The following is a 57,246-nucleotide window of genomic DNA, read 5'->3' on the forward strand; positions in this document are numbered from 1 at the left end:
TTGCCCCAGAAGCGGATCCGGAAGAGCGAGCGGGTTTCCGAGCGGCTGGAGAGGGCGTGGATATTGCCGAACAGGATCATCAGCATCAGCGTGAGGTTGCGGGCGTCTTCCGTGCTGCGTCCGCTTTCGATCAGCCAGTCGAAGACGAAGAAGGCGAGCAGGCCCATCGCGGTCCCGGTGATCAGCACATGCTCGATGATACGGCGCTCGAAGATTGGCTCGTCCGGCCGTCTGGGCGGGCGGCTGAGCTCGTTCCCCTCCTTCGGTTCGAAGGCGAGCGCTACGTCCTGGAGGCCGTTGGCGATCAGGTTCAGCCAGAGCAGCTGGACGGCGACGAGGGGCATCGGCAGACCCGCCAGAACGGTCAGGAAGAACAGCAGCAGGGCGGAGAAGCCGGTCGCGATCAGCAGTGCGATAACCTTGCGGATATTGCCGTAGACGACACGGCCCTGTTCGACGCCGGCGACGATGGAGGCGAAACGGTCGTCGGCGATGATGAGATCCGCCGCCTCCTTGGCGACGTCGGTGCCCCGTTTGCCCATAGCCACGCCGACATTGGCGCGGCGCATCGCCGGGGCATCGTTCACGCCGTCCCCGGTGACGGCGACGAAATGACCGGCGCGCATCAGGGAGTCGACGATCTGCTGTTTCTGCAGCGGCTCGATCCGGGCGAAGACCCGCGCGGGCCGAATGAGTGTGTCGAGCGCTGCCTGGCCTTCCTGCTCGGAACGGCGGAGAGCCGCTCCGGTCACGACCTCGCCGGACAGGTTGCGGATCCCGAGATCGCGGGCGATCGCGGCGGCCGTGCTCGGATGATCGCCGGTGATCATGGCGACTTCGATACCGGCGTCCCGGCACTTGTCGACCGCCTCTTTCGCATCCGGGCGCACCGGATCGATCATCGCGACCTGACCGAGGAAGGTCAGGTCGGAGAGCTGGTCGATAGCACCGGTCGTATGGTCTGTTTCACGCCGTCCCAGCGCGATTACCCGGTAGCCTTGCCGCGCCAATGCTTCCGATTGCGCCTCGATGGCGGCCCGGTCGATCGGCACGGCACCGTCCCTTGTCATCATCTGGCTCGACATCGCGGCAAGCTTTTCCGGGCTGCCCTTGACATGCAGACAGGCACCGGCGCCGAGCCGGGTCAGGCTGCCGGAGAGGGCCCGTTCGGACTCGTAGGGAATCATCTCGAGCTGGGCCTGCTCGGCGCGTACCTGGCGGAGCGAGAGGCCGAGCTTCTTGGCCAGGACCAGGAAGGCGACATCGACGATATCCCCATCGGAGGCCCATTCGCCGCCCGCATAGTCGAGATAGCTCTCATTCGCGAAAACGCCGGTCAGGCAGATGTCCCGCAGCCGGTGATGCTGCTCCGGCTGGCCGATGCTTCCCGGTCCGACGCCGGACCCCGCCACGTCGAACTCCGCGCCGCCCGGCAGAACGATCTTCTTGATGGTCAGCTCGTTGACCGTGAGGGTGCCGGTCTTGTCGGAGCAGATGAAGGTACAGGAGCCGAGGGACTCAACCGCGATCAGCTTGCGGATGATGACATGCAGATTCGCCATGCGCCCCATGCCGATGGCGAGCGCGACGGTGAGGGCCGCCGGCAGGCCTTCGGGAATGGTCGAGACGGCGAGACCGATGGACATCATCGCCATTTCGCGCGTGTCGTATCCCCCCACGTGAAGCATCAGCAGGACCAGAGCGAGGATCGAGATCCCGATCCCGCCGGCGACCTTGTAGGTGAAACGCCGGATGCGGATCATCAGCGGCGGCTCGGACAGCCGCCCCGCGCCGATTTCCTTCGCAATCGAGCCGATTTGCGTCGAGAGCCCGGTCGCCGTGACGGTACCCATCGCGCGGCCGTGGGTGACCACCGTGCCGGCGAAGCACATGTCGACCCGCTCGGAGATCGGTGCGCCCTCTTCCGGAGCGGCGGCGGCGTTTTTGGTAACGGCGAGGGATTCGCCGGTCAGGGCGGACTCGTCGATGGCGAGCCCGTGCGCCGTCGCGAGACGAATATCGGCTGGAACCTTGTCGCCCGACGTCAGGAGCGCGAGGTCGCCGGGTACGACCTGTTCGATATCGACAGACTGGTCGAAACCGTCCCGCCGTACTCGCGCGGTGCCGCGCACCATCTTGCGCAGGGCCGAGGCTGATTTCTGCGCCGCATATTCCTGCACCGTCCCGATGACCGCATTGATCAGGAGCACCGCGACGATGAAGACCGCGCTCGGGATCTGCGCGATGGCGACCGACGCGAGCGCGGCAATGATCAGGATATAAATGAAGGGGCTTAGAAACTGCCGCGCGAACAATACCAGCGGTCCGGAGAGCTTCGGCTCCGGCAGCCGGTTCGGACCGAATTCTTCAAGCCGGCTGGCTGCCTCTGCGGAAGACAGGCCTTCCGGGTTTTCGATGTCCATTTGAGGGAACTCCGGCGTTGCCCGAGACGGTGCTCATCATATACCGCATCGCACAAAGGCCGGAATTGATCTGGTGCAATTTTGCTGCCGGAGAGGTTCGGTCTCAGCCGGCGTGACCGATCTTCAGGTCGTCCAGCTCGCTTCGGAGGTAGCCGACGCGATTCGCCGGGAGCCAGACGGAAACAGTCGTACCGACACCGACCTCGCTTTCCAAAGTGAGGGTGCCGCCATGAAGCTCCACCATCATCTGGGCCAGCGGAAGCCCGAGACCGGTCCCGCTTTGCGCTGCCGTGATCTCGTCGTCCAGGCGTTCGAAGGCGGTCAGCGCCTTCGGGATCTGGTCCTGCGGAATGCCGTTGCCGGTATCGGAGATGTGGAACTCGATGCCGCCCTGACGGGCTTCGCCGTGGCGCGGGCGCAGCGCGACGATGGCTTTGACCGTTCCGCCGGAAGGTGTGTACTTCACCGCGTTGCCGAGCAGATTGAGCAGCACCTGCTTCATCTTGGTCGCATCGATATCGAGGACCAGCTCCGGATCGATCTGAGAGCGCGAGAGCGCGATACCGCGATCGTCCGCGAGCGGTTTGACGAGCCGTACCGCCTCCGTCACAAGTGCATCGGCGCTGATGATTTCCTCTTCGAGCGAGTCCTGGCCTGCCTCGATGCGGGCGATGTCCAGCAATTCGTTGATGATCTTCAGCAGGTGCCGGCCGCTGTCCCGGATATCGACCGAGAATTCCTGATAGCGTTCGTTCTCAAGTTTGCCGAGCGTTCCGTGCGCCATGATGTCGGAAAAGCCGATGATCGCGTTCAGCGGTGTCCGCAATTCGTGGCTCATCGCGCGCAGGAAGCGGGTTTTCGACATGTTGGCGAACTCTGCCGCCTTCTTTGCGATCTCAAGCTCACGGGTCCGCTCGCGCACCCGGTCTTCCAGGTCCCGGTTCAGGTCGCTCAGGTCGGCTTCGGAACGGCGCAGTTCCTCGTTGACGGATCGCAGCGTCTGTTCGCGCTGCCGCTCGCGCTCGATCATCGCGTTGTAGGCCTGGACGACTAGGCCCATTTCGTCGCGGCTCGACCAGGACACGGGCTGCAGCTCGCCGCTATGCGAGGACTCCCGGATCGAAGCGAGCAGTCTTCTCAGCGGACGGTCGACCAGGAAATAGAAACCGAAGGCAACCGCGATCAGTGCCGCGAGGATCGCAACGGCGATGGCGGAAACCCCGATCACGTATTCAAAACGCCGGGTCTCCTTGAGTTCCTTGTCGGTGAACATCACACGGAGTGTCCAGCGGGCGTCCTTGGAGGCGGGGATTCTTATCTCCAGTCCCTCCAGGCTTTTCGGGCAGCCTTGAGAGGAGGGGATGGCCGCCGTCGGCGCTGCGTCGCCTTTCGAGAGTTCGGCGCAAAGAAAGGCCCGGTCGGCGGCGAGCGGAGAAAGCAGATCCCGTGCAAGGAAAGGGTTTCCGTAGGCGGCGTGCCGCTCTACCGCCAGCGCGGTGCGGGCCGTCAGGTTGCCGATCCGGCTCGCCAGAAGCTCTTCGTCGGCGAGAGAGGTCGTGAAGAGCAGCAGCCAGATTCCCGGCACGATCAGGGCAAGGAAAGTCACGCCGACAATTGCCAGCAGTTTGACCTTCAACCGTTTCGGAAATGGTGGATTGGCGCCCATATCTGCAACCCGTCGTCGGTTCCGAGCGTCCTCAGCGGAGCCGTTTGACGGTTCCGTCCTTCATCAGCCGCTGCAGCAGGCCGCGATCGGCGATGGCGGTGTGGAAGACCACGTAGTCGTTCGATGTCCGGGCCATGTAATAGTCGATCGGTACTTCCTTGCCCGTGTCGTCACGGAAATCGAAGCAGAGAACGTAATGCGCGCCCATCGAGAGGATCATCGGGTGAGCGGTCACCGGATGAAGCTTATGTACCTCGCCGTCTTTCGGATTGAGGTAGAGGATCGCGCCATCGACCAGCGATCCGTCTACGTGACGCTGCATCGCGGCCTGAATGCTGGCCTTCTCGGAAAGGGTCAGAGCGGTTGCGGGACCGCTGGAATGCGTAACCGCGGCAAATAATATGAACGCGAGGAAGAAAGCGCTGAAGCGGATCATCAGTTCTCTCGTCTAAAGTGAATTTCGACTGTTTTGCAGCAAGAAAATAAAGATCAGGTTAATTCTGGAACAATAATTCTGATATATAAAATGCCATACATATTTTGTGGTGCTGGAGGCATTCCATTCTCCGGAAATGCGGGTTCCGCGATTGACAGTTGTAGCGGTGCGGATAGGCTCCGGAACCGCATTTTCCTGCCGCTTGTTCTTCGGAAACCCATGCTTGCTTTTGCCACGGCAATCTTCTTCCTGATCATTACGCCGGGGATCGGCGTGCTGACGACCGCTGGCGTCGGCGCGGGATACGGTTTCCTGCCAGGGATCCGTTTCCTCGCAGGCCTTTTCATCGGCACCAATGCGGTGGCGGTTCTGGTGGTGACCGGCATAGCTGCGATCGTGCTGGCGAACCCGGTCCTCGGACCGGTGCTTCTCTACGGCTCGGTCGCCTATCTGCTCTATCTCGCGTTCAGGATCGGCTGGGCGGGTTCCAAGATCGCTTTCGTGGAGCGCCAGAGCGCGCCGGGCGTCGTGGGCGGCTTCCTGCTGCAGCTGATCAACCCGAAGGCCTACGCGGTCAATACCACCTTCTTCTCCGGCTTTCATTTCATGGCCGACAACCAGAGCATGGAGATCGCGCTGAAACTCCTGATCATCAACCTGATCTGGATCCCGGTGCATCTGATCTGGCTCTGGGCCGGTGTCTCGCTGAAGAGGCTCGACCTGTCGGACCGGACGCAATCTCTGATCAACAAGGGCATGGCGTTGTCGATGCTCATCGTCGTCGCGCTTGCGGCGTTCCCGGGCTGAACCCGGCGACAGCAGGAGGGAACCATGAATAGCGACGGAGCCTCTGACGGCGAGGTTGGGTACGACGTCCCGGCATCGCTCGGCATGCCGGAAACGGACGTCCAGACGCCCTGCCTCGTGATCGATCTCGACGCCTTCGAGCGGAACCTGATGAAGATGGCCGGGCTCTGCGCCGGTATGGGTGTTGCGCTCAGGGCACACGGCAAGATGCACAAATCGGCCGACATCGCGCGGCGGCAGATGGAGATCGGCGGTGCGGTCGGGATCTGCTGCCAGAAAGTCTCGGAGGCCGAGGCCTTCGCGCGCGGCGGCATCAGGGACATTCTCGTCACCAATCAGGTGCGCAGCCCGCGCATGATCGACCGTCTGGCCAGGCTCGCGGGTGACGTGAAGATCGCGGTCTGCGTCGACGATCCGGAGAATATCGGCGAGCTTTCGGAGGCTGCGGCGCGGCACGGTACGGAGCTGACGGTTCTGGTCGAAATCGATTGCGGCGCGGGTCGATGCGGGGTCGAACCGGGCGCGCCCGTGGTTCCCCTCGCAAAGGCGATCCATGAGGCGCCGGGTCTGATCTTCGGCGGTATCCAGGCCTATAACGGCGCGGCACAGCATGTCCGCGACTTCGCCGAACGCAAGGCACGGATCGAGGCGGCGATCGCGTGGGCCAGAGAAACCCGGGACGCGATCCTCGCGGCGGGGCTGCCCTGCCCGACCGTAACCGGGGCTGGAACCGGCAGCTACATGTTCGAAGGCAGCTCCGGGGTCTATACCGAGCTGCAATGCGGCTCCTATGCCTTCATGGACGCGGATTACCAGAAAGTCCTGGATGAGAGCGGCGCACCGGTTTCGGAATTCGAGAATGCCTTTTTCCTGCTGACATCGATCATGAGCACCGCGATATCCGGTCAGGCCGTTTGCGATGCCGGGCTCAAGGTGCAGAGCGTCGATTCCGGATTACCGGTCGTCTTCGGTCGCGGAGACGTGGAATATATCAACTGCTCCGACGAGCACGGTGTGATCCGCGATCCGGGAGACGTGCTGAAAGCGAACGACAAGCTGAAACTCGTGCCCGGGCATTGCGATCCGACCTGCAACATCCACGACTGGTATGTCGGGGTGCGGGGCGGGAAGGTGGAATGCCTCTGGCCGGTCACTGCACGAGGGAAGGCATACTAGGCCGCCGCTCCCGCTCCGGAATAGAAAGCCCTTTGTCCGTCGAAATGCCGGATAAGCGTCTCTTTGAGAGCGCGTAGCCGCGCCGTTGTTTTCTGGTCGGACCGGTAGAGGATCCAGATGCTGCGGTCCGCGATCAGCCGCGCACCCGGGACCCGGACCAGGCCGGGCTGACGGTCGCCGAGGAAGCAGGGCAGCAGCGTCAGATAGGGCCCGTGCCGGGCAATCTCGATCTGGCTTCTGTGCTCCGGACATTTATGCGCCATGGCGAGGCCGGTGATGCCGGTCTCCTCGGTCCAGCCGCTGGACTCGTCTTCCTTGGCCCATCCGAGCCAGCGCACTGCGCCGGGAGAGTCCGCCAGGAGCGCGCAGGTCTCCGGCGCGGCGTAGGCGGTCTTGCAATATTGCAGCACCCGCTGGCCGATGGCGTCGTCATCGACCCCGAACGCGAGGCGGACCGAGAGATCGGCTTCTAGATCGGCGAACCGGGTGAAGCGGTCGGTGATTTCCAGCTCGATGTCGATCAGCGGATATTGCGCCGAGAAATCCGCCAGCACGGCCCCGATCCCGGCGGGGCAGAGCGCGAAGGGGATGCTGACCCGGATCGGCCCGCTGAGTTCGGCGTCGCGGCCGGCGGCGGAAAGCGTCGCGGTGCGGAAGGAGATGTCCATCTCCGCGGCGTGGCGGACTAATTCTTCCCCGGCCTCGGTGGCAATCATGCCTTTGCGCGTGCGTCCGAAGAGCCTGGTGCCGAGCGTCTCCTCGACATGGTTCAGGCGTTGCAGGACAGTGCCGTGATTGACGGCGAGCGCGCGCGCGGCACCGCGGATCGACCCTGTGCGAGCAATCGCCAGAACGAAGCGCAGATCGTCCCAGTCGGTGGTTATTTTTCTAACCATAATGGTCAAAAATACGCATCTTCGGTCTTGAAGAATAGACACATATTGTCGCCGCTTCGGTAGCGCACGGAGCGGGAAATGCAGGGACAGACGATTATCGGCCGGATTGGCGGCACACCGCTGGTCGAGCTGAAGAAACTCGTACCCGAAGGCGCCGGCCGGGTCTTCGTGAAGATCGAGAGCGAACACCCGACCGGTTCGATGAAGGACCGCATGGCGCTCGCCATGATCGAGGCGGCGGAGCGCGACGGCCGCCTCGCGCCCGGCGGGGCTGTGGTCGAATATACCGGCGGCAGCACCGGCGTTTCGCTGGCCATGGTCTGCGCGGTCAAACGTTACCCGCTGCACATCGTTTCTTCCGATGCCTTCAGTATCGAGAAACGGCGTCATATGCGGGCGCTGGGCGCGGAGCTGACCGTGGTGCCGAGCGACAAGGGCGCCATGGATGCAGCGCTGACCCGCGCGATGATCGCCGAGGCGGACCGGATCCGGCAGGCGACCGGCGCCTTCTGGACGGATCAGTTGAACAACAGCGACCAGCTTTCCGCCTACCACCGGATGGGCGAAGAGATCTGGGAAGAGACCGATGGGGCGATCGACGCCTTCGTCCAATCGACCGGAACGGCGGCGTCCGCACGCGGCGTCTCGGAGTTTCTGAAGGGGAGAAATCCGGGCATCCGAACCGTTGCGATCGAACCGGCGGAGTCGGCGGTGCTCTCCGGCGGCCCCTCGGGCAAGCACAGGATCGAAGGCGTCGGCGCCGGTTTCGTGGTGCCGCTCTGGGATCCGGAGCCGATTGACGAGGTCGCCACCGTCAACACGGAGGACGCAATGGCAATGGCCCGGCGCCTTGCGCGGGTAGAGGGGCTTTTCGCCGGCACCTCGACCGGCGCGAACGTGATCGTCGCTCTGCAGGAGGCGGTCCGGCTCGGAGCGGACTCCACCATTGTCACGGTCATGTGCGACAGTGGGGTGAAATATCTCAGCACGGAACTCTATCGGGGAGACGGATCGGATGAGCGTTGAGAGCTTTGCCGATATCCGCCGCCAAGCGGAGGCCCATCATGGCGGCGAGGCGGGCGTCGATGCGCGGCTTGCGGGGCATGGCGTGGCTGGCGACCCGGCTGCGTTGTCCGACGACCGCATCCTTTCGGAAATGGCGAAGCGGGTCTTTCAGGCCGGTTTTTCCTGGAAGGTGATCGAACAGAAATGGCCGGGTTTCGAGGAGGTCTTCGATCACTTCGATATCGCGGTCAATACGGAGCTGAGCGCGGAGCGACTCGCTTCCCTGATGGCGGACACGCGCATCGTCCGCAACAAGCCTAAGATCCTCGCCGTGCGCGACAACGCGCTGCTGGTCGAGCAGATGGCGGCGCTCGACGGGAGCGCGGGGAATTTCCTCTCCAAGTGGCCGCGCGACGACCAGGTCGGTCTGCTCGATTACCTGCGCCAGCACGGCAGCCGCCTCGGTGGGACGACCGGGCAGTACTTTCTCCGTTTCATCGGCTGGGACGGTTTCGTCCTGTCGAAAGACGTGGTCACCGCGCTTGGCAGGGCCGGCGTGATCGACGGGCCGGCGACGTCGAAATCCGCGCTGGCGAAGATCCAGGCGGCGTTCAATGCCTGGCACGAGGAATCCGGCCTGCCGCGTGCCCTGATCAGCCGGACGCTCGCCCTCTCGGTCGGATAAGGCGACCTCATCCTGCGATAACAATTTCTCTGATTCCCTTTCGCTTCCATGGCCTGCACTCTCGCTTTCTCTAATTCGGAAAGAGCGGAGTGCGGGATGAAGATTGGCTTTATCGGCCTGGGCAATGTCGGCGGCAAACTCGCGGGCAGTCTGCTGCGCAACGGGGCGGATCTGACGGTTCGCGATCTGGACGCGGCGCTCGCGCAGCCGTTTCTCGACAAGGGCGCGGCGTTCGGCGAGAGCCCGAAGGCGATGGCGGAGACCTCGGACATCGTCATCACCTGCCTGCCTAGCCCGGCGATCTCCGCTGCGGTCATGGAAGCCGAGGATGGCATTCTTGCGGGGCTCGCGCCGGGCAAGATCTGGGCGGAGATGTCCACCACCCATGCCGAGGAGGTGAAACGCCTCGGCGCGCTGGTCGCCGGGAAAGGCGCGGAGGCGGTCGATTGCCCGGTCTCCGGCGGCTGTCACCGGGCGGCGACCGGCAATATCGCGATCCTCGCCGGCTGCGCGCGTCCGACCTTCGAGAGGATGCTTCCGGTGCTCACGATGATGGGCCGCCGCATCCTGCATACCGGCGATCTCGGCACCGCCTCGGTCCTGAAGGTGATGACCAATTACCTCGCGACGGCCAACCTGCTTACGCTCTGCGAGGCGCTGGTAACCTCAAAAGCCGCCGGGATGGACCTCAACACCACCTTCGAGGCGATCCGCATTTCCTCCGGCAATTCCTTCGTCCACGAGACCGAGAGCCAGGTGATCCTGAACGGCTCCCGCGATATCAGCTTCACCATGGATCTGGTGCTGAAGGATGTCGGCCTGTTTCAGGAGATCGCGGAGGCGAACGGCGTGCCGCTGGAGATCTCGCCGCTGATCAACCGGATTTTTGCCGACGGGATCGAGCGCTACGGGCCGCGCGAACTTTCGCCGAACATCATCAAGCGGCTGGAGGAGGCGACGGGCCTCGATATCACAGCGCCCGGCTTCCCGCCCGAGATGGAGGATGACGAGCCGGAAGAGCCCGGCTATGAAATTGTTCCCATGGGACGATCCTGAGCGGCGTCCGTATCTCATCTTTGGGCCGGGAGAGAGCCATGCTGGACCGACGCGCATTCTTCATCGACGGGAGCTGGGTGGCGCCGGCCGACGGGCAGGATTTCGAGGTCGTGAACCCGGCGACGGAAGAGGGCGTGGCGATCATCTCGCTGGGCGGTCCGGGCGATGTGGATCGCGCCGTGCGGGCGGCGCGGGATGCGTTCGAAATGTGGAGCGAGAGTTCGGTCGAGGACCGTGTCGCCCTGCTGACCCGCGCCCGCGACATTTACCTTCGCCGCCGGGACGAGGTGGCCGAAGCGATGACCATGGAAATGGGCGCGCCGCGCGATCTCTCCCGCGAGAGCCAGGCACCCTGCGGCGACGCCTTGCTGGAGGCGGCGATCGAGGCGCTGGAAAATCATGTCTTCGAGCGCCCCAGCCTGCGCGGCGGCAGCACGCTCCGCGACGAGGCGGCGGGTGTCGCCGGGCTGATCACGCCCTGGAACTGGCCGGTCAACCAGGTGATGACCAAGGTCGCCTCGGCGCTCGCCGCCGGCTGCACCATGGTGCTGAAGCCGAGCGAGTATGCCCCGCTCTCCGCTGGGCTGGTGGCCGAAGTGCTGGCAGAAGCGGGCTGCCCGCCCGGTGTCTTCAACCTTGTCCATGGCGACGGCTTCTGCACCGGCGCGGCGCTGTCCTCCCATCCCGAGATCGACCTGCTCTCCTTCACTGGCTCGACCCGCGCCGGCACCGAGGTGATGAAGGCTGCGGCGAACGGCATCCGCCGGGTCGCGCTGGAGCTCGGAGGCAAGAGCCCGAACATCCTCTTCGCCGATACCGATCTCGACACCGCGCTCCGCTACAGCGTGGAGAACTGCTTCTCCAACAGCGGCCAGTCCTGCGACGCCCCGACCCGCCTGCTGGTCGAGAAGAGCGTCTATGACGAGGCCGTCACCATGGCCGGCCGCTTCGCTGCGGAAGTGAAGGTCGGCGACCCGCTGGAGCCGGGCGAGCATATCGGCCCGCTGGTGAACAAGATCCAGTTCGAGCGGGTGCAGGAACATATCCGCAAGGGTATCGAGGAGGGCGCCCGCGTCGTCACCGGCGGGCTCGGCAAGCCGGAGGGTTTCGAGCGCGGCTATTTCGTCAAGCCGACGCTGTTCGCCGACGTCACCAACGACATGCATATCGCCCGCAACGAGATCTTCGGCCCGGTGCTGGTGATGATCCCGTTCGACGGCGAGGACGAGGCGGTCGCCATCGGCAACGACACCGACTACGGCCTCGCCGCCTATATCCAGACGAGCGACGACGCCAAGGCCCAGCGCGTCGCCCGGCGCCTGCGCGCGGGGAACGTCTATATCAACGGCAATTACGGCGACACCGACGTGCCCTTCGGCGGGTACAAGCAGTCGGGACTCGGGCGGGAGAACGGCCCGTTCGGGCTGGAGGACTTCCTGGAGACGAAGGCGATCACGGGGTAGGAATCAACGTTGATCTAGCTCCTACTGAGCGCTCGATCTAAAATCAATTGAAGTCAACACTATTGATTTTTAGTGCATCGGTACTCTGAACTAGATCTTTCGTGGACGAGTCGTGATTGAGCCAGATGATCAAGAATCTGTAAAAAAATGGCTCGCTAGTCATTCTATCAATTTCAGCTTGGTCTGCGCAGCCCGAGCAGCAATGCGCGTGTTACCGCTTTGTGGTCCTTACATTAGGCAAGACCCGTCAAAGCACCTCAATGGTTTTTTTCTCATTCTCCTTCAAAGCTTGTCTGTGACTTGGGCAATGAGTATTTGGCCGTCAGCGCGAAGAGAATTGCTTGAAGTTGTAAATGACGCTTCAGAAATGTGGATCGTGGACGACCCGACGGCGGATTCTGTTGTGTTCTGCGGTATATATGCAGCCTGCGCCGCAGGAGCCACATATGATGGGCTTCCATCAGAGGCGGCAGATTCGGCGGCAAACGCACTTCATTGCGAATTGCTCGCGAACTTCTCCGCATCGCTTGATGACAGACTAGCCAATCTGGCCGTGAACGCAGATTTTGTTATTGTCGAGCGAGGTTACACTCCGCAGCAATTGGCTTTTCAGCCTCTTTGGATGGGCAGTGTTCCAGATGAGATTGAAACCGCCTGGTCATATCTCAAAGGGCTATTGATCAATCAGAAATCTGATTGGCATGTTTGGACTGACTGGTACGAGGATCGCATGCGTGGGTCTAACGATCCGCGTTCAATGCCGTTGATCGAAGAATTAGAGGTTCAACGCACACTGGAAATTCACCGTCATTGGGAATCGGGTGCTGAACACGTCAATGCACTGATCGGCGAGATAGAGGCGAAGTATCGAGCGCAGGTGCCGGAACAGAAGCCCGCGAGTGCGCAATTCATCTGGGGAGATGACGGGAAGCTCCATGTATTGCCTCCGGTCCCGCCGAAGGCGAGAGATGGAGCACAAGAGGCCCGGCGCCGTGCCGCGTGGGTTGCCCATGAAGAGCATCTGTCGGCGTTCGAGAAAGTCCTCAAAGCTGGGAATTTTCAGGCTCTTGATCCGGTGCTTGTGTCGTACCGAAAGGCACTTGGTGATCGCTTCGAGGACCTGAACGTTGTTTCGCTCGGGATTCATGGTGCCCGTGTGGAAAGTTTGGCGAGGCGTACTGATGACATTCTGATGGGGGTGGCGGCATCGGAATTGGAGTCGTTTGCCGGTTCGCACGGGATGTTCATTCGCCAGTTTGACGAGTGGCACGACTACGAAGCCGATAGCGAGCGGACACCAGCGCAGGAAGAAGTGACGGCGCTGGTTCAGGCGGCGAAGGAGATCGCGGCTGAAACCGGTATATTGGCTTCGGCCTCGTCCGAGGTCCTGGAAGAAGTTGTTCAATCCGTCGAAGTGATGACGATAGGCGACGGTCAGAACGACAAGGTGCCACCGACGATGGAGGCGCTAAAGAACGCGCGGCGCTCAGTCGGAAATGCACTCTCCGAGCTCTTCAGGCCGATTTTGGAACGGGTTAGAGAAGGTAGCCTTGATGGTCTGGAAGAAGGCTGCAAGCGCTTTGTCAGTTCTGCAATCTACCGCGGGCTTGGTGTCGGCTTGCCGGTGCTCGCGGCGCATCATTTCGGGTGGATTTCGTACGTCATGAAAGCGATCGAACCGGCGTTGAAGGCAGCGGGATTGCTGTAGTTCGGAACTCGTGGGGTGAGTTTGGCGGGTCCCGCTTTTAAAGCGCCGACGGTTGTTTGTCCCATCTTTCGGTTCGTCATCCCCACGCAAGTGGGGACCCAGGGAGCGTAGGGCTGTGCTTTGGATCCCTGGGTCCCCGCTTTCGCGGGAATGACGACCGGTTTTGTGAGGGGCGGGGTGCGGGAGTCAAGGTCAGTTAGAAGGTCAGTCCGAAAACCCGACCCGTCCCACGCCCGGCAGCTTGAGCGCAGGGTTGGTGACGTCCACCCCCAGCGTCAGGCCGAGCACGTTCACCTCGATTCCTTCTTCCAGCGCCAGCACCACCCCTGCCAACCCGAGCAGCGAGACCTGGAAACCCGTCCCGCTCGGCGTTTTCGCGAAGACCGCGCCCTCGGGAATGAAATCTTTGCCGATGGCGGTCGGGGGCAGGTCGAGGCTGAGTTCGGGGACCTGGCGGGCGATGTGGGCGGTGAAGGTGTTGCTGTTGGGACCGGGCCAGATCCGGTACTGGTCCGCATGCGGATAGCTCTCGGCGGCGGCGAGGATGCGGGGGATCAGGATCTCGGCTTCGGCGCCGCGGACTTCCGCCAGCAGTTCAGGCTCGGAGCCGAACCAGTAGCCGTCGGGAGTGCCGTTCCGCACCCGGACCGCGGTGCTGCCGTAGCGGAGCTGCCAGCCCATCACTTCGAGACGGGTATATTCGGAGGCGTTCGGCGGTTTGACGGCGAACCAGGTATGCACGCCGAAGATGCCGCGCCAGCTCCAGGCGCGGCCGGCATAGACCTGCACCACCGCTTCCGGCGTCTCTTCGGGTTTCGGAGCGAGCCCCGAGGAATCCCTGCGTGCCTGGCTCCAGTGCACCGGCCCCTCCGTCCATTTACCGACGGCGCTCGCGGCAAGCGGGAGCCCGAGCGCGAGGATCAGCGCGAGACAGAACAGGGTGGCGCGCCGGAACTTTTTCAAACCGCGGATCATCGGAAAGAGATGGGCGCGGGACGATGCATTGCAAGCCCGTCGACGCGTCTGTGCCGCGGGAACGATGGCGAGTGCCGCGGGGGCTCCGAGCGGCACTTGGCAGGCGATGTTGTCAGAACTCCCACCCAGTTGCTGCTGCCAGCGTGGACTGGTTGACGCCGATCACGGTGACGGTGCCGCCGTCGGAGAAAGTGACGGTCGTGTTGCCACCGCTCTCGGTTGCGCCGGAGACGCCGAGCCCGGCCTCAAGCGCGAGCGTATCGGTGCCAGCCATGAAGTCGGTGACCGTCTCGTTCCCGCCGCCGAAACTGAAGACGAACGTGTCCGCGCCGTCTCCGCCTTCGAGCGTGTCGTCGCCCGTATTTCCGGCGAGATAATCGTCGCCCGACTGCCCGTAGAGCAGGTCGTTGCCGCGACCGCCATAGAGTGTGTCGTTACCGAGATTGCCATGCAGCGTGTCGTCGCCCGCATTTCCGTAGACGATGTCTTCGTTCTGTCCGCCATAAAGCGCATCCTCGTTCTCGCCGCCGAACAGGGTGTCGCCGCCGCGGTTGCCATAGAGCACGTCGTCGTCGTTGTTTCCGAGCACGGTATCGCCGTCCTGGCCGCCATAGAGCGTGTCCATGCCGCCGCCGCCGAAGACGCTGTCCGCACCCTGGTTGCCGTAAAGGATGTCCTCGCCGTAGCCGGAGCCGATCGTGTCGTCCCCGCCGCCGCCGGCCAGCGTGTCGTCCTCCGCGCCGAGCGAGATGAATTGCTGCGCATCGTCGCCGACGACATAGTTCTGGCCCGCTCCGCCGGTGACGGTGGCATTGCCCACGATGGCGGCGAACTCGATATTGTCGAGCTGCAGGGTGGAGCCGGACGGCAGGCCAGAGGTGTCGATCACGAAGGCCTCGCCGCCGCTCGAGCCTTGGCCGGTAAGCTGCACCGTCTGCGCAGTGCTTCCGGTTGAGGAGAAGGTGATCGAACGGATATCAATCTCTACGCCTGAATTGCCCGCAAGGAACGTCTGGCCGTGGCCGTCGAGGAAACTCTGCTCGGCGCTGTCCGGTTCCGTCGCCTGGATCTCGCCGGTCAGCGTGGTCCCGGCGGCGCCGGAGGCTTGTGCCGTCGAGGTCCCGGAATTGGTCAGCGCGACCCCGCTCGGCAGCGTCACGGTCACGACATTACCGTTGCCGGTGCCTTCCACCAGCGCGCCGGTCGCCGCCGATCCGCTATTGTTCGCCAGAGTCCGTCCCGTGCCGGTGCCGGCGACATCGGCCGCGCTCCGGTTGTTCACCGAAAATGGATTGCTGGGATTGCTGGGAGTGCTGGAGCCGCTTCCGCTCGTCGTAGGGGCGGAAAAGGTCAGCTCCGTATGGGAGCCGTTCAGCGTCGCATTGATCGTCAGGGAGCCGTTGGTCCCGGAAAGGTTGAGCGTGTTGCCGCCGAGATCCAGCGTGCTGCCGAGCGTGGTGCCGTTCAGGCTGGTCACGTCGGTGCTGAAGACCCGGATCATATCGCCGGCTTCGAGGCCGGAAATTGTGTCGCCGTTGAATTCCGCCTGGGTCCCGGCGAAGGTGTCGGCGCCGGCCTCGCCGATGAGCTGATCGCCGCCGTTGCCCGACCGCAATGAGTCCGCGCCATCGCCGCCATAGAGAATGTCGCTGTCTGCCCCCGCGGAGAGCGAGTCGTTGCCGCTGCCCCCATAGAGCAGATCGTTCCCGGCGTCTCCGGTTAAGTCATCGTTGCCGTCACCGCCGTAGAGCGTATCGTCGTTCGCCCCGCCATCGATGCTGTCATCGTCGGCATTTCCGTAGATCAGGTCGGTCCCGGCCTGACCCGATAGAATGTCCCCGCCCGACCCGCCGTAGAGAACGTCGTTCCCGTTTGCTCCCGATATCACATCCGCCCCGGCGGCGCCGGAAATCGTGTCTTGGCCGTCGGAACCGGTTATCGTGTCGTTGCCGGTCGATGCTGAGAGGGCGACGTTCGTCAGCGTCGTGGCGGAGAAGCTATATGACGAGCCGGACGTTTCGAGCCCCAAGGTTATGGTGCTGCTGTCGCTGCTCTGGATCGTTGTTGTTTTCCCATCTCCGTTGATTGCGGCGACGATTGACTGATTGAGAGTATTTGTCGAGCCGCCGACAAACTGGATCGTATTCCAGCCTGAAATGGCCGAAATGCCGGTCAGATCGGCGCTCCCTTGGGCAAAGACCAGGGTTTCGGTGCCGGAGGTGGCATTGGTCAGATTGGATCCGGGAAGGTGACTGTTCGATGTAACGGTCAGCGTGTCGGCGTTGGTGGTCAACGTGGACGCGCCGGTTATGTTTGTCCCGTTACTCGGGTTGAACCCGGATCCGGTAGTCGTCAGATTAGCCATGGCTTTCTCCTAGTCTAGAACGCTACGGGCTTTTGCCCGGGCGTGAAGTCTGTTGTCTGGTCATCTCCGCTGCGGTAACCGAAGACGAAACGGTCCGCCCTTTTGCCGCCGCATGGCCTAGCGGAAGGGGCGAAGCGGTCCGGATAGGAGGCCTGCGCCGAGGGCGCGAATATGGTTCCGAAGGAGGGCCTGTGGCTCTTTCCGGTCTCCGCGCGGAGGTCTGTTTCGGTAACTAGGACCGGCACACCGACGCCGGCTTCCAGTCCGGCGATGAATGCCTGCGTCGCGCTGCCGCCCCCTGCCGCAGAGAGCATCAGCAGGATGTCTGCGCCGGGTGCCAATGCCGCGCGGATCCTGGCCAAGGTTGCCGCGTTGTGTTCACGCATGAGGCATTTCATCCGCGATCTCGAATGCGTGGGCGCTCCGTGGACGCCCCGGGCCAGAATGGCGATGCGACCGACCGGGGCGGCACGGGAAACGACGGGTGCGATCTCGGTAAGCGGGTCGCCCGCCGGAGAAAGAGGATGAACCTTGGTGCGGGGATCAAGTCCCTCGACCATCAGGCGCGCATGCCGAATCCTGTTATCGACGAAGAGAATGGTCTCGCCATGTGTCATGTCGGAGGTCGGTTCAGTTGGTGCGGACACTGGCGGTGCGGCGCAGGACGGCGTGCCGCGGCCGGAATGACACCCCGGCGAGAGGGGCAAGATTCCGGGACTTGCATCTTGCCGTTTTGAGCTCGGACTGGCGGGCCTCACCGCCCCGTGTCGGATGTGAAGGGATGTCTTCAGGAGTTCCTGGAGCAAACTCTTGCATCTTCTGTTCCTTCTTCGTTCTGAAGAAAGCAAAGTTTTTAATATATATCAAAAACCGATACGTTATTGCATGGAACGCATGAATTTAATTTGTCCTTGTTCCTTTGTTTATCATGACCTTATCATTGATTCGGCTTCTTATTCAGTCATTGATTAAGTATATATGTTTCATGATGTGGGCGCTTCCTTGTGTGTCTCAATTTTTTTTTGTGGATGTCTCAACTCGGTTTTTCGATAATCCGAAAATAGAGCACCGTATGTGGTGCGCGGCCCCAGGAGGGGGAGTTGAAAGCAGAATCTCGGATTCCGTCACTATCGCTCCTGCCGGGTATGCTGCCGCCCGAAGAGCTATTCTGGCATTGGAGTCGGGCGATCACGCCGTACTTCAAATCCGTTCCTCTCGCGGATCCGCGTGATCCGCCGCAAGTGCCTGAATTCAAGATCTACAATGCCGGCGGGTTTCTGTTCATCGACAACAAGTTCTCGGGGCAGAAATTCATCAGGGACAGTTCCTGGCTGCGCCGGAACGATGATTCCGATCATATCGGACTGCAGGTCTTCATCAGCGGCCGGAACAGATGCGAGAATGGCGGTTCGGATTTCGTGATCGACACGGACGGAGTCTATGCCGTCAATCTCGGGTTTGAAGTCGACGCCATTTGCTCCGATGCAGAGGTGCTTTCCATCATTCTGCCGCGAGACCGGGTGGAGGCCGATCTGCCGGTTTTAGCGGAAGCGCGCGGCAAGCTTTTCAGTGGCGACACGACTTCGGGAAAGCTTCTCTCGGGCTTCTTTCATTTACTGCGCACGACGATTCCGACCGCGCCCGCCGGTGATGCTGCGGTTCTGACCGACAGCCTGATGGGGCTGTTGCGGGCGTTGGTCGTGGCTGGCGACGCGTCCTCCGAAGAGGCGCATTCAGGTGTACTCGGCGCGCTGCAGAAATATATCGATGAGAATATCGGAGACCCGGAACTTGGTGTGGAGACGATTTGCGCCCATTTCCGGATGTCGCGGGCAACGCTGTACCGGGTATTGAAGGCAAAGGGGGGCGTGCGGGACTACATTTTGCGCCGGAGACTGATGTTTGTTTTCAGGGCGCTCGCGTCTCCCGCGAATCTCGGGAGAGGTGTTTTCGACATCGCACTCGAACATGGATTCGTCACTGCGGGCCATTTCTCCACCCGGTTCCGCGAGCATTTTGGCATGTCCCCCAGCGAGGCCCGCGAAGCGGCTCGAAGCCATGCCGTGCATGGCAATGAGCTGTTCCGGAAGGGTGATCGAAACGGTCTTTCCGATATCGAGATTATGCAACGCTGGTCCAGGGAACTCGGTGAGTCGAGCAGAGGCGCCCAGTCGGGGGGGGCCTAGACTCGCATTGCGACGGCCTGACCCGGGGCATTTCCAGCGTGATCTTTTTCAAACCGCGGATCACCGAATTGAGATGCGCGGGGCCGGGCGAGGCAAGTCCCGCTATTCGGCCGCGCTCCGGCTCGGCTCCGGTTGGCGGAAGGCCTCGAGGGCCTCGGCCCGTCTCCGGGCGGCATCCTTCAGGTGGCGCTCCTTCACATGGCCGTAGCCGCGGATATGTTCCGGGACCTTCGCCAGCGCCACCGCGGCGGCGTGGTTGTCCGGCGAGAGCGCGGCGGCGACCGTTTCCATATCCGTGAAATATTCCTCGATCAGGCGGCGTTCCGTCTTCCGCTCCCCGGTCCGGCCGAAGGGATCGAAGGCGGTGCCGCGGAGGCCCTTGAAGGCGGTGAGTAGCTTGAAGGCGGTGAAGATCCAGGGGCCGTAGGCGCGCTTCTTCAGGCGGCCGGTCTCCGGATCCTTCTGGGCCAGAAGCGGCGGCGCGAGATTGACCTCGAGCTTGAAGTTCCCCTCGAACTGCTCGTCGAGCTGCTGGCGGAAGGCGGGGTCGGTATAGAGCCGGGCGACCTCGTACTCGTCCTTGTAGGCCATCAGCTTGTAGGCGTAGCGCGCGACGGCCTCGGTCAGTTCTTCCCGGCCGGGCATCGACCGCTCCTCGGCGGCACGGACCTTCGCGACCAGGGAGAGGTAGCGGTCCGCATAGGCCGCGTTCTGGTAGGCGGTGAGCTCGGCTGCCCGGCGCTCGATTTCCTCGTCCACGCTCTTCGAGAGGTCGAGATGCCTCGGCGGCTCGGTGACCGGCGCGGCGGCCTTTTCCACCGCACCGAGATCGTGCGCCGCGCGGCGGCCCCAGAGAAAGGCCTTCTTGTTGAACTCGACTGCGACCCCGTTCAGTTCCACCGCGCGCTCGATCGCGGCGCCCGAGAGCGGGATCAGGCCGAGCTGGTAGGCATAGCCGAGCACGAAGAGGTTGGAGGCGATGCTGTCGCCCAGCAGCGCGGTGGCGATGCGGTTGGCGTCGAGGAAATGGGTCGAGTTCTCGCCGCAGGCCGTCTTCAGCGCCGATTTCACCGTTTCGGCCGGGAACTGCAGGTCCGGATTCTGGGTGAAGGCGCCGTTCATCGTCGCCTGGGTGTTCACGATGGCCGTGGTCTCGCCGAGGCTGACTTTGGAGAGACCCTCGGCGCCCGCGGCGGTGATCATGTCGCAGGCCAGCATCAGGTCGGCCGAGCCGGCGGCGATCCGCACCGCATGCAGCTCGTCCGGTTGCTGCGCGAGGCGGACATGGCTGATGACGGAGCCGTTCTTCTGCGCGAGGCCGATCTGGTCGAGGACGGTGACGCCCTTGTCCTCCAGATGCGCGGCCATGCCGAGCAGAGCGCCGATGGTCACCACGCCGGTGCCGCCGATGCCGGAGATCAGGATGTTGTACGGCTCCTTTAGGGCCGGGATTTCCGGCTCCGGCAGCACCGGGAAAATGTCGGTCTGCCGGGCGGCCGGCTGGGTCCCGGTCTTCTTCCGCACCCGTCCGCCGATCACGTTGACGAAGCTCGGGCAGAAGCCCTTGGCGCAGGAATAGTCCTTGTTGCAGGAGCTCTGGTCGATCGCGCGCTTACGGCCGAACTCGGTCTCGACCGGGGTCAGGGAGACGCAGTTGGACTGCACGCCGCAATCGCCGCAGCCCTCGCAGACCTGCTGGTTGATATAGAGCCGTTTGGCCGGTTCCGGCATCAGTCCGCGCTTGCGCCGCCGGCGCTTCTCGGTGGCGCAGGTCTGGTCGTAGAGGATGATGGTGACGCCCTCGGTCTCGCGCAGTTCCTTCTGCACGGCGTCCAGCTCGTCGCGGTGATGCAGGGTCGCGAAATCCGGCCAATGGGTGCCGAGGGGGTATTTGTCCGGCTCGTCGGTAACGATGCGCAGGGCCGCGACACGCTCGGCGGCAACCTGGTTGGCGATCTCCAGCACCGAGAAGGCGCCTTCCGCCGGCTGGCCGCCGGTCATCGCGACGGCGTCGTTATAGAGGATCTTGTAGGTGATGTTGACCTTGGCGGCGACCGCGGCGCGGATCGCCAGAAGGCCGGAATGGGTGTAGGTGCCGTCGCCCAGATTGACGAACATGTGTTTGTGTTCGGTGAAGGGCGCCATGCCGATCCAGGGCGTGCCCTCGGCCCCCATCTGGGTGAAGGTCTTGGTCTCGCGCTCCGGCATCCAGCTCGCAAGGAAGTGGCAGCCGATCCCGGCGAAGGAGAGCGAGCCGTCCGGCAGCTTGGTCGAGGTGTTGTGCGGGCAGCCGGAGCAGAAATAGGGAATGCGCTGGAAGTCGGTCGCGGGCTTCACCGCGTCCTTCTTGTGCCCGTCGAGAAAGTCGAGCCGTTCGCGGAGACGCGTGTGGTCGTGCAGGCCGAGCAGGCGGCGGGCCAGCACGCGGGCGATCTTTCCGGCGGACAGCTCCCCGTTGGTCGGCATGATGACCGTGCCGGTCTCGTCCTTCTTGCCGATGATCTTCGGACCGCGGCCGTTCAGCTCGTAGAGGATAGCCTTGGCCTGATCCTCGATCAGCGGGCGCTTCTCCTCGATCACGATCAGCTCGTCGAGCCCGGCAGCGAATTGCTTCAGCCCCTCCGGCTCCAGCGGCCAGGGCATTGCCACCTTGTAGACGGCGAGCCCGAGCTCGGCGGCCTCCCGGTCGGAGATGCCGAGATCGTCGAGCGCCTGGCGCACGTCGAGATACGACTTGCCGACGGTGACGATGCCGATCCGCGGCTTCGGACTGGCGAGCATCACCCGGTCGAGCCGGTTGGCGCGGGCGAAGGCGAGCACGGCGGGCAGCTTGAAATCGTGCAGCCGCGCTTCCTGCTCGAGCCAGGGATCCGGCCAGCGCACATTCAGCCCGCCTTCCGGCATCTCGAAACCAGAGGGGGTACCGATTTCGAGCGCCATCGGGTCGATCTCGATCGAGGCGGAGCTGTCCATGTTCTCCGCCGTCGCCTTCAACCCGGCCCAGCACCCGCTGAAACGGGACATGGCGATGCCGTAGAGACCGTAATCGAGCACGTCCTGCACGCCGGCCGGATGGAGCATCGGAATGCAGGCATCCATGAAGGCGTATTCACTCTGGTGCGGAATGGTCGAGGACTTGGCGACATGGTCGTCGCCGGCAATCGCCAGTACGCCACCATGCTTCGAGGTGCCGCAGAAATTCGCGTGTTTGAAGGCGTCGCCGGAGCGGTCGACGCCCGGGCCCTTTCCGTACCAGATGGAGAAGACGCCATCGTATTTGGCGCCAGGATAGAGCTCGGTCTGCTGGCTGCCCCAGACCGCGGTGGCGGCAAGGTCCTCGTTCAGGCCTGGCTGGAAATGGATGTGGTTCTTCTTGACGAACTCGCGGGCGCGCCAGAGCTGCTGGTCGTAAGTGCCGAGCGGTGAGCCGCGGTACCCGGAAATGAAACAGGCGGTGTTGAGCCCGGCCGCGGCATCGCGCTGGCGCTGGGCCATCGGCAGGCGCACCAAGGCCTGGATGCCGGTCATGTAGACCCGGCCCCGATCGAGGGCATATTTGTCGTCCAGCGCGACGGTCTTGAGTGCCGTCATGATCTCTCCCTGGGGGCTGCGGGCGCCGGTTTCTCCAGTCGCTCCGATTGTTTCATTTGCAATTAAGGTATGCCCTCGGCCGGGGGGCGGCAATCGGCGCCGGAAGCGCGTTCGAAAAACGCAAGAAATCGACAAAGCGGCGCGACAGAACGACGCAGATTTTCGTCAATCGGCAAGAGCGCGAAACGAAACGCCGGGAGGCGATCCGGCGACGGCAATTGTGAAATTACCGTTTCGCATGCTTGGCGCCCCGGATTCGTTCCGGCATAAGAAGTCCCGAAAAACAAGGTCTTTCACCGATCCGGAAGAGGTTCATGACGGTACTCCTGACCGGCGCCGCGGGTTTCATCGGCATGCATGTAGCGGAGATCCTGCTGGCGCGGGGGGAGCGCGTGGTCGGGATCGACAATCTGAACAGCTATTACGATCCGGCCCTGAAGCATGCTCGCCTGAAGACGCTGGAAGGGCGGAACGGCTTCACCTTCGAGGAACTGGAGATCGCCGACGACGCGGCGGTCACGGGGCTGACGGAGCGCTATCCGGACATCGACCGGGTGGTGCATCTCGCCGCCCAGGCCGGGGTGCGCTATTCGATTGACCATCCGGGCGACTATGTGCGCTCCAATCTCGTCGGTCATGCCAACATGCTCGAGTTCGTGCGAGGTCTGATGGACCGTCCGGCGGGGTGCAGGAGCTTCGTCTACGCCTCCTCCTCCTCGGTCTACGGCGCCAACAGGGAGATGCCGTTCAGCACCGGGCAGAAGACCGACAGTCCGGTCTCCTTCTACGGCGCGACCAAGAAGGCGAACGAGCTGCTGAGCTATTCCTACGCCCATCTCTACCGGGTGCCGTCGACGGGACTGCGCTTCTTCACCGTCTATGGCCCTTGGGGCCGTCCGGACATGTCGCCCTGGCTTTTCACCAGCGCGATCCTCGAGGGCCGGCCGATCCGGGTCTTCAACAACGGCGACATGATGCGGGACTTCACCTACATCGACGACATCGCCAAGGGCGTCGTCGCGGCGATGGACCATCCGCCATCCGGCGAGGACGGCGCCTGCCCGCACATGGTCTACAATCTCGGCAACAACACGCCCGTGAAGCTGTTGGACTATATCCGGGTGATCGAGGAGGCGTGCGGCGTTCCGGCGATCATGGACATGCAGCCGATGCAGCCGGGCGATGTCTATGCCACCTATGCCGATATCGACCCGGCGGCGCAGGATCTCGGCTACGCGCCGTCAACGCCGATCGGGGTCGGGATCCCGAAATTCGTCGAGTGGTACAAGCGCTATCACGGGGTGTGAGCGCCGGTTCTTTAGAGTAACAAGCGGTCGTCATCCCCACGCAAGTGGGGACCCAGGGATCATAGGGCACCGACCTTGTTCCCTGGGTTCCCGCGTTCGCGGGAACGACGACCGTTTTGGGACGTGGAAGGAGAGACGCTTAGGCCGCGTTGGCCGCAACCTGCGCGGCTTCGCCCGCCTTCAGCTTCGCCGCGACCGACGCGACATGGCGGCCCTGGCTCTCCGCGATCGTCAGTTCGATCTCGTTCGGCGTGCGGCTGCCGTCGGAACCGGCGATCGTGCCGGCGCCGTAGGGGGAGCCGCCGCGCACTTCGCTGATATCGGTCAGTGCCTGTTCGCTATAGGGCACGCCGACGAACATCATGCCGTGATGCACCAGGGTCGGGAGGGTGGAGAGAATGGTGGCTTCCATGCCCGCGCCGGTGCCGGTCGAGGTGAAGACGCTCGCGACCTTGCCGATGAGCGCGCCTTTCGCCCAGAGACCGCCGGTCTGGTCGAGGAAATTGCGCATCTGAGCGGCCATATTACCGAAGCGGGTCGGGGTGCCGAAGATGATTGCGTCGTAGCCGGCGAGCTCCGCCGGTTCCGCGATGGGCGCCACCTGGTCGAGTTTGACGCCGGCATTCTTCGCAACGTCCTCCGGCATCAGTTCCGGGACGCGCTTCACCGTCACCTCGACGCCGCCGACCGATCCGGCGCCTTTCGCAACCGCGCCGGCGAGGGTCTCGATGTGACCGTAGGAGGAGTAATAGAGGACGAGGACTTTGGTCATGGTGGGACTCCAGAGAGGAAAATTCGTTGCCCCCTAGGTGAGCCCATTCCTCTCGCTGGACAATGAGGCTAGATTGAACCGATCTGTTTCTTTCCGGAAACAATATGGCGCAAGGAGAGGTGATGCTGGAGAACCTGACCGGTCTGGTCGTGTTTGCGAAGGTTGTCGAGGAGGGGGGCTTCTCGAAGGCGGCGAGCAGCCTCGGGATATCGAAATCCTCGGTCTCCAAGCAGGTCAGCGCCCTGGAGGACCATCTCGGCACGCGCCTGCTCAACCGGACGACCCGGCGGTTCAGCCTCACCGAGTCGGGGACGTTGCTCTACGAGCGGTGCCAGAGGATCGTCGCCGAAGTGGATGCGGCCGAACGCGAGGCCGGATCGCTGCAGTCGAACCCGAGCGGGCGGCTCAGGGTCACGACCGGAATGTCCTTCGGGCGCCTGCATCTGGCGAAGGTGTTGCCTGATTTCCTTTTCGAATATCCGGATCTCTCGGTCGATCTGGTGCTGAACGACCGCCGGGTCGATCTGGTCGAGGAAGGTTACGACGTCGCGCTCAGGATCGGAAAGCTGGAGGATTCCTCGCTGATCGCCCGTAAGCTCTGCCCGTCGAACCAGGTGACGGTGGCGTCGCCCGGATATCTCTCGAAGCGGGGCGAGCCGAAACATCCCGACGAACTCGCGGGGCACGAGCATCTCGCCTACAGCTATCATAACGAGGGACTATCCTGGACCTACAGGACCGAGGGGAAGGCCCATCAGGTCCGCATCGAACCGCGGATCTTCGCCAATAACGGCGATGCCATCCTGACCATGGCGGAGCAGGGGGCCGGGATTGCGCAGATGCCGACCTTCATCGCCGCGGACTCCATCCGGGCGGGGCGCCTGAAGCCGATCCTGCGGGAGTTCGAAATGGCGCCCTATAACCTATACGCGCTTTATCCGCACGCACGGAACCTGCCGCTGAAGGTTCGGGTCTTCGTCGATTTCCTGCGCCGCAGGTTCCGCAGCGAGCCCGACTGGGACCGGGATGTCGTCGGCTAGCGCCGCGGCCTACCAGTCGTCGCTGACCTTGCCGGTTTTCCTGAAGCTCTCGATCATGCCGGCAAGTTTCTGCCGGTCCTCGCAGCCGACTCCCTCGGCGCAGAGCGCATCGAGCACCGCGAGGCGCTTTTCCGCGTCAAGCACCCGGCCCGTCTCGAGATACAGCTTGCCGGCATAGGAATTCGCGGCGAGATGCCTCGGGTCGAGCTCAAGCGCTTGCTGGTAGGCATGCTCGCTGTCGACATAGCGTTTCAGCTTGCGCAGGCTGAAACCGACGAGGGACCAGGAATCGGCGTCTTCGGGATTCTCTTCCACGAAGGAGCGCATGATCTCGAGACCCTTGGCATAGTCTCCATCCTCGATCGCCTTGACCCCGGTCGTCCAGATCGGCGGCCGTTCGACGGCGCTGTCGGTCTCCGGGAAGACGGCGCCTGCCGGCTGGAGGGCGGCCAGCAGCAGTCCGGTCGCGATCAGTGCGGTTCGCATCATGTCCATCTCCTCCGGCAGTCAAGCATCTGGATTAGCGAAACCTTAGCGCATTTAACAGGCAAGAATGTGGCGCCGCTCACGCGAGAAACCATGGATTTTTCCGCATGAAACTCTGGCAATAGCGGGTCCAGGGGAGCGCGTAGGCGTAGGTCTCGAAACGATCCTGCTCTTCCGGCCCGCGTTCTGGAAGGCTCGTGCGGTAGCGCGCGAGATGGCTCTCCGAGAGTGAGGTAAACCGCGCCTCCAGGGCCGCGTCCGGCTCGAAGCTTCCGTCAAGGCGCGCTTCCATCTCTATGACCGCGTCGAGGATCTCTTCGGGACTGTTGTCCTCCAGAACCACCTCGGCCTGCTCGAAGCCTTCGACGGTGTTCAGCAGGAAGAGGTCCCGTCCCAGCATCTCGTCGTATCCGATCGGCCTGCCGGACTTTTTGTCCCGGTAGGTCTTGAACAGCAACTGGTCGCCGGCATTGAGCCAATGATCCGGCTGGGAATACCCGTTCACCATGACCATCGGCTTATTCAGGATGCGCGCAATCGCTTCCGGCCCGGACGAGCAGGTGATGGCGAAGCGCGCCTCCGCCATGCAGGTGACGTCGAGGATATCGGAATAATCCGGGTGCCGCGGAAGGTCGACCACGAGGTCGCTATCGTGGTCGAGCGGCACCGAACTTGGATCTCCGAGACGGAAAACCCTGAATCCCTTGGCAACGAGATGATCGATTGCGGGTCGATAGGTCTCGATCCTGCTGGCGCGGAAATGGTGATAGGCCATTCCCGGAAGGTAGCCAGTGTCGCGAACATGCAGGACTACGGACGGGCGGTCGTCGCCGAAGCCCATGTTCGCCAGCTTGGCCCGGCCTTCTGCGATCAGGTCTTCCGGTGCCGCCAGGTGTTCGAGAGACCCGCCGCGCTCGAGGTGCAGGACGAAGTCGCGGAACAGGGCGCTCGGTGAAATGACTGCCCAGGTCAGCGGGCCGATATCGACGGGACTGGCATTGAAATGGCCCATCATGACCAGCTTGCGGTTCATGGTTTCGAGGAAGTCGATGCGTGGCTCGTGCAGGCGGCGAACGCCAGCGCTGTGGCCCTGAAAGCGTCTGTCATGGATGATCGCCGCAATGTTCTGATGGCTCTCGCCGAAGAAATTGCGGAGTAAAAACGGTTCCAGGCACATATGTCCGATTCGCGACGCGGCGGGCAGCATATAAGCAAGCGTGCGGCCGCCGCGCTGCATGACCGGAGCGATGGTCTCGACAAGCGCCTTCAGGGTGGCTTCGGAAAAAATCTCACGCGTTGCGTCGATATCGACCGAGGCGAGTTCAGATTTGTTTCCGCTCATCGCTTCCGTTTCGTAATTAGCGCCGCTTACGGCGAGTCTATCGCGGCGGTGCCCGGAGCGACAGGAGGTTGATCGCTCCCGTTGGGTATGTCTGCCGAACCGTATTATCCTTCGGTAATCCAGCGTGGCTAAGTCTTATCCTGGTAAGCGTATTGAGGCACTCCCCCCAAACCAGTGCCATCGCGATCCTGCACGGCACGGTCCCGTTTCTCATTGGCGGTTGATCGGGACGTACCTAAGTCCTATGAACCGCAGACCAGCCAAGGTCGAAAGGCCCGACGTGACGCAGTCCAATCCTTCCAGCCCCGCCTCCGGGAGCCTCTCACTTTCCGTGATCGTTCCGGTCCTGAACGAGGCCGAGAATATTGCCCCGCTGATCGCCGAGATTGAGGCGGCGCTCGACGGAAATTGCAGCTACGAGATCATCTATATCGACGATGCGAGCACCGATCGGACACCGGAGATTCTGAAGGAGCTCAAGTCCTCGCGGCCGCATCTGCGCATCATCCGGCACGATCGGACCTGCGGTCAAAGCGCGGGCCTGAGAAACGGCGTGCTGGCCGCCCGCGGCGAGCTGATCGCGACGCTGGACGGTGACGGGCAGAATGACCCGGCCGACATTCCGAAGCTGCTCGAGAAGTACCGTGAGACCGCGACGGGGGCGCAGCCGGTCATGGTCACCGGCCACCGGGTCAATCGCAGGGACACGGCCTCGAAGCGGTGGGCGTCGAAATATGCCAACAAGCTCAGGCGTTTCCTCCTTAAGGACGACAATCCGGATACCGGCTGTTCGCTCAAACTCTATGCCCGAGAGACCTTCCTGCGCTTTCCCTATTTCGATCACATGCACCGCTTCCTGCCGGCGCTGGCGAAACGGGAGAATTGCGCGGTGCACGTGGTTCCGGTAAACCATCGCCACCGTCAGCACGGCCAGTCGAAATATTCCAATCTCGGCCGCGCTCTGGTCGGCATCCCCGATCTGCTGGGTGTGGCATGGCTGCTGCGCCGAAGTCCGGGACGCCTCGAAGCGAAAGAAATCGACACGTGAACCTCGACGCCTTTTTCGACCTCTCTATCGAAGAGATGGTCATGTTGACCTTCGGATTCGTCGCCCAGGCGCTCTTCGCCGCGCGTTTCATCGTGCAGTGGGTGAAGAGCGAGATCGGCCGCAAGAGCGTGGTGCCGGTGGCCTTCTGGTATTTCAGCGCGGCCGGCGGACTGATGATGCTAATCTACGCAATCTGGCGGAAGGATCCGGTCTTCATCGTCGGTCAATCCACCGGTCTCGTCGTTTATCTGCGCAACCTGCACCTGATCCACCGCGAGAAGCGGGTGGAGCTTTCTGTCGCGAAGGACGGGGCCGGAGACGACTGAGACCGACCGACCCGGACCGTTTCGCAGAAGGTTTTTCGCCTTCTGTCATTTTGCTGCAATCTTTTCGGGGGACACCTTCCCTCTTTTAACGTTCCAGCCTGTCCGAGGTCCTATGTCTGTCTCCCTGGTGAACGCCCGCATTCTTCTCGATGACGGCGCGGTCGAGAAGACCGAGCTCCTGATCGAGGATGGAAAGATCCATAGCATCGGCGGTGGCGGGGGACGCGCCCGGCAGGTCGATCTCGGCGGCCGGTTGCTCTTGCCGGGCATCATCGATCTTCATGGCGACGGCTTCGAGCGCAGCCTGGCGCCGCGGCCCGGGGCGGATTTTCCGATCGACATAGCTCTGATGGATACCGACCGGGCGGTTCTCGGCTCCGGTATCACCACGGCGCTGCTGGCGCAGGGTGTCAGCTGGGAAGGCCGGCTCCGTAGCGGGGCGACGGCCGAACGGATTCTGGATGCGATCGAGCGGGGCAGCCATCGCTTCGGTGCCGATCTGAAGTTCCACCTTCGTTTCGAGATTTTCGCGATGGAGGAGCAGGAGCGCGCCCGCAAATGGATCGAGGACGGCCGTATCGCGATGATGGTCTTCAACGATCACCTGCCGCAATACGAGGAGTCGCTGCGCAACAGTCCCGAGAGGATGCAGCGCTGGTCGCACATCATCGGCATGAGCTTCGACGAGTTCCGGGCCGAGGTGAAGGCTCGGCGGGCCCGGGAAGGGGAGGCCGAGGCCAATGTCCGCGCCATCGCCGATGTGGCCCGCCGGGCCGGGGTGCCGATCGGCTCACACGATGACGATACGCCGGAATTGCGCGCGAAATACAACGAGCTCGGCGCTGACGTCGCCGAGTTTCCGGTGAATATCGAAACCGCCCGGGCCGCGCGAGCGGTCGGCAATCCGGTTGGCATGGGGGCGCCGAACGTGCTGCGCGGCGGTAGCGCGTCGGGCAATGTCTCCGCGCTGGACGTGATCGAGGACGGGCTCTGCGACTACCTGATCTCGGATTATTACTACCCGGCCCAATTCTATGCCGCCTTCAAGCTCGTGGCGGACGGCGTGCTGCCGCTTGGAAAGGCCTGGTCGCTGGTCTCTGCGGGGCCGGCGAAAGTCGGTGCACTCGCCGATCGCGGCAGCATCTCCGTCGGAAAGCGTGCGGACCTGATCGCCGTCGACGATAGCGAACCGGCTCTGCCCCGCGTCGCCGCGTCGTTGGTCGAAGGCCGAACCCGTTACGCGAGTACCGAACTCGGCATGGCGGCAATTCCCGATCTTCTGCCTGCCTGATCGCTTCCGCCACGGCGCAGGGAGTGACAGACTGTCAAAATGGAAGAAGCCACGCCGCTCCTACTGAACGCGCATATCGTGGCCGGCGCGGTCTCTCTCGTCGCGGCCGCGATCGCGATTGCCGCACCGAAAGGCCGTATAGTTCACCGCGTCGCCGGACGGGCCTTCGTGCTGGCCATGACGCTTGTCTTCGCCAGCGCGGTAATGCTCAGCCTGCGGACCAACGATCTCTTCCTGCTGGTCGTCGGGATATTCAGCTACTACATAGTTCTGAGCGGCTATCGGGCGCTCTACCTGAAGTGTCCGGATCGTTCGGCCGATTTGCGATTCCGGCCGGGCGCGCTCGACAAGGGAGCCGCTCAGTTCACGCTGATCGCCTGCTCCGGCATGGCAGCCTACGGTGCGGTTTATTGGTACACACCGCTGGCCACGGTGCTGATGGTGCTGGGCAGCATCGGTGCGCTTATGGCCTTGTTCGATCTGCGCAAGTTCAAAGCCGGGGCGGGGGACGGCAATGGCTGGTTCTTCACGCACATGATCCGCATGCTGGGCGGCACCATCGCCTCGGTCACGGCCTTTCTGGTGACAAATGGCGACATGCTGCCGCCGCTCGTACGCTGGCTTGCGCCGACCGTTATCGGCACCCTTGCGATCACGCTTTGGGTGGCCTGGTACAAGCGAAAGTTCGCGCTGGGTGCGGCACCGGAAAACGTCGCCGAAATCCGGATTGGCGAGCCGTCCGGTGAGGAACCGGAATAGAAGAACGGCAGTCGGGCCTCCGCCGTTCGTCAATGCGGTGTGAAGCCGGTCTAGGCTTCGATCGACACGGTGAACATCATGCCCGCATCCTCGTGGAACACATTATGGCAGTGCAGGACGAACTCGCCGGTGAAGTCGACCTGCTTGCTGACGCTGATGACGCCGGTCCCATCCTTTTGCGCGACCCCGCTCGGGGGATGAGAGTCGAAATAGAGCGTGTCGCGCCAGATCGGCATCTCATAGGTCACCGCTTCCAGCAGATTGGGAATTCCGTTCACTGTCGGACAGCGGGCCGCAAGTTGGAAGGAGTTGATGTGGATGTGGAAAATGTGGGCGCCGGCCTTGCTGTAATTGTACCACCAATCGATGTTGTCGAGCTTGAGCTGGACCTGGGCACCGGGCGGATTTCCCTCCTCGAAATACTTCCCGTTGATGGTGAAGTACGGCTCGTTGTCGACAGGATCGCTGAACGCCATCTCCCGGAAGCCGGTGTGTTTCAGCTGCTCGACAATGTCTTGCCGGGGGGCGATCCCTGAGGGCGGGCGCTGGATCGACTGTTGCTGGAACAGAGCAAGGGTGGGGAGCGTCTGATCCGTACGCGGTTCGTCGATCACCCGCACATTGAAGAGAGGTCCGATGAAGACATTGCCCGGCGTTTTCCCGCTTGAGTTCGGCGACACGACTGTCGGCGCTTCGTCGGTATCGGCGCCCCAAAGGGTGAAATGCCCGGCCTCGGTCGCGTGCACGACCAGATCGAGGCGCTGACCCGCCGCGACATTGATAAGCTCGCCGGTGGTCAGGTATTTGGACGGCATATCCTTCGTCACGTCGTAGTCGATCGCGTAATAGGGCGCGTTCACTTCGGAGGTGCTCGGATCGAACGGCAATGTCAGGGCGATCCCGTCGACCGCGACGGCATAAACGTCGGGTGTCTGCGGAGCGGTGCCCAGGCCGGAGGGATTGGCGAGAGAGACGGTCTTGAATTTCGGGATGATCACCTGGCCGACGGTGGCATTGATGATCCGGAAACGGAGCATCTCGCCTTTCTTCATGGTCAGGGTCGGCTGGTACTGACCGTTTACCAGCATCACCGTCTCGTCCTGGGTCTTGGCCGTCACCGGACATCCCGGGGAAACCTTGTTGCTGGTCGCGTAAAGGAGCGGGTCGAAGACCGCGTTGTCCGGGCGTCCCGACTCCGTCATGTAGTTTGACGTGGTGAAGACCAGAATCCGCTCGTCGGCCTCTGTAATTCCGCAGCGCTCGGCGAGGAGCTGGTCGAAGTCCTTGTCGTCTTTGTCGCTGCGGACGATCAGGGCGCCGGCCATACCCGTCGCGATCTGGGTCGAGACGCTGCCGTGCTTGTGCGGGTGGTACCAGAAGGTACCCACCGGGTGTGTGTCCGGAAGGTCGTAGCGGTAGGAGAACTTTCCTTCGTAGATCTTGCCGTCATCCGGGTCTTTGACATTGCTCGACCCGACGAGGATCAGCACGTCGTCTTCCGGCGCCTTCGGAGATACGTGCAGGCCGTGCGTATGCAGGTTGGTCACCGTGAAAGCGTGCGGTGTGTAGTGAGATTTGGGCTCCATATGCGGAATGAAATAGTCCTGTCCGCATCCGGTGAGTTCGTTCTGCAGGTAGACGCCGGTGCTCTTGCCGCGCACGAAGGTCATGGTCGGTCCGACAGGGCCGGGATTGGACGGGGCCGTGACCGATTGGTCGACGAAGCTGTTGGCCTCGTAGCTCAGGGTCTTGCTTCCGGTATTCAACGGGATGTCGGAACGCGTCTCGCAGGTCAGCGCATAAAGCCGGTCCGCCGGCGTCGCGGGGAAGCCGTTGGTTCTGAGGGTATCCAGATAATCTGTCGCCAGATTGGACGATGTGACCGGTCTCATCTTGTCGGGCTCCGGAAAGGCCTCGCTCCCCCAAGCGAAGCGCGGAACCAGGAGCGGCGTCATTGCCGTTCCGGTCATTGCACCGGCAATTTTCAGGATATCGCGACGTGAAATGGATCTCATGGAATGCCTCCCCTTTTAGATGGCGAAGCATTCTATGGGGGCAAAAATGCCGGACCCAACAACCTTAGATTTTTTAATTCAGAAAACCCGGCCTGAATTTTCACGTTGTGCCGGGCGGCGAACCTGTCTCAGAGCTTCGTTCCGGCCATCGAGAGGATCAGCTTCCATTGCTCGTTCGTCACGGGAACGACGGAAAGCCGGGATTGGCGTACCAGGGCGAAATCCTCAAGCCTCGGCTCGGCCTTGATGTCGGCAAGGGTCACCGGTTTTTCGACCGGCTTCACAGCCTTCACGGTCACCATTCCGAAGCGGCCCTTCGCGTCTGTCGGGTCCGGATGATATTCCTCGATCACCTCGACGATGCCGACGATCTGCTTCTCGTTGACCGAGTGATAGAAGAAGCCGAGATCGCCGACCTTCATGGCCTTCATGTTGTTCGAGGCCTGGTAATTCCGTACCCCGTCCCAACCTTCGCCTACCGCGCCTTTCTTCACCTGATCGTCCCAGGACCAGGTATTCGGCTCGGATTTGAACAACCAGTAGGCCATCGGTCATATCTCCTTGAAGGTCAGGAAGCGGACGGTCCCGCGTCCGCGAATTCCCAGCCGACCGGCCGGGAGAGAAGCTCTTTGACTACGGTGCCGGGATCGATGCCGCGGTTCAAGACCGCATCGACACCCTCCGCGATCGGCATTTCGACTTCGAGGGTCCGCGCCCGCCGGTGCAGCGAGGCGGCGGTGAAGACGCCCTCGACCACGGAAGGGCTGCGGCCGAGGATTGCCTCGAGCGCTTCACCCTTCCCGAGACGGGCGCCGAGAGAGAAATTGCGCGAGGTGGTGCTGGAGCAGGTGAGCACGAGATCGCCGATACCGGAGAGGCCCATCAGCGTCTCGGCCCGCCCGCCGAGTGCGACGGCGAAGCGCGTGGCCTCGGCGAGACCGCGTGTGATCAGGGCGGCACGGGCATTTTCCCCGAGTTCCATGCCGGCCACGATTCCGGCGGCGATGGCCAGTACGTTCTTGACCGCACCGCCGACCTCCGCGCCGACAAGGTCGGTCGAACCGTAGGGCCGGAAGGTCCGGGTTCCGAATGCCTCGATCAGGGCCAGAGCGAGGCGTTCGTCGGGTGCCGCGAGGGTCACCGCCGTCGGCTTGCCCGCTGCCGCCTCGCCGGCGAAGCTAGGCCCGGAAAGAACGGCGGCGGGATTGTCCGGCAGCATTTCGGCCAGAACTTCGCTCATCGTCTTGTCGGTCGTGTTCTCAATGCCCTTGGCAGCGGAAACGAGCGGCAGTCCTGGCGGAATTTCGAAGCTGGAGAGCGCCGCTCGCATATGCTGCGCCGGTACGACGAGCAGGAGCACGTCGGCACTGTCGATCGCCTCGGCGGGATCGCTCGTGACGGCCAGGTCGTCCGGCAGCGCGATCCCCGGAAGATAGACCGCATTTTCCCGGCTGCGGCGAATCTCGTCGGCCTGCTCGGGCCGTCGGGTCCAGAGGGTGACCTTGCGGCCCGCCCGGTGAGCCTCCAGCGCCAAAGCGGTGCCCCAGGCACCTGCGCCGAGAACGGCGATCCTGTCTATGGTCATGCTTTCACTCCCGCGCCGATGGCTTTCGGAGCGACAGGATCGAGGGGCCAACGCGGGCGGGGCGCGAAATCGAGCGAATCCACCTCGCCGGCGCGCAGCCGTTCGATCCCGGCCCAGGCGACCATCGCCGCATTGTCGGTACAGAGTCCGATCGGCGGCGCAACGAAATCCATGCCGCTTTTCTCCGCGAGCGCGGAGAGTGCCGCGCGCAGTCGCTTGTTGGCGGCGACGCCGCCCGCGACCACGAGGGCATGCCCCTTGCCATGTTCCTGGGCAAAGATCCGGACCGCGTTGCGGCTGCGGTTCACGAGGCTCGCCGCGACGGCTTCCTGAAAGGCTGCGGCGATATCGGCGATGTCCTGTTCGCACGGCTCGCCGAGCGCGGTCACTTTCTGTCGGACGGCGGTCTTGAGGCCGGAGAAGGAGAAGTCGCAGCCGGGTTTTCCGACCATAGGCCTCGGCAGATCGAAGCGCTCCGGGTTGCCGCGTGCCGCCGCTCTCTCGAGCTCCGGGCCGCCGGGATAGCCCATGCCCAGCAGCTTTGCCGTCTTGTCGAAGGCTTCGCCGACCGCGTCGTCGATCGTGGTGCCGAGGCGCCGGTACTTGCCGAGGCCCTCGACGGAGATCAGCTGGCAGTGACCGCCGGAGACAAGCAGCAGCAGATAGGGAAAGGGAACGTGGTCTGTCAGCCGGGCGGTGAGCGCGTGCGCTTCCAGGTGGTTCACCGCGAGATAGGGGATGCCGCGCGCCATGGCGATGGCTTTCGCTGTCATGGTGCCGACCAGCACGCCGCCGATAAGGCCGGGACCACCGGTCGCGGCCACCGCGTCCAGATCCTCGAACCCGACCTCCGCGTCCCGCAAGGCACGGTCTATCACCGGCTGCAGATGATCGAGATGGGCCCTCGCGGCAATTTCCGGCACTACGCCGCCGAACGGCGCATGATCCTCGATCTGGCTGAGGACGACATTGGCAAAAATCCTCCCCTCTCCGTCGACAAGTGCGGCGGCGGTCTCGTCGCAGCTCGTCTCGATCCCGAGCACGAGCGGGGTCTCCGGGAGTTCTCTTTGCGCTTCCAATGCCATGCGCACCGGTCTACACAGTCCGCCCATGGAAGACCAGTCGAAAGCAGAAGCCCTGATCCGCCTCGGCACGCGCGGCTCGAAACTCGCGCTCGCCCAGGCTTACGAGACCAAGAGACGCCTCGGCGGAGCGTTCCCCGAACTGGCCCCGGATCACGCGGTCGAAATCGTCGAGATCAAGACCACAGGCGACAAGGTCCAGGACCGCGCGCTGGCGGAGATCGGTGGCAAGGGCCTCTTCATGAAGGAGATCGAGGCGGCTCTGCTGGAGCGCCGGATCGACATCGCCGTACATTCCACCAAGGATGTCGAGACCTTCCTCACCGAGGTCACCGAACTCGCGGCGATCTTGCCGCGCGAAGACCCGCGCGACGCGCTCGTCTCTCCGGTTGCGAAGACTATTGACGAGCTCCCGGAAGGCGCGGTCATCGGCACGGCCTCGGTCCGCCGGGCGGCGCAGCTTCTGGCGCGGCGGCCGGATTTCAAAACCATACTCTATCGCGGCAATGTCCAGACCCGTCTGCGCAAGCTCGAGGAAGGCGTCTGCGATGCGACCCTGCTTGCTTATGCGGGACTGAAGCGGCTCGATCTTGCCGACCGGGCGACCCGCGTTCTGGAGCCGGAAGAGATGCTGCCCGCAGTCGCCCAGGGGGCGATCAGCGTGCAGTGCCGAAGCGGCCTGACGGATGACGACCGGCGCATCCTCGACTGGGTCAGGGCGATTAACGACGCGGAAAGCGAAACCCGGGTCCGGGCGGAGCGGGCGATGCTGGCACGCCTCGACGGCTCCTGCCGTACTCCGATTGGCGGCCTCGCGGAACTCACTGGCAACGGAGTGCTCCGACTCAGGGGCTGTCTTGCCGCCATCGACGGCTCGGCACTCTACTCGGCCGAGGCGACTGGACCAGCGGACGATCCCGAAACCCTCGGGGAAGCGGTCGGAGAGGAGCTTATCGCTCAGGCCGGTCCGGCCTACAGGGTCTGAGACCGGTGCGCATCCTCGTCACGCGGGCGTTGGAGGATGCGCAGGATCTGGCGGATGAACTTTCCGCAGACGGGATCGAGTCGATCCTCGCCCCGATGCTATCGGTCGAATTTCTGGAGCCGCGGGCTGCTGCCGCCGACGTCGTGGCTGCCTATGCCATTACCAGCCGAAATGGGGCGGAGGCTTTGGGGCGCTGCACCACCGATCGGGCGACACCGGTTTTCGCGGTCGGAGAGGCGACAGCAGAGCGTCTCCGGGAACACGGTTTCGCCAAAGTAGAAAGTGCAAACGGCGATGCGGCGGCGCTCGCGGCGTTGATCCGGCGGCGGGTGGAACCTGAGGCCGGTCCGCTCGTTTTCCTTAGTGCGGAGACCGTAGCGGGCAATCTTGAAGCCGGGCTCCTCGACGCCGGATACGATCTGCGGCGCATCGTCGCTTACCGGAGCGAGCCCGCGCACGAATTGCCGAGAGAAGCAGCGGAGGCGCTGCGCAAAGGGCAACTTGACGGCGCGCTGTTTTTCTCGCCGAGAACGGCGCGGACTTTCGTGTCGCTTGTCGAGGGCGCTGAATTGACGGCATCCTGTAACGGGATGACGGCCTACTGCATCAGCGACGCGGTTGCGGATAGCGTTCGGGCGCTGCCGTGGAGCGCGGTAAGGGTGGCCGCTGCACCGACCAAAAGGGATTTACTCTCCCTTTTGGCGGACCATGTCACAAAGATGCCCGAATAAAAGGGCTGATTCCGCTGCAGTCCGATGTTTCGATGCCAGCGGAGCCGGATTGGGAGGCGGCACATAGCGTGTCGCGAAGTTGGAAAGATCTGAGGCGATGAGCGATCCGAAGAGCGAGAACGGCAAGATCTCCGACAAGGAGGCCGTCGAGGCCTTGAAGGACGGCGAAGGGGCGACGGTGATCGATGCCGAGCCGGTCGGGGAACTGACCGCGAAGAAGGTTTTCTCCTCCCGCACCAAGGTGATCGGAATTCTCGTCGTTCTGCTGCTGCTGACAGGCGGTGTTGCGGCGGCGCTTTATCCGCTCTGGCAGGACGATGCCGAGGCCTTCGTCGCCAAAAACGGAATCCCGGTGACTGTGCCCGAGGTTCCTGAAAACGGATTCTACAACACGGTGGAGGACGTGATCGCCTTCCTGCGCGGTACGCCCGCCGAACCCGCGGCGAAACAGGCCGCTGAAGCTCAGCCCGCTGCCGAACCGGAGCCCGATCCGTTGACCGTGATGGCAGGGCGTATCGGCGAACTGGAGGCGCAGATCGCAACGCTCGTGGAGGAACTCCAGGAAGCTCGGAGTGCCTCTTCCGATGCCTCCCGGTCCGCTGACGAGACGAAGGCGGCGATCGCGCTGCTCAACAGCGAACTCTCGGCCAAACCGGCGGTGGGACAGGAAGAACTGGCGGTTCTGGCAGAGCGCATCGAGGCGATGGAACGGCGTGTTGACGAACTCGCCTTGCCGCCGGCCGGTGGGGCCGGGAGCGGCTCCGGCAATGCCGGCGTGAATGAGGTGCTTCTGACCACGATCGGCGCGCTGCGCGAGCGGATCGCGGCACTGGAGGCCGAGGACAAAGTCTCGACCACGGATCTCGATGCCGTCGCCGTGCGGATCGAGAATGCCGAGAGCGGTGCCGGTGAGCGCATCGCGTCTCTTGAGGCCGAACTCGCCTCGGTGCGTCAGCTGGCCGAAAAGCGCGCGCCGGAGCGCGAGCGTGCGGGACTGCTTCTCCTTGCGGTCGGGCAGCTCGAAGCGGTGACGGTCACGTCGGGCGGCTTTGCGGGACAGCTCGCGTCGGTGAAGGATCTGGCGACGGACGCCGGTCCGGTCGTTGCCGATGCGATTTCGGTCCTTGAGGATCGTAGTGGCGGGGTCGCGACCTTGGCCGCACTGACCGAACGTTTCGACGATGTGGCCAAGGCCGTCAGCCAAGCGAAGATCGCAGGCAGCGACGAGGGCCTGATCGGCAAGACGCTGAATACCGTCGCCTCTCTCGTTACCGTACGGCGCACCGACGTCGCGGAAGGCCCCGGCATCGATGCCATTCTGGTGCGGGCCGAAACGGCGATCGCAGCGGACGATCTCGCCGGCGCCGTTGCCGCGCTGGAAGAGCTGAGCGGCGCCCCGGCGGAGCGGGCATCCGGCTGGCTCTCGGCCGCGAAAGCACGGTTGGCTGTGGATGCGGCGGTGGCGGAGCTCCGCGGCGCGGCTCTGGCCTCGGTCGCGAAGGCGGGATAGGCCCATGTTTAGGATTTTCGGGTTTCTCGTGCTCGTCGGCGCGCTGACCTTCGCCTCGATCCAGCTCGCGGACAATCCCGGCCGGATCTCGGTCGAATGGCTGGGCTACCGCATCGATACTTATTTCGGCGTGGCGCTGCTCGCGCTGCTTGTCGGGCTCTATCTGCTGCTGATCGTTTACCGGCTGATCCGCGGCGTCCTCGGGCTGCCGGGCGGGTTCCTGGATCGCCGCGCGGCCAAACGCCGGGACGACGGAGTGAGCGCGCTCAGTCTCGGCATGGCGGCGATCGCCGCGGGCGACGCGGAAGAAGCCCGCAAACAGGCACGCCGTGCGGAGCGGTTGCTCGACGATCCGTCGAAGACGCGCATTCTCTCCGCCCAGGCGGCCGCGCTCGGCGGCGATACGGAGGCGGCCGGGCGGTATTTCGATGCGCTGATCGAGAGCCCCGAGACCAAATTCGTCGGCCTCACCGGGAAGCTGCGTCAGGCGCTGGAGACCGGTGATCGGGAGGCGGCGCTGGCGCTTGCCCGCCAGGCCCGCAATCTGCGGCCGGATTCCGGTTTCGCGGCGCGCACGCTCTTCACGCTGGAAACCGAGGCGGAAGATTGGGACGAGGCGCAGAAGACGCTGTTCGACGCCGTGCGCCGGGACCTGATCCCGGAGGACGAGGCCAAGCGCTACCGGATCGCGATCGACATGGAGCGTGCGCGCCTGCAGGAAGTCGAGGGCCGTATGGAGAACGCGACCGATTTTGCGCTCCGTGTGTTGAAGGTGGATCCCGCGTTCGCGCCGGCGGTGAAGATCGTCGTGGCGTCGGATGTCGCAAAGGGCCGGACCCGCAAAGCCCAGAAGCTGCTGGAAGAGGGGTGGAAAGAGGCTCCCCATCCGAGTTTCGCGCGGCTCTATGCGGATCTCTGGCCGGAAGACGATCTCGGCCAGCGCTTGAAGCGGGTCGAGAAACTTGTCGGCGAGCGGCCGGCAAGTACGGTCGGCCGCATCGCGTTTGCGGAGGCGGCGGTCGCCGCGGAAAACTGGAGCGCCGCGCGTGCGGCGCTCGACGGCATTCCTCCGGCGGAACGCAGCGCCGGAATCTACAGATTGCAGGCCTATCTCGCCCAGGCCGAGGACGGCAACGCGACCGAAGCGCGGGCCATGCTCGAACGGGCCTCTGCCGCGGCCCCGGACCCGACCTGGACCTGTTCCGACTGCGGCGCAACCGCAGAGGTCTGGACCGTGTCCTGCGGCAATTGCGGGCATTTCGCGAGCCTCAGCTGGAAGCAGCCGCCACGGGTTTCGACCCTTGTCAGTTTGCCCCCGGAAGCCGAGGCCGTGCCTGCGGTTCCGGAAGAGCTGCTGATCGCGGCGGAGCCGGACTCCGTGGAGGCGCCGGCGCCTGATCCGGCGCCAGAACCTGAACCGGAAGTCACTCCGGAACCGGAAGCGCCGACCGCCGAAGATGGCAGCGTTCCGCCGGCAGAGGCGAAAAAGACGAAGCAGACTCCCAATCCCGAAGACGTGGTGCGTCGTCTCGCGTGACTCTTACTGCAGAGTGAGTTAAATTGTGGGTTGACTCCGGTACAAGACCGGGTTGGGGCGTCGTGTCCCGGGTGGGCATAGGGTCCAGAACGGAGCCGGTCCGATGACATCCATTTCCGATCTATCTTCGCTGTCGCGCCTGACGTTGCCGGAGCCGCGCGCGGTCGGCCCGTCCTCCGGTGCGACCGCCGGCAAGACGTCGGCTTTGCCGTCTTATCGTACGGCGGGTGCCGGTTTCAGCGGCTTTTCGGCCGAGATTTCGTCCGTGGCCCGGACAAGCGGCGGCCTTCAGGAAATTTTCGGCGGTGAGCTGGAAAAGATATTCGGCGCGCTCAACAAGCGCGGCGACGCCGATGCGTTTCTCGAGGAGGCTTTCGGAAGCCTCAAGGATCTGACGCAAAAGGCGCTCGACGATCCGAGCGTGACCGGGGTTCAGATCCGGATCGCCAGCGTCAGTCAGCAGTTCCGTTCGCCGGACGGGGAGCGGGCGGTGTTTTCCAGCGTTTCCCAGCTTTCGATCGAGGTCGGGCTGGTGCGGGACGGCAAGGTCGCGGCCGAGGATGTCGAGTTGCTCTCCTTCGAAGGTAAGAAACTCTCGCTGACCGACGAGCAGAAACAGACCGGCATCGTGAGCGGTCTTTTCACCCGGGACGATGAAAGCGCTGAGAACCCGCCCAACAAGGCTCAGGCAACCGCGATCGAGCAGGCGCTGGAGCGGTTGAAGCTGGTGAACGATGCGCTGGCAGCGTTCCGGCGCGGGGATATCCGTCCCCTGCAGGAGGTCGAGAACCTGTTCCGCGGCGGCACGCTGGACGCGGAAACCGTTCGGGCGCTCTCCAAGTCGAAGGATGTCACCGGGAGCCAGGTTTTTCCGGGAAGCGGTATTCTCGACCTCTAGAACTTTGCCGCACTCGACAGGCATCGGGCCTTCCGGCTAAACCGGGGCGCTGTCATGTGATGTGCGGATAGGCCCCATGTATATCTCTACCGAAGATCAGAAGAACGAGGCGCGCGCCTGGTTCGAGACCCTGCGCGACCGGATCTGCGCGGCCTTCGAGAAGATGGAGGACGAGTACGAGGGGCCGCTGAAGGACCGTCCCGCCGGCCGTTTCAAGCGCAAGAGCTGGGACCGCGAGGGCGGTGGCGGCGGGGTGATGTCGCTGATGCAGGGCCGGGTCTTCGAGAAGGTCGGCGTCAATGTCTCGACCGTGCACGGCACCTTCTCCGAGGAGTTCCGCAAGTCGATCCCGGGCGCCGACGAGGATCCGCGTTTCTGGGCCTCCGGCATCTCCCTCGTCGCCCATATGCAGTCGCCCAAGGTGCCGGCGGTGCACATGAACACGCGCCATATCACCACGACCAAGTCCTGGTTCGGCGGCGGTGCGGACCTGACGCCGATGGTGCCGGAACAAATCGATACCGACGCCTTCCATGCCGGACTGAAGGCAGCGTGCGACAAGCACGACCCAGCCTATTATCCGAAGTTCAAGGAATGGTGCGACGAGTACTTTTTCCTGAAGCACCGGAACGAGCCGCGCGGCGTCGGCGGAATCTTCTATGATTATGTCGATGGCGACTTTGACAGGGATTTCGCCTTCACCCGCGATGTCGGCACGGCCTTCCTCGAGACCTACCCGAAAGTGGCGCGCCGGCGGATGAACGAGGACTGGACGGAGGAGGAGAGGTATCACCAACTCGTCCGGCGCGGGCGTTACGTCGAGTTCAACCTCATCTACGACCGGGGCACGCTGTTCGGGCTGAAAACCGGCGGAAATGTCGAGGCGATCCTGATGAGCATGCCGCCGGAAGTGATCTGGCCGGCGCCCGAGGGACTCGAAGACACCAAGTGATACTCCTATTTCAGTTGGGTTCGCCGGAGGATTGCATTAACTTAAATTAACCTTCGGCGGTGGGGCCGTTGGTATGCGTAGAATGCGTGGCCTTAGCGATGTCGATTTCCGGAGCTTTGTTCTTCCCGACTTCCGTTTCCCCTGATGGACGGTCCGCGTCCCTCGGGGCGTCCGGTCGTTCCGGAGAGGTGCAACCGGTCGACAATGTGCGCTTCGCGGCACAAGCCGAAGCGCAAGCCGGAACGGCCACCGAAATCGCCGGACAGGAAGAACAGCAAGCTGCCTTGCCGCCTCCCCAGCAGCTGGTGGATCCCGCCAATCTGTCGCAGGTCCAGGAAGCCGGAAATCCATCCGATGAACCCGGCGGTGCGCAGACCGGAGCCGTCGAGTCGCCGCCGCGCGGATTTGCCGACCCGGCCCGTCTCCGGGAGGTCCAGAATGGCGGCGAGGATATCGACGAAGAGGTCCGCCTCGGTGTCCAGAGCGAGGAAGAGTCGACGGATATCGCCGCCCGGCTCGTACCGGTCGATGGAGTGGAGAATGCCAATTCCGTCGCACTTGACGGGCGCCCGGACTCGGTCCGTGTCGGCGACCTGATCAGCGAGGATCAGCGGTTGACCGGAGAACCGCTTGAGGTTCCGAATTTCGCCGTCGATCCGGAAGAGCAGTCGATCCAGGTCTTCAACGATCGCCTGACCCGGACGACCGAGGTGCTCCAGTTCCTGAGCCAACGCCCAGTTACGGGTTCGGCGCGGGGCGTCAGCCTCATCGTTTGAGCCTCGCTTGAGGCCTCCGCGCTTCAGGCGAAGCGCATCTCCGCTTCCCCCAGTCCCGGAAATTCGACCCGTGCCGCCACGCCCGGCCCTGCGAAGGAAATGCCGTTCCACGATCCGGTGGTAATGACGTCCCCGGCCTTCAGCCCACGGCCGGCCATGGCGCCGGTCCGCTCCTGCGCGTGATTGGCAAGCCAGGCCATGAGCGTGAAGGGATCGCCGCCCTTGAACGTGCCCGTACCTTCGAAGGCGGGCGCGCCGTCGAAGAGCAGCCGCACCGGCTGGCTGGCGAAATCGAGCGCGGGTGGAACAGGGATTTCGGTCCCCTGTACGAGCGAGTCATTCGCCTGGAAGTCCATCAATGCCCAGAGCGGATCGACCTCGGGCCAGTCCTGCAGCCGGGATTCGACGACCTCGATGACGACGATCAGACTGGAGACGGCATCCCGCAGTTCCTCTGGTGTGTACGGCGCGTCTCGGGTCGGCAAATCGCGGCCGAGGCGAAAGGCGATTTCCGCCTCGACGCCGAAATTGCGATGTTCCGCTGACGCCAGGACCTGACCCGACGGATAGAGTTTGGCTGCGGCGATCGGCGCCGCGGTCGGATCGGTCCCGGGGCTGCCGCCGACTTTCCAGGCACCCGGCGTGCGGCCGAGCAAGGCGAATGCCGAATCCTGGATCGCGAAAGCCTCTTTCTGGGTCGTCGGCGCGTCCCCGTCGGGGATGGCGTCGATCGGCGTGCGGCTCTCGAATGCGGAAGCTATGCGCTCGGCGGTGCGGGTGATCTTGTCTGTCATTTCGATTCCTCGGCGATGATCCGGCGTGTCTCGGCGAGACAGGTCTCGCGATCCGGGGCGAAATCCCCGGCGATCCACCAGGCTTCCAGCCGGCGCAGAGCCTCTCCGACTGCAGGGCCCGCGGCAAGTCCCATTTTCACCAGATCGGCGCCGCGCACCGGCAACTCCGGTTTTGGCCAATGTGCAGACAGTGTGCGGAGACGCTCCGCATGCCGTAGGTCGAGGACGCCCCTCGCGGCCTGCAGACGTATCAGGTCTTCGAACAGGGCATTGCCGTGACGGTAGATTTCACGCCGCGCCGCCGCCTCCTCAGGCAGCGGAGCCAGCTCGGTCGTGGAGAGCGTGTGAAAGCGCGCGGCCTCCGCATTCGAGAACCGCATCCGTTCCGAGGCCCGGAAGGCCTGGTCGGCGCGTTCGGGCGCGAAGGCCGCCAGCCGCAGCACCGGGTCCGGCGTCCTCGAGCCGAACGCGATCAGCCGTGACAGGGTCTCGAAGTCGTATGGGCCGGGCAGGAAGACCGGCAATACGCCGGATTTCTCCATGATTTCCAGCACGGAGAGTGGCGACGGCGCGACGAGCAGCTTCAGGAACTCGACGCGGATCCTTTCACCGGATAGCTCTCTGATGAGCGGCGCCGTCTCGTGGCAGGCATGGAGCCCGGCCGGATCGATCGCGCCCCGGCCGTAATGGGCATGGAAGCGGAAGAAGCGCAGAATCCTCAGCACATCTTCGCGAATGCGGGTCACCGGATCGCCGACAAAGCGGACTTTCCCTGCCAGCGCATCGCTGTGCCCGCCGAAGGGATCGTCGAGGCTGCCGTCGGGGCGCATGAACATGGCGTTCATGGTGAAATCGCGCCGCGCCGCGTCTTCTCGCCAATCCTCCGTGAAGGCAACAACGGCCCGCCTCCCGTCGGTCTCGACATCGAGCCTGAGCGTGGTGATCTCGAAATGCTCGTGATTGACCACAGCTGTGACGGTTCCGTGCTCCAGACCGGTTGGAACCACCCGGATTCCCTCGGCCTCAAGGATCTTCGTCACCGTTTCCGGATTGTAGCGCGTGGCGATATCGACATCGGCGATCGGCAGATCCAGCACCGCACTGCGCACGCAGCCGCCGACGAACCGCGCCATGTCGCCGTCGCGGTTCAGGATATCCATCACGGCCCGGGTCTCGGGCGCGGTCATCCAGGTTTGCGGGGGAATGCGCATGGTTTTTGGGTCCGGAAGCTCAGATGCGCGACTCAGGCATCGACGCGGGGCAGCAGGACATCGACGAAATTCACCAGCATGCCCGCCGTCGCGCCCCAGATGTAATAATCGCCATATGGCATCGCGTAGAAGCTACGCATCTGGTTGTTCCATTCCCGGCTGTGCCGCTGATGGTTGGCGCGGTCGAGAAAGAACGGCAGCGGAACCTCGAAGATCTCCTGTACTTCCATCGGGTCCGCCTTCATCTCGAAAGGCGGGGTTAGCAGGCCGATGACGGGAGTGATCTCGAACCCTGTCCGGGTCCGGTAGAGTTCGAGCTGGCCGATCACCTCGACATGCCGGCGGTGCACGCCGATTTCTTCCTCCGTCTCCCGGAGCGCCGTATCGGCGGGGCCGGCATCCTCTGCTTCCGCGCGGCCCCCGGGAAAGCTGATCTGGCCCGGATGGACCGGGAGATCGTCCGATCGGCGGGTAAAGAGCAGGGTCAGGCCGTCCTCCCGCTCGACCACGGGGATCAGCACCGCCGCCGGTCTGCGGCGCGCCGTGACCTCCATGCCCGGATTGAGATCGTGATCGCCGCGCCCGTGACCTGTTTCCTCGGCGTTCCGCAAAGTGTCGCGCAGTCTCGCGATGTCAAAAATGCCGGTCATATCGACCCCAACTCGTGAAACACGCCCCCGCTCCAGAGACCGAGTATCGTGTCCCCGTCGCGCTCCAGTGTAACCGCCTGATTAACCAGATCGTAAAAAACCGATCTCACAATCAAGGCGTCCAGACCGTTTCCGGTATCTATATAGGGACGCGGTTCACCCGTTTCCGGACAGGTCTCGACGCGAATCCGGTGCTCAGGCCCGGCGGCCACAATGCGGTCAAGGTTTGTCCGGAGCATGAGTCTCGGACTTGTCATCTCAGGAGAGCCATCGTCGTCGTACCATGCCTCGACAATGGTGAAAGGAGCGTCGTCGACCGTGATTCGGCCGCGTTCGACCGGGGTGCGAAGCGAATAGCCGCCATCCTCGTCGCGGTGGAGCACGGTGGCGAACAGCTTCACCAGTGGGAGCCGTTTGATAGGAGTGCCAAGATGATACCAGGTGCCGTCGCTTGAAATCCGGATTCCGTAATGGCCCATATCGGTCTGTTTGCGCGGTTCCGGTTTGCCAGTTGCGCCGGCTGCGATACGCTCTAACTGATCTGATGATGGGGGGACATCGGAAGACGCGTTCGATGCGGTCATCGGTAATGGCTGCTTCTATGGGTTCTTCGGCGTGCGCCGGCCAATTCCGGCGGGCCATTGATTAGAAGGAAGTATAGAGTCCATGACCAATTCCTCCACTCTCGATCATCGGCTCGAAACCGAGACCGTCGAAAAAATCGATGCCCTCGGCGCCCGCATGGCCAAGGCGCGGGCCCAGATAGAGACGGTGATCTTCGGCCAGCGCGACGTCGTCGACCAGACCCTGACCACGGTGCTCGCCGGCGGCCATGCGTTGCTGATCGGCGTTCCGGGCCTCGCCAAGACACGCCTCGTCGAGACCCTCGGCACCGTCCTCGGCCTCGATGACAAACGGATCCAGTGTACGCCGGACCTGATGCCGGCCGACATCATCGGCGCCGAGATCCTCGAGGAATCGGACGACGGCAAGCGCCATTTCCGTTTCGTGAAGGGGCCGGTCTTCGCCCAGATCCTGATGGCGGACGAGATCAACCGCGCCAGCCCGAGGACCCAGTCGGCGCTGCTGCAGGCGATGCAGGAGCGGACGGTGTCTGTCGGCGGCCATACCTATGACCTGCCGGCACCTTTCCTCGTGCTCGCGACCCAGAACCCGCTGGAGCAGGAAGGCACCTACCCGCTGCCCGAAGCTCAGCTAGACCGCTTCCTGCTGCAGATCGATGTCGGCTATCCGGACCATGATGCCGAGCGCCGCATGCTGCTGGCCACGACCGGCAGCGACGAGGCGAAGGTGGAGCCGGTGCTGAGCGGCCCGGAACTGATCGAGGCGCAGAAGCTGCTGCGCCAGATCCCGGTCGGCGAGAGCGTTGTGGAGGCGATCCTGGGCATCGTGCGCTCCGGGCGCCTGGAGACGACCGAGGTGGACGAGGTGAAGCGGCATGTGGCCTGGGGCCCCGGACCGCGCGCGAGCCAGGCGCTCATGCTCGCCGTCCGTGCCCGCGCCGTGCTCGACGGCCGTCTCTCGCCGTCGGTCGAAGATGTGCTCGAACTGGCGCCGCCCGTGCTCCGGCATCGTATGGCGCTGAATTTCGCGGCCCGCGCCGAGGGCGTGTCCCTCGACGACATCATCCAGCGGCTGCTGGCCGACTATCGCTGAGCCGGGGCGCCCTGAATGCGTCATCACGCAGAGGAACTCGCCGGTAAATTCTCCCCGCTGCTCGTCGCGGCGGAGCGGGTGGCCGCGACCGTCTCGCAGGGCATGCACGGCCGACGCCGGGTCGGCATGGGCGAGGCCTTCTGGCAGTTCCGCCCCTACCAGGTAACGGACTCGGTGCGCCGGATCGACTGGCGCCGGACCGCGCGCAGCGACGAGGTCTATGTCCGCGAGACCGAATGGGAAGCCTCCCAGAGCATCTGGATCTGGCGCGACGCCTCGCCCTCCATGCGTTTCGCCTCGGATCGCGCCCTGCCGGAGAAGGCGGTGCGCACCGACCTCATCGTGCTGGCGCTCGGAGCTCTGTTGATCGAGGCGGGCGAGCGGATCGCGCTGCTGGGCGAGGGAACGCCGCCGCGCGGCGGACGCAACGGCCTCAATATTTTCGCCAACACGATGGAGAATGCCCGGGACAGCGCGGCCAGCCGTCCCGCGCTGGAGCATCTGCCGCGGCATGCGGCGATGGTGCTGGTTTCCGATTTCATGGAACCGGCCCGGGATTATGCCGACATCATTGGTCATTACGCGGCTTCCGGCATCCAGGGCTTCCTGCTGCAGGTGACGGACCCCGCCGAGGAGGCCTTTCCGTTCCAGGGACGGATCCGCTTCGAGGGCACCGAGTCCGAGACCGCGCACCTGCTGCGCCGGGCTGATACCGTGCGCGAGGCCTATGTCCAGAAACTCGCGCGGCATCGCGCACAGCTGAAGGATGCCTGCCGCCGCGCGGGTTGGTTCTTCGCCCAGCACGTGACGACGGAGACGCCGGAATCCGCGCTCCTTCAACTCTATGCCGCGATGACGCGGCAGGACGGGTGAGGGAGACGCCATGCTGAGTCTCGGCCCGCTCGCCTTCGCCGCGCCCTGGCTGCTCGCCGGCCTGATCGTGCTGCCGGCGATCTGGCTCCTGATCCGGATCACGCCGCCGGCCCCGCGCACTGTCGCCTTCCCGGCGATCCGGCTGCTCTACGGGCTGCAATCCCCGGAAGAGACCCCGGACCGCACGCCCTGGTGGCTGCTGTTGCTGCGCCTGCTGTTCGCGACTTTGGTCATCCTCGCCCTCGCGCAGCCGCTGATCGGGGCCAAGCAGGATCTTGAGGGCGACGGTACGGTGGTGATCGTGGTGGATAACGGCTGGGCCTCCGCGCCCGGCTGGCCGGACCGCAAGGCGGCGGCGCTCGATCTGATCGAACGGGCCGGCCGGGCGGGACGCGAGGTCGCGGTCTTTCCGACCGCGCTGTCGGAATCGGCGGCTCTGGAACGCGGCGGCCTGATGGCGCCGGAGGATGCCCGCACTTTCGTCAATGGGCTTGCCCCGCAACCCTGGGCCAGCGTCCCGGCCGTCGCGGCGGAGCACATCGAGGCAGCGTCGATCCAGCGCCCGGCCTCGATCTTCTGGCTCGCCGACGGGGTCGAGGATGCGGAGGACGCGGCGCTTGCCGAGCGGCTGATCCGCTTCGGCGGCCTGACGATCTACGAGGGCGGAGAGCCGCCGATGGCGCTCACCGCGCGGATCGGCGAGGGCAATGCGCTGACCGCCCGGGTGACGCGGCTCGGCGCGGGCGCGCAGCAGATCGTCAATATCCGCGCGGCTGCCACGGACGGACGGGTGCTGACCCGCGCGATCGCCACCTTCGCGGAAGGCGAACCCGCGGCGGAAGTGGATGTGGAGCTGCCGCTGGAGCTCCGCAACGAGCTGGCGCGCCTGGAACTGGAAGATCTTCCGGGGGCCGCCTCCGTCGCCCTACTGGATGAAAGCTTTCGGCGCCGGCCGGTCGGCCTCGTCGCGGGATCCGGCTTCGCGGAATCCCAGCCGCTGCTGGAGGAAATGTTCTTCCTCGACCGGGCGTTGGCGCCTTTCAGCGAGGTCAGCCGCGGCACCATGTCCGATTTCCTGGAGCGCGACATCTCGGTGATCGCGCTGCCCGATACCGGCTTGCTGCCGCCGGGCGAGAAACAGCGGCTATTCGACTGGGTGGAGAAGGGCGGCACGCTGATCCGCTTCGCCGGTCCGCGCCTTGCCGCGGCCAGCCTGGAAAATCGCGGCCTCGGCGAGTCCGAGCTGCTGCCGGTGCGCCTGCGCGGCGGCGACCGCTCGCTCGGCGGCGTGCTTTCCTGGTCGGAGCCGGCCGCGCTCGCGCCGTTCGAGGGCGAGACGCCTTTCGCCGACCTGCCGGATTACGACAATGTGCTGATTTACAAGCAGGTCCTCGCCGAGCCGTCGATCGAGCTTGCGGACCGGACCTGGGCCAGCCTTGTCGACGGCACGCCGATCGTCACCGCGAAGGCGGTGGGCGACGGGCGAATCGTGCTGTTCCACACCACGGCGAACACCGACTGGAGCGACCTTTCGCTCTCCGGCGCCTTCGTCGAGATGCTCCGCCGCATCGTCGCGGTCAGCGCCGGCGTCGGCGAACGGGCGGGTGAGGGCGCGGTGCCGCCGGTGGAGACGCTCGACGGCTTCGGTGAGCTCGGTCAGCCGCCGGCAAGTGCCCGCTCGCTCTCCTTCGTGAAGGGCGAGGCGGCGGAAGTCGATTTCGAGCATCCGCCGGGCTATTACGGCAGCGAACTGTCGCGCACGGCGGTCAATCTCGGGCCGGAGGCGGCGAAGATGCAGCCGCTCGCAACCGTGCCGGCCGGTGCGGAGCGGGTGAGTTACGGCGGCGGCGACGAACTGGACCTCGCCCCCTGGGCGTTGACGGCGGCGGTCATCCTGCTGCTGCTGGATTTCATCGTCACACTGGTGATGTGCGGACTGGTGCCCGGTGTCGGCAATGCGCGGGTGCGGGAGACGGCGGCGATGCTGCTGCTAGCGGCGGGCCTTGCGGCCGTGCCGCTCGCGGCCTCGGCCCAGAGCACGGGCTTCGATCCCTCCTCCATGAGCGAAGAGGACCGCTGGATCATGCGGGCGGCGCTGGCGACACGGCTCGCCTATGTCCTGACCGGCGACCCGGCGGTCGACGAGATCAGCCGCTCAGGTCTCAGCAGCCTCAGCGAGGTGCTGACCCAGCGCACGGCGGTGGAACCGCTGGAGCCCATGGCCGTCGATGTCGAGGTGGACGAGCTCTCGCTCTTCCCGCTGCTCTACTGGCCGATCACCTCGGCCCAGTCGGAGCTGACGCCGAACGGGGTGGCGCGGCTCAATCTCTATATGCGCAACGGCGGCACGCTGTTCTTCGATACCCGCGACCGGATCGATTCCGGCAGCGGCGCCGGTCCCGGCCTGCAGCGCCTGCGCGAGCTGACGCGCGAACTGGACGTTCCGGCGCTCGCCCCGGTGCCGGAGAACCATGTCCTGACCAAGGCCTTCTACCTGCTGGAGAGCTTCCCGGGCCGCTACGAGGGTGGAAAGCTCTATGTGCAGCAGGGCGAGGGGGACGGCACGAGCGAGGTCTCGCCGGTGATCGTCGGCAGCCATGACTGGGCCGCCGCCTGGGCCAAGGACGATGCCGGCTTCTACCAGTATGCGGTCGTGCCCGGCGGTGAGCTGCAGCGCGAGATGGCGTTCCGTTCCGGGGTCAATCTCGTGATGTACATGCTGACCGGCAATTACAAGGCCGACCAGGTGCATGTCCCGGCGATCCTCGAAAGGTTGGGCCAATGATCGGATCCGCCGTCGGCCTCGATTTTTCGCCGATGATCCCCTGGTGGGCGATCGCGGCGCTCGGCGCGGTCGGGCTGGCGCTGGTGATCTATACCGCCACCATGCGCGGGCGCGGCGCCGTCTGGCGGACGCTGGCGCTCGCCGTGCTGATTGCAGGGCTCGCCAATCCCTACCTGATTGCGGAGGACCGGGATCCGCGCAACGACGTCGCGGTGCTGCTGCTCGACGAGAGCACCAGCCAGAGCATCGACGGCCGTTCGGTCCGGGCCTCCCAGATAGCGGAGGATCTGACGGCCCAGCTTGAGCGGTTCGAGGATCTCGACCTGCGCGTGGTGTCGCTTGAGGGCGGACGGGCGCGGGCCGGCAGCGGGCGCGACGGCACCCGGCTTTTCGCGGCGTTGCGTGACGTGCTGGACGACGTGCCTCAGGGCCGGCTCGCGGGCGTGCTCGCGATCACCGACGGGCAGAGCCACGACCGGGTGGAGGAGATGCGCGGCCGCGATCTCGGCGCGCCGCTGCATGTGATCCTCAGCGGCCGGCGCGGCGAGCGCGACCGCCGCCTCGTGGTCGAACATGTGCCTTCCTTCGGCGTCGTCGGGCGCTCGGTCACCGCGAAGATCCGGATCGAGGATCCCGACGCGGCGGCGGGCGTGCCGCTGGAGCTTTCCATCGACGGGGTTGCGCGGCCGGACCAGATGGTCCGCGCCAACCAGGTGGTGGAGATCGAGATCCCGATCGAGCATGGCGGCGAGACCATCGTGGAGCTCACCGCCGGGCCCGGCCCGGACGAGCTGACCGAGAAGAACAACCGCGCGGTGCTCGCCATCAACGGGGTGCGCGACCGGCTCCGCGTGCTGCTGGTCTCCGGCGCCCCGCATTCGGGCGAGCGGACCTGGCGCGACCTGCTGAAGGCCGATCCTTCTGTCGACCTGGTGCACTTCACCATTCTGCGCCCGCCGGAGAAGCAGGATGGCACGCCGGTCCGCGAGCTCTCCCTCATCGCCTTCCCGGTGCGCGAACTGTTCGAGCTGAAGCTGGACGAGTTCGACCTGATCATCTTCGACCAGTACCAGCGCCGCGGCGTCTTGCCGCGCAGCTATCTGCGCAACATCGTCGAGTTCGTGCGCGGCGGCGGCGCCTTCCTGGAGGCGAGCGGCCCGCCCTTCGCCTCGCGGCTCTCGCTCGCCAACACGCCGCTCGGCGAGGTGCTGCCGGCGATGCCGACCGGCGCCATCGTCGAGGAGCCGTTCCGCGCCCATACCACGATGGACGGTCACCGCCACCCGGTGACGGCGGATCTGCCCGGCGGCCCGCTGCTGGACGCGGACGGGATCGAGGCGGAGGCCGCGAGCTGGGGCCGCTGGTTCCGGCAGATCGAGGCCGACGTGCTGCGCGGCGTGGTGCTGATGGACGGCCCGGAAGGCCGCCCGCTGCTGGTTCTCGACCGTTTCGGCGAGGGCCGCGTCGCCCATCTTCTGACCGACCAGATGTGGCTCTGGACCCGCGGTTTCGATGGCGGCGGCCCGCAGGCCGAGGTGCTGCGCCGCACCGCCCACTGGCTGATGCGCGAACCCGACCTCGAGGAGAACGACCTCCGCGTCCGGGTGCGCGGCGAGGAGATCGAGGTGATCCGCCGCTCGCTCGATGGCGAACTGCCGGACGTCACCATGACTCTGCCGGACGGACGCGAGATCGTCCTGCCGCTCGCCCGCACCGGCCCCGGCCGAGGCCAGGCGAGCTTCACCACCGACCAGGTCGGCCTGCACAGCTTCACCGACGGCGTGCTGACCAAGCTCGCCGCCGTCGGCGCGCTGAACCCGATCGAGCTTTCCGACGTCCGCACTACGGACGAGTGGCTCGGCCCGCTCGCCGAGCAAACCGGCGGCTCGGTCACCTGGGGGGCCGAGGAGAGTGTCCCAGATCTACGCCGCGTCCGCGCCGGCCGCGCCACCTCGGGCCGCGACTGGGCGGGGCTGCTGCGGAACGAGGATTATATCGTGACGGGGGTCAGGACCGTGCCGCTGCTGCCGGGGGTGCTCGTCCTGCTGCTGGTGATCGGCGGGATCATCATGGCGTGGCGACGCGAGGCGGGGTAGAGCAGAAAGTTATGTAGAGCGCAAATTCTTACTCAACTGGTTTAGCAAAGTGAGTCATTTTTTTGACAAAGCCAGTCCTTCTATTGAAAACCCTAGGCATAGGGAAAGAGTTATTACCATAAAGAGGTATTTTATTGTAAGAGCGGAGCGCTTTTCGACTACGGCATTTGGAGGCCATATAGTGTGGATTTGATCTACTCCCGCTTTTGCAAGTAATGCAGCATGTGCACCCTCCAATTTTGGATCGGCTTTTATGATTGTTTGGGCATCTTCAGTTAGGGTGTCTGCGGCTAGAAATATTTCGCTATCATTTCCGTGTTCAGGAAATCGAAATGTTGACCGGTCAATTTCATATAGATAATTAGTTCCAAAACAGACAAAAAATATACCAGATACAGTGGCTAATGATATTGTTACATTTCTCATTATTTTTTCTGAACACAGTGTAAGCAAGAGTTTTATGACTGCAAAAATTATAACTGCAACGAATGAGGCAAGGCCAACGGCTGAAATTGTGTCGTTGGAGCCGGGAGGCGGAGCGACAACGGATAGAAATCCGCCAAATGATGCAAAAAGCATCGTTGCCCCTTCAATCAGAATTAAGAGTGCTGCTTTCATTGCAATCTTGACCTCCATCTACAAGCAGATCAATTTCAAATTCCTTCCTAGGATAATGAGAAATAAAGATCTTATCAGAGACGATCGAGTTTTCCCACTCACCCCAAATGCGGATTTCTGCGACGGGTATTATGCCGGTCGCTGGGCTGCTTAATTTTGGTAATTGTCTATCTGGCCTATCTTTTGAATTAAGGCGGTATTCCATTTCTGTTTGAAAATGAATGGATACTCCACACACTGGCTTATGGCTCGTTTTATTTTTTGTGTAAACAGTGGTATTCCGATAGAATGAAGCATTGTTTGATATCATTGAGGCGCTATGAGAGATGTTTTTTAAAGCACTATTTTGTGCAAGAATTAGATCGCCAAGTTGGTGCTTAAATAAAATATTATCATCATAGAAATAAATATTCTTATTATAAAATATTGAATCATTTTTGGTTATAAAATTTTCTTCTAAATACTCTGATATTTTTTTTGCAGCATTGATTTGATCGAATATATCTTTTCGAAATTCAGGCGGTATTGTGTCCATGTTTTTTGAGATTATATCAATTGAGGAGTTAATGTTGTCTAGGTCGCGTTGAAAATTATAATCATTGCTTAGCGATTTTAGGTATTGTTCATTGAAGTTTATATTTTGAATATCGGTTAATGGCGTTTTTTCTAGTGATTTAATGTAATATTTTTCATTGCTGGAGATATTTTTTACGTACGGTATTTTTATTTTGTCTCCAGTTCTAATCAGATTCGGGTCGCTGTAGTTGTTGTTCGATATTTTAAAGAACGCAATTAAGTCATCGTTTAGAATCAATCCATTGTCGTTGATGAGCCCCCACACTGTTTCGCCGCGCGATACGGTATGTGGTTTAAGAAGAATCTCAACATTTGGCTGGCTCGCGGAATTGTTGCCGTGTTGAAAAATCTGAGCTGCACCTACTCCTGGTACGTACATGCTTGGAGGTTTGGGTGGCCCGTCGACAGCCTCCACAGAGGCTGAGACGAAAATGAACATGGAACTTAGAAGAGCGCATTCAATGGCGTTGCGAGTCAGGCGCATTGCATTTCATGCCTTCAGCCAATTTAACAGCAGTATCTAACGATACAAAATCGGATCACTCTATGGTTGTTGTTGCAACGATTCAGTTTTCGAAAAGTGAAACAAATCTACGGTCGAACGTACCTTGCTCACGTCGGTTAGTAGTTTGCGTCTGATAAGTTCGGCCAGGTCTGATGGTTTTTACCCAAACAAACTCATGCGCCGCATCACCCCGTCCTTCTTGATCAGCCAATGCCGGAGTGCGCCCGCGATGTGAAGCGCTAGCAGGCCGAGGACGGCGAGGGCCGCGAGGCCGTGCAGGGCGAAGAGCACCTCCGCGAGGGGCGGGTTCTTGGCGATGAGGCCCGGCAGTTTCCAGCTGAAGAATTCCACCGGATAGCCGCCCGCCGCCGTCGCCGCCCAGCCGAGCGTCGGGACGGCGAAGAGCGCTAGGTAGAGCAGGTGCTGCACCCCGGTCGAGAGGATGCGCTCCTGCGGAGTCAGGCTCTCCAGCTTCGGCGGGGCGCCGAGACGGATCCGGAGGACGAGGCGGAGCAGCATCAGGGCGAGGACCAGAACGCCGGCGGTCTTGTGATACTTGTAGAGCGCGTTCGTCGTCTCCATCCCGAAAGTGTCTTTCAGCCCGCCGAAGCCGAGGGCGAAGAACAGGGCGCCGGCGGCAAGCGCGGGGAGGACCAGCGCCGCGATGATCCAGTGGAGCCAGCGCTGGGGGAGGGAATAACGGTCTTGCTGCATGGGGACGGCCTCTGCCTGACGCGTGTTGAAATGTGGCGGATAGTTTATCCGACATCCGTGGGTATGCGACAGCCACTCTTCAAGTCGTCATTCCCGCGAATACGGGGACTCAGGGATCTTAGAGCTTTGCCGGTCTTCCCTCGGTCCCCACTTGCGTGGGGATGACAACAATTGAGGAGGGGAGGGAAAAGGGCGGAAACTCCTACCTCTCCGAATTGAAGCCCTCCGCGTCGCGCATCCTCGACGGCAACCTGTCCGCCTAACGGCCCAGCTTCGCCTCGATCATGGCCGGCAAAAGGGACATGTCGTCGAAGGTCTCCGCTTCCGGATGTACCGTCGCCAAACCGTGCGGGAGAAAGTGCAAGGCTTTCATGCCGGCGGACAGTGCGGCCCGGACCCCGACGTCGCTGTCCTCGACCACAACGCATTGCTCGGGGGCGAACCCCATCTCCCGCGCGGCGTGGAGGAAGAGGCCAGGTTCCGGTTTCCAGACGCCGATCTCGTAGGAACTGAACAGGTGCGCGCCGAAATGAGGGGCAAGCCCGCTGACGTCGAGCGCCTGCCGGATCTTCGGAAGCGGCCCGCTCGACGCGATGCAGCGGGGATGCGCCAGATCCTCCAGCATATCGGGCACGCCGGGCATCGCCCGCAGGTCGCGCGCGAACAGCGCCGATACCTGCGCCCGGTAGGCGGCCTCGAACGTCTCCGGCAGGGGCCTGCCGATCTCGCTCTCTATATCCCGGAGGATCGCGGCGAGCTGCATTCCGCGGAAGCGGGCAACGAGGCTCTCGACCGGCCGGTTCAGTTCCGGGAGGAGGTCGAGGAATGCCTGGTTGCAGAGGGTCTCGCTGTCGACCAGCGTGCCGTCGAGATCGAAGATGACGCAGATTTCCGCCAAGAGATCCCTCTCAGGCCGCGTAGTTCGAGCCTTCCTCGTCTAGGATCGCCTTCAGCTCGGCGAGGTGCTTCTGGTCCTGGTCCGGGTAACTTTCCAGCTCCTGCGCGGTCTTCTCGGCAATGTCGTCCGGCAGCACGCGCAGCTCCATGCCGGTCTGCAGGGCGCGGATATATGTCTCGGCGGCACGCTCGAAATAATAGAGCCGGTTGAAGGTGTCGGCGACGGTCTCCCCGATGACGAGGATGCCGTGATTGCCCATCACCATGACCTTCACCTTCGGGTCCGTCAGCAGCGCGGCGCAGCGCTCGCCCTCTTCCTCGAAGGCAAGCCCGCCGTAATGGTCGTCGATCACCATGCGGTTGAAGAAGGTCGCGCAATTTTGGTCGATCGGCGGCAGGCGGCTGTCCTTCAGGCTGGCCAGCACGGTGGCGTGGATGGAGTGGACATGCATGACGCAGCGCGCATGGGGGCAGCGCCGGTGGATCGAGCCGTGCAGGCCCCAGGCGGTCGGGTCCGGCGCGCCGGGACGGTCCAGCACCTCCGGGTCGTTGGCGTCCAGCTCCAGCAGGTCCGAGGCCTTGATGCGGGCGAAATGCATCTGATTCGGGTTCATCAGGAAGCGGGTGCCGTCCTCGTTCACCGCGAGCGAGAAATGGTTCGCCACCCCTTCATGCATGTCGAGCCGCTCTGTCCAGCGGAAGGCTGCGGCGAGATCGACGCGCTCCGGCCAGTAGCCGAGATTGCTTTTCGGGGTGAGGGCGACGGGGCTGGTCATGGGAGGTCTCCCGAAGGGGTGGGCGATTGCGCCCAGCCTGCCTTTCCCGCGCGCCGTTCGCCACTGCAAAAATGCGAAAGCTGCGATTAGCGGGGGTTATGTCTTTCTCCGGAGTCACTTGAGCCGCCGCCGATGTGTGGCCGGCCGGCCCGGTGGAAGCGCGCCTGTTCGCGACGCTCCCGATCCGGCGGAAT

General features: G+C 63.5%; 49 protein-coding genes (1 of these 49 cut by a window edge). 25 read left to right on the forward strand and 24 right to left on the reverse strand.

Features of this window, described 5'->3' with window-relative positions; all coding sequences use genetic code 11:
- From NUH88_RS13840 to NUH88_RS13850, 3 genes are all read right to left on the reverse strand, one after another.
- On the reverse strand, positions 1-2,423 hold the 5' portion of the coding sequence (locus tag NUH88_RS13840) for a cation-translocating P-type ATPase (RefSeq protein ID WP_257766996.1). 208 nt of this gene lie to the left of the window's left edge; 2,423 of the gene's 2,631 nt are visible here — the first part of the coding sequence; the start codon lies at positions 2,421-2,423; its stop codon lies beyond the left edge, outside the window.
- 103 nt (positions 2,424-2,526) lie between these two features.
- Positions 2,527-4,089, reverse strand: a complete 1,563-nt coding sequence (locus NUH88_RS13845) for a sensor histidine kinase (protein WP_257766997.1) — start codon at positions 4,087-4,089, stop codon at positions 2,527-2,529.
- 31 nt (positions 4,090-4,120) lie between these two features.
- Complete coding sequence (locus tag NUH88_RS13850) at positions 4,121-4,525, reverse strand: hypothetical protein (RefSeq protein WP_257766998.1); 405 nt, start codon at positions 4,523-4,525, stop codon at positions 4,121-4,123.
- A gap of 219 nt (positions 4,526-4,744) precedes the next feature.
- Here NUH88_RS13850 and NUH88_RS13855 point away from each other — a divergent pair, with 219 nt between their 5' ends.
- Both NUH88_RS13855 and NUH88_RS13860 read left to right on the forward strand, forming a co-directional pair.
- Positions 4,745-5,332 (forward strand): LysE family translocator, encoded by a 588-nt coding sequence (locus NUH88_RS13855; RefSeq protein ID WP_257766999.1) that lies wholly within the window; start codon positions 4,745-4,747, stop codon positions 5,330-5,332.
- Between the two features lie 24 nt (positions 5,333-5,356).
- Complete coding sequence (locus NUH88_RS13860) at positions 5,357-6,508, forward strand: DSD1 family PLP-dependent enzyme (protein ID WP_257767000.1); 1,152 nt, start codon at positions 5,357-5,359, stop codon at positions 6,506-6,508.
- Here the strand turns inward: NUH88_RS13860 and NUH88_RS13865 are convergent.
- Positions 6,505-7,404: a LysR family transcriptional regulator gene (locus NUH88_RS13865; RefSeq protein ID WP_257767001.1), complete on the reverse strand. Its 900-nt coding sequence runs from the start codon at positions 7,402-7,404 to the stop codon at positions 6,505-6,507. The genes NUH88_RS13860 and NUH88_RS13865 overlap by 4 nt on opposite strands.
- A gap of 78 nt (positions 7,405-7,482) precedes the next feature.
- Between NUH88_RS13865 and NUH88_RS13870 the strand changes: the two genes are divergently transcribed.
- The 5 genes from NUH88_RS13870 (at position 7,483) to NUH88_RS13890 (ending at position 13,321) form a co-directional block, all read left to right on the forward strand.
- Complete coding sequence (locus NUH88_RS13870; RefSeq protein ID WP_257767002.1) at positions 7,483-8,430, forward strand: PLP-dependent cysteine synthase family protein; 948 nt, start codon at positions 7,483-7,485, stop codon at positions 8,428-8,430.
- On the forward strand, positions 8,420-9,094 hold the full coding sequence (locus tag NUH88_RS13875) for a DNA-3-methyladenine glycosylase I (RefSeq protein ID WP_257767003.1): 675 nt from the start codon (positions 8,420-8,422) through the stop codon (positions 9,092-9,094). Before NUH88_RS13870 ends, NUH88_RS13875 begins: the two co-directional genes overlap by 11 nt.
- A 96-nt stretch (positions 9,095-9,190) precedes the next feature.
- On the forward strand, positions 9,191-10,150 hold the full coding sequence (locus NUH88_RS13880; RefSeq protein ID WP_257767004.1) for an NAD(P)-dependent oxidoreductase: 960 nt from the start codon (positions 9,191-9,193) through the stop codon (positions 10,148-10,150).
- Positions 10,151-10,188: 38 nt separating this feature from the next.
- Complete coding sequence (locus tag NUH88_RS13885; RefSeq protein WP_257767005.1) at positions 10,189-11,613, forward strand: aldehyde dehydrogenase family protein; 1,425 nt, start codon at positions 10,189-10,191, stop codon at positions 11,611-11,613.
- Between the two features lie 112 nt (positions 11,614-11,725).
- Positions 11,726-13,321, forward strand: coding sequence for a hypothetical protein (locus tag NUH88_RS13890; protein WP_257767006.1), 1,596 nt, complete (start codon positions 11,726-11,728; stop codon positions 13,319-13,321).
- Positions 13,322-13,525: 204 nt separating this feature from the next.
- Here NUH88_RS13890 and NUH88_RS13895 read toward each other — a convergent pair whose 3' ends face one another.
- The 3 genes from NUH88_RS13895 to NUH88_RS13905 form a co-directional block, all read right to left on the reverse strand.
- Complete coding sequence (locus NUH88_RS13895) at positions 13,526-14,284, reverse strand: DUF3750 domain-containing protein (RefSeq protein WP_257767007.1); 759 nt, start codon at positions 14,282-14,284, stop codon at positions 13,526-13,528.
- A 124-nt stretch (positions 14,285-14,408) separates the two neighbouring features.
- A complete protein-coding gene (locus NUH88_RS13900) occupies positions 14,409-16,661 on the reverse strand; it encodes a calcium-binding protein (RefSeq protein ID WP_257767008.1) in 2,253 nt (750 codons plus the stop codon).
- A 14-nt stretch (positions 16,662-16,675) separates the two neighbouring features.
- Positions 16,676-17,278 (reverse strand): DUF4347 domain-containing protein, encoded by a 603-nt coding sequence (locus NUH88_RS13905; RefSeq protein ID WP_257767009.1) that lies wholly within the window; start codon positions 17,276-17,278, stop codon positions 16,676-16,678.
- 801 nt (positions 17,279-18,079) lie between these two features.
- Here NUH88_RS13905 and NUH88_RS13910 point away from each other — a divergent pair.
- Entirely contained in the window at positions 18,080-18,847 is a 768-nt protein-coding gene (locus NUH88_RS13910) for a helix-turn-helix domain-containing protein (RefSeq protein ID WP_257767010.1), read from the forward strand.
- A gap of 102 nt (positions 18,848-18,949) precedes the next feature.
- On the opposite strand, the gene NUH88_RS13915 is transcribed toward NUH88_RS13910, so the two are convergent.
- Positions 18,950-22,438, reverse strand: a complete 3,489-nt coding sequence (locus NUH88_RS13915) for an indolepyruvate ferredoxin oxidoreductase family protein (RefSeq protein WP_257767011.1) — start codon at positions 22,436-22,438, stop codon at positions 18,950-18,952.
- Between the two features lie 314 nt (positions 22,439-22,752).
- Here NUH88_RS13915 and NUH88_RS13920 point away from each other — a divergent pair, with 314 nt between their 5' ends.
- Complete coding sequence (locus NUH88_RS13920) at positions 22,753-23,745, forward strand: NAD-dependent epimerase/dehydratase family protein (RefSeq protein ID WP_257767012.1); 993 nt, start codon at positions 22,753-22,755, stop codon at positions 23,743-23,745.
- A gap of 139 nt (positions 23,746-23,884) precedes the next feature.
- Here NUH88_RS13920 and wrbA read toward each other — a convergent pair whose 3' ends face one another.
- Complete coding sequence (gene wrbA / locus NUH88_RS13925; protein WP_257767013.1) at positions 23,885-24,517, reverse strand: NAD(P)H:quinone oxidoreductase; 633 nt, start codon at positions 24,515-24,517, stop codon at positions 23,885-23,887.
- A 104-nt stretch (positions 24,518-24,621) separates the two neighbouring features.
- Here wrbA and NUH88_RS13930 point away from each other — a divergent pair, with 104 nt between their 5' ends.
- Positions 24,622-25,557, forward strand: a complete 936-nt coding sequence (locus NUH88_RS13930) for a LysR family transcriptional regulator (protein ID WP_257767014.1) — start codon at positions 24,622-24,624, stop codon at positions 25,555-25,557.
- Positions 25,558-25,566: 9 nt separating this feature from the next.
- Here the strand turns inward: NUH88_RS13930 and NUH88_RS13935 are convergent, their stop codons facing one another.
- Positions 25,567-26,046 (reverse strand): tetratricopeptide repeat protein, encoded by a 480-nt coding sequence (locus NUH88_RS13935; RefSeq protein ID WP_257767015.1) that lies wholly within the window; start codon positions 26,044-26,046, stop codon positions 25,567-25,569.
- Between the two features lie 76 nt (positions 26,047-26,122).
- Positions 26,123-27,385: a TIGR04372 family glycosyltransferase gene (locus NUH88_RS13940; protein ID WP_257767016.1), complete on the reverse strand. Its 1,263-nt coding sequence runs from the start codon at positions 27,383-27,385 to the stop codon at positions 26,123-26,125.
- A gap of 244 nt (positions 27,386-27,629) precedes the next feature.
- Here NUH88_RS13940 and NUH88_RS13945 point away from each other — a divergent pair, with 244 nt between their 5' ends.
- From NUH88_RS13945 to NUH88_RS13960, 4 genes are all read left to right on the forward strand, one after another.
- On the forward strand, positions 27,630-28,433 hold the full coding sequence (locus NUH88_RS13945) for a glycosyltransferase family 2 protein (RefSeq protein ID WP_257767017.1): 804 nt from the start codon (positions 27,630-27,632) through the stop codon (positions 28,431-28,433).
- The gene (locus tag NUH88_RS13950; RefSeq protein ID WP_257767018.1) at positions 28,430-28,759 is read left to right on the forward strand and encodes a lipid-A-disaccharide synthase N-terminal domain-containing protein; all 330 of its coding nucleotides are present in this window, start codon (positions 28,430-28,432) and stop codon (positions 28,757-28,759) included. The genes NUH88_RS13945 and NUH88_RS13950 overlap by 4 nt, the downstream gene beginning before the upstream one ends.
- Before the next feature lie 112 nt (positions 28,760-28,871).
- Positions 28,872-30,050, forward strand: a complete 1,179-nt coding sequence (locus tag NUH88_RS13955; RefSeq protein ID WP_257767019.1) for an alpha-D-ribose 1-methylphosphonate 5-triphosphate diphosphatase — start codon at positions 28,872-28,874, stop codon at positions 30,048-30,050.
- Positions 30,051-30,089: 39 nt separating this feature from the next.
- On the forward strand, positions 30,090-30,809 hold the full coding sequence (locus tag NUH88_RS13960) for a hypothetical protein (RefSeq protein ID WP_257767020.1): 720 nt from the start codon (positions 30,090-30,092) through the stop codon (positions 30,807-30,809).
- A 50-nt stretch (positions 30,810-30,859) separates the two neighbouring features.
- Here NUH88_RS13960 and NUH88_RS13965 read toward each other — a convergent pair whose 3' ends face one another.
- From NUH88_RS13965 to tsaD, 4 genes are all read right to left on the reverse strand, one after another.
- The gene (locus NUH88_RS13965; RefSeq protein WP_257767021.1) at positions 30,860-32,824 is read right to left on the reverse strand and encodes a multicopper oxidase family protein; all 1,965 of its coding nucleotides are present in this window, start codon (positions 32,822-32,824) and stop codon (positions 30,860-30,862) included.
- Between the two features lie 128 nt (positions 32,825-32,952).
- Positions 32,953-33,372: an EVE domain-containing protein gene (locus NUH88_RS13970; protein ID WP_257767022.1), complete on the reverse strand. Its 420-nt coding sequence runs from the start codon at positions 33,370-33,372 to the stop codon at positions 32,953-32,955.
- Positions 33,373-33,392: 20 nt separating this feature from the next.
- Positions 33,393-34,409: an NAD(P)H-dependent glycerol-3-phosphate dehydrogenase gene (locus NUH88_RS13975; RefSeq protein WP_257767023.1), complete on the reverse strand. Its 1,017-nt coding sequence runs from the start codon at positions 34,407-34,409 to the stop codon at positions 33,393-33,395.
- The gene (gene tsaD, locus NUH88_RS13980; protein ID WP_257767024.1) at positions 34,406-35,494 is read right to left on the reverse strand and encodes a tRNA (adenosine(37)-N6)-threonylcarbamoyltransferase complex transferase subunit TsaD; all 1,089 of its coding nucleotides are present in this window, start codon (positions 35,492-35,494) and stop codon (positions 34,406-34,408) included. Before tsaD ends, NUH88_RS13975 begins: the two co-directional genes overlap by 4 nt.
- 25 nt (positions 35,495-35,519) lie before the next feature.
- Between tsaD and hemC the strand changes: the two genes are divergently transcribed.
- The 7 genes from hemC (at position 35,520) to NUH88_RS14015 (ending at position 42,880) form a co-directional block, all read left to right on the forward strand.
- Entirely contained in the window at positions 35,520-36,476 is a 957-nt protein-coding gene (gene hemC, locus NUH88_RS13985; RefSeq protein WP_257767025.1) for a hydroxymethylbilane synthase, read from the forward strand.
- Between the two features lie 5 nt (positions 36,477-36,481).
- Positions 36,482-37,207 carry a uroporphyrinogen-III synthase gene (locus tag NUH88_RS13990; RefSeq protein ID WP_257767026.1) on the forward strand — a complete coding sequence of 242 codons (726 nt, stop codon included), beginning with the start codon at positions 36,482-36,484 and terminating at the stop codon, positions 37,205-37,207.
- 97 nt (positions 37,208-37,304) lie between these two features.
- Positions 37,305-38,717: a COG4223 family protein gene (locus NUH88_RS13995; RefSeq protein ID WP_257767027.1), complete on the forward strand. Its 1,413-nt coding sequence runs from the start codon at positions 37,305-37,307 to the stop codon at positions 38,715-38,717.
- A 4-nt stretch (positions 38,718-38,721) separates the two neighbouring features.
- Entirely contained in the window at positions 38,722-40,254 is a 1,533-nt protein-coding gene (locus tag NUH88_RS14000) for a heme biosynthesis protein HemY (RefSeq protein WP_257767028.1), read from the forward strand.
- Between the two features lie 103 nt (positions 40,255-40,357).
- Complete coding sequence (locus NUH88_RS14005; RefSeq protein ID WP_257767029.1) at positions 40,358-41,152, forward strand: hypothetical protein; 795 nt, start codon at positions 40,358-40,360, stop codon at positions 41,150-41,152.
- A gap of 76 nt (positions 41,153-41,228) precedes the next feature.
- Entirely contained in the window at positions 41,229-42,104 is an 876-nt protein-coding gene (gene hemF, locus NUH88_RS14010) for an oxygen-dependent coproporphyrinogen oxidase (RefSeq protein ID WP_257767030.1), read from the forward strand.
- Positions 42,105-42,292: 188 nt separating this feature from the next.
- Positions 42,293-42,880: a hypothetical protein gene (locus NUH88_RS14015; RefSeq protein WP_257767031.1), complete on the forward strand. Its 588-nt coding sequence runs from the start codon at positions 42,293-42,295 to the stop codon at positions 42,878-42,880.
- A gap of 23 nt (positions 42,881-42,903) precedes the next feature.
- Here the strand turns inward: NUH88_RS14015 and NUH88_RS14020 are convergent, their stop codons facing one another.
- The 4 genes from NUH88_RS14020 to NUH88_RS14035 are packed head-to-tail and all read right to left on the reverse strand — an operon-like array spanning position 42,904 to position 46,119.
- On the reverse strand, positions 42,904-43,674 hold the full coding sequence (locus NUH88_RS14020) for a 2-keto-4-pentenoate hydratase (RefSeq protein ID WP_257767032.1): 771 nt from the start codon (positions 43,672-43,674) through the stop codon (positions 42,904-42,906).
- The gene (locus tag NUH88_RS14025; protein WP_257767033.1) at positions 43,671-44,885 is read right to left on the reverse strand and encodes a CCA tRNA nucleotidyltransferase; all 1,215 of its coding nucleotides are present in this window, start codon (positions 44,883-44,885) and stop codon (positions 43,671-43,673) included. The genes NUH88_RS14020 and NUH88_RS14025 overlap by 4 nt, the downstream gene beginning before the upstream one ends.
- A 32-nt stretch (positions 44,886-44,917) precedes the next feature.
- The gene (locus NUH88_RS14030; RefSeq protein WP_257767034.1) at positions 44,918-45,535 is read right to left on the reverse strand and encodes a CoA pyrophosphatase; all 618 of its coding nucleotides are present in this window, start codon (positions 45,533-45,535) and stop codon (positions 44,918-44,920) included.
- The gene (locus NUH88_RS14035; RefSeq protein ID WP_257767035.1) at positions 45,532-46,119 is read right to left on the reverse strand and encodes a DUF1285 domain-containing protein; all 588 of its coding nucleotides are present in this window, start codon (positions 46,117-46,119) and stop codon (positions 45,532-45,534) included. The genes NUH88_RS14030 and NUH88_RS14035 overlap by 4 nt, the downstream gene beginning before the upstream one ends.
- An 82-nt stretch (positions 46,120-46,201) precedes the next feature.
- Here NUH88_RS14035 and NUH88_RS14040 point away from each other — a divergent pair, with 82 nt between their 5' ends.
- The 4 genes from NUH88_RS14040 to NUH88_RS14055 are packed head-to-tail and all read left to right on the forward strand — an operon-like array spanning position 46,202 to position 52,966.
- Positions 46,202-47,212, forward strand: coding sequence for an AAA family ATPase (locus NUH88_RS14040; protein WP_257767036.1), 1,011 nt, complete (start codon positions 46,202-46,204; stop codon positions 47,210-47,212).
- Between the two features lie 15 nt (positions 47,213-47,227).
- The gene (locus NUH88_RS14045; protein WP_257767037.1) at positions 47,228-48,085 is read left to right on the forward strand and encodes a DUF58 domain-containing protein; all 858 of its coding nucleotides are present in this window, start codon (positions 47,228-47,230) and stop codon (positions 48,083-48,085) included.
- A 10-nt stretch (positions 48,086-48,095) separates the two neighbouring features.
- Positions 48,096-50,870, forward strand: a complete 2,775-nt coding sequence (locus NUH88_RS14050; RefSeq protein WP_257767038.1) for a DUF4159 domain-containing protein — start codon at positions 48,096-48,098, stop codon at positions 50,868-50,870.
- Positions 50,867-52,966 (forward strand): hypothetical protein, encoded by a 2,100-nt coding sequence (locus tag NUH88_RS14055; RefSeq protein WP_257767039.1) that lies wholly within the window; start codon positions 50,867-50,869, stop codon positions 52,964-52,966. The genes NUH88_RS14050 and NUH88_RS14055 overlap by 4 nt, the downstream gene beginning before the upstream one ends.
- Before the next feature lie 54 nt (positions 52,967-53,020).
- Here the strand turns inward: NUH88_RS14055 and NUH88_RS14060 are convergent, their stop codons facing one another.
- The 5 genes from NUH88_RS14060 to NUH88_RS14080 all read right to left on the reverse strand — a co-directional run bounded on the left by NUH88_RS14060 (position 53,021) and on the right by NUH88_RS14080 (position 57,052).
- Positions 53,021-53,584 carry a hypothetical protein gene (locus tag NUH88_RS14060; RefSeq protein WP_257767040.1) on the reverse strand — a complete coding sequence of 188 codons (564 nt, stop codon included), beginning with the start codon at positions 53,582-53,584 and terminating at the stop codon, positions 53,021-53,023.
- A complete protein-coding gene (locus NUH88_RS14065; RefSeq protein ID WP_257767041.1) occupies positions 53,556-54,644 on the reverse strand; it encodes a LysM peptidoglycan-binding domain-containing protein in 1,089 nt (362 codons plus the stop codon). Before NUH88_RS14065 ends, NUH88_RS14060 begins: the two co-directional genes overlap by 29 nt.
- Positions 54,645-54,824: 180 nt before the next feature.
- Positions 54,825-55,379 carry a cytochrome b gene (locus NUH88_RS14070; RefSeq protein WP_257767042.1) on the reverse strand — a complete coding sequence of 185 codons (555 nt, stop codon included), beginning with the start codon at positions 55,377-55,379 and terminating at the stop codon, positions 54,825-54,827.
- 259 nt (positions 55,380-55,638) lie between these two features.
- Entirely contained in the window at positions 55,639-56,277 is a 639-nt protein-coding gene (locus NUH88_RS14075) for an HAD-IA family hydrolase (RefSeq protein ID WP_257767043.1), read from the reverse strand.
- A 10-nt stretch (positions 56,278-56,287) separates the two neighbouring features.
- Entirely contained in the window at positions 56,288-57,052 is a 765-nt protein-coding gene (locus NUH88_RS14080) for a class II aldolase and adducin N-terminal domain-containing protein (protein WP_257767044.1), read from the reverse strand.
- Positions 57,053-57,246: the final 194 nt, after the last annotated feature.

The organism is Nisaea acidiphila (assembly GCF_024662015.1).
Lineage (GTDB): Bacteria > Pseudomonadota > Alphaproteobacteria > Thalassobaculales > Thalassobaculaceae > Nisaea > Nisaea acidiphila.

Bases quoted from the DNA above. Each gene is read 5' to 3' on its own strand.
- NUH88_RS14035 (WP_257767035.1), bottom strand. From the start codon at position 46,119: ATGACCGCATCGAACGCGTCTTCCGATGTCCCCCCATCATCAGATCAG.
- NUH88_RS13875 (WP_257767003.1), top strand. From the start codon at position 8,420: ATGAGCGTTGAGAGCTTTGCCGATATCCGCCGCCAAGCGGAGGCCCAT.
- NUH88_RS13975 (WP_257767023.1), bottom strand. From the start codon at position 34,409: ATGACCATAGACAGGATCGCCGTTCTCGGCGCAGGTGCCTGGGGCACC.
- NUH88_RS13915 (WP_257767011.1), bottom strand. From the start codon at position 22,438: ATGACGGCACTCAAGACCGTCGCGCTGGACGACAAATATGCCCTCGAT.
- NUH88_RS13920 (WP_257767012.1), top strand. From the start codon at position 22,753: ATGACGGTACTCCTGACCGGCGCCGCGGGTTTCATCGGCATGCATGTA.
- NUH88_RS14080 (WP_257767044.1), bottom strand. From the start codon at position 57,052: ATGACCAGCCCCGTCGCCCTCACCCCGAAAAGCAATCTCGGCTACTGG.
- NUH88_RS14020 (WP_257767032.1), bottom strand. From the start codon at position 43,674: ATGACAGACAAGATCACCCGCACCGCCGAGCGCATAGCTTCCGCATTC.
- NUH88_RS14065 (WP_257767041.1), bottom strand. From the start codon at position 54,644: ATGCGCCTGACTCGCAACGCCATTGAATGCGCTCTTCTAAGTTCCATG.
- wrbA (WP_257767013.1), bottom strand. From the start codon at position 24,517: ATGACCAAAGTCCTCGTCCTCTATTACTCCTCCTACGGTCACATCGAG.
- NUH88_RS13870 (WP_257767002.1), top strand. From the start codon at position 7,483: ATGCAGGGACAGACGATTATCGGCCGGATTGGCGGCACACCGCTGGTC.
- NUH88_RS13845 (WP_257766997.1), bottom strand. From the start codon at position 4,089: ATGGGCGCCAATCCACCATTTCCGAAACGGTTGAAGGTCAAACTGCTG.
- NUH88_RS14030 (WP_257767034.1), bottom strand. From the start codon at position 45,535: ATGACCGGCATTTTTGACATCGCGAGACTGCGCGACACTTTGCGGAAC.
- NUH88_RS13850 (WP_257766998.1), bottom strand. From the start codon at position 4,525: ATGATCCGCTTCAGCGCTTTCTTCCTCGCGTTCATATTATTTGCCGCG.
- NUH88_RS13960 (WP_257767020.1), top strand. From the start codon at position 30,090: ATGGAAGAAGCCACGCCGCTCCTACTGAACGCGCATATCGTGGCCGGC.
- NUH88_RS14060 (WP_257767040.1), bottom strand. From the start codon at position 53,584: ATGAAAGCAGCACTCTTAATTCTGATTGAAGGGGCAACGATGCTTTTT.
- NUH88_RS14000 (WP_257767028.1), top strand. From the start codon at position 38,722: ATGTTTAGGATTTTCGGGTTTCTCGTGCTCGTCGGCGCGCTGACCTTC.
- NUH88_RS13955 (WP_257767019.1), top strand. From the start codon at position 28,872: ATGTCTGTCTCCCTGGTGAACGCCCGCATTCTTCTCGATGACGGCGCG.
- tsaD (WP_257767024.1), bottom strand. From the start codon at position 35,494: ATGGCATTGGAAGCGCAAAGAGAACTCCCGGAGACCCCGCTCGTGCTC.
- NUH88_RS13860 (WP_257767000.1), top strand. From the start codon at position 5,357: ATGAATAGCGACGGAGCCTCTGACGGCGAGGTTGGGTACGACGTCCCG.
- NUH88_RS14050 (WP_257767038.1), top strand. From the start codon at position 48,096: ATGCTGAGTCTCGGCCCGCTCGCCTTCGCCGCGCCCTGGCTGCTCGCC.
- NUH88_RS13940 (WP_257767016.1), bottom strand. From the start codon at position 27,385: ATGAGCGGAAACAAATCTGAACTCGCCTCGGTCGATATCGACGCAACG.
- NUH88_RS14070 (WP_257767042.1), bottom strand. From the start codon at position 55,379: ATGCAGCAAGACCGTTATTCCCTCCCCCAGCGCTGGCTCCACTGGATC.
- hemC (WP_257767025.1), top strand. From the start codon at position 35,520: ATGGAAGACCAGTCGAAAGCAGAAGCCCTGATCCGCCTCGGCACGCGC.
- NUH88_RS13885 (WP_257767005.1), top strand. From the start codon at position 10,189: ATGCTGGACCGACGCGCATTCTTCATCGACGGGAGCTGGGTGGCGCCG.
- NUH88_RS13945 (WP_257767017.1), top strand. From the start codon at position 27,630: ATGAACCGCAGACCAGCCAAGGTCGAAAGGCCCGACGTGACGCAGTCC.
- NUH88_RS14055 (WP_257767039.1), top strand. From the start codon at position 50,867: ATGATCGGATCCGCCGTCGGCCTCGATTTTTCGCCGATGATCCCCTGG.
- hemF (WP_257767030.1), top strand. From the start codon at position 41,229: ATGTATATCTCTACCGAAGATCAGAAGAACGAGGCGCGCGCCTGGTTC.
- NUH88_RS14005 (WP_257767029.1), top strand. From the start codon at position 40,358: ATGACATCCATTTCCGATCTATCTTCGCTGTCGCGCCTGACGTTGCCG.
- NUH88_RS13865 (WP_257767001.1), bottom strand. From the start codon at position 7,404: ATGGTTAGAAAAATAACCACCGACTGGGACGATCTGCGCTTCGTTCTG.
- NUH88_RS13855 (WP_257766999.1), top strand. From the start codon at position 4,745: ATGCTTGCTTTTGCCACGGCAATCTTCTTCCTGATCATTACGCCGGGG.
- NUH88_RS13965 (WP_257767021.1), bottom strand. From the start codon at position 32,824: ATGAGATCCATTTCACGTCGCGATATCCTGAAAATTGCCGGTGCAATG.
- NUH88_RS14025 (WP_257767033.1), bottom strand. From the start codon at position 44,885: ATGCGCATTCCCCCGCAAACCTGGATGACCGCGCCCGAGACCCGGGCC.
- NUH88_RS14040 (WP_257767036.1), top strand. From the start codon at position 46,202: ATGACCAATTCCTCCACTCTCGATCATCGGCTCGAAACCGAGACCGTC.
- NUH88_RS13930 (WP_257767014.1), top strand. From the start codon at position 24,622: ATGGCGCAAGGAGAGGTGATGCTGGAGAACCTGACCGGTCTGGTCGTG.
- NUH88_RS13935 (WP_257767015.1), bottom strand. From the start codon at position 26,046: ATGATGCGAACCGCACTGATCGCGACCGGACTGCTGCTGGCCGCCCTC.
- NUH88_RS13880 (WP_257767004.1), top strand. From the start codon at position 9,191: ATGAAGATTGGCTTTATCGGCCTGGGCAATGTCGGCGGCAAACTCGCG.
- NUH88_RS14045 (WP_257767037.1), top strand. From the start codon at position 47,228: ATGCGTCATCACGCAGAGGAACTCGCCGGTAAATTCTCCCCGCTGCTC.
- NUH88_RS13970 (WP_257767022.1), bottom strand. From the start codon at position 33,372: ATGGCCTACTGGTTGTTCAAATCCGAGCCGAATACCTGGTCCTGGGAC.
- NUH88_RS13905 (WP_257767009.1), bottom strand. From the start codon at position 17,278: ATGACACATGGCGAGACCATTCTCTTCGTCGATAACAGGATTCGGCAT.
- NUH88_RS13900 (WP_257767008.1), bottom strand. From the start codon at position 16,661: ATGGCTAATCTGACGACTACCGGATCCGGGTTCAACCCGAGTAACGGG.
- NUH88_RS13995 (WP_257767027.1), top strand. From the start codon at position 37,305: ATGAGCGATCCGAAGAGCGAGAACGGCAAGATCTCCGACAAGGAGGCC.